This is a genomic window from Brevibacillus sp. NPDC058079 (genome assembly GCF_042885155.1).
GTDB lineage: Bacteria > Bacillota > Bacilli > Brevibacillales > Brevibacillaceae > Brevibacillus.
The window spans coordinates 230,417-287,042 of the sequence record NZ_JBHVSO010000004.1 but is presented as its reverse complement, the minus strand read 5'-3'; the positions used below and the strand labels follow the sequence as shown (position 1 = coordinate 287,042).

Annotated in this window: 58 protein-coding genes, 1 pseudogene and 1 riboswitch (2 of these 60 cut by a window edge); of the genes and pseudogenes, 44 read left to right on the top strand and 15 right to left on the bottom strand. The window is 48.4% G+C overall.

All coding sequences use genetic code 11. The features are described 5' to 3' along the window. The 8 genes from ACFVS2_RS14600 to ACFVS2_RS14565 form a co-directional block, all read left to right on the top strand. Positions 1-54, top strand: partial view of an anti-sigma factor gene (locus ACFVS2_RS14600; RefSeq protein ID WP_390234983.1) — the 3' portion only. 1,137 nt of this gene lie to the left of the window's left edge; 54 of the gene's 1,191 nt are visible here — the last part of the coding sequence; its start codon lies off the left edge, out of view; its stop codon occupies positions 52-54. A gap of 96 nt (positions 55-150) precedes the next feature. Continuing rightward, positions 151-296, top strand: a riboswitch (SAM riboswitch). Positions 297-430: 134 nt separating this feature from the next. Continuing rightward, on the top strand, positions 431-1,660 hold the full coding sequence (gene mtnK / locus ACFVS2_RS14595; RefSeq protein WP_173616609.1) for an S-methyl-5-thioribose kinase: 1,230 nt from the start codon (positions 431-433) through the stop codon (positions 1,658-1,660). Next, positions 1,657-2,697: an S-methyl-5-thioribose-1-phosphate isomerase gene (gene mtnA / locus ACFVS2_RS14590; RefSeq protein WP_390234980.1), complete on the top strand. Its 1,041-nt coding sequence runs from the start codon at positions 1,657-1,659 to the stop codon at positions 2,695-2,697. Before mtnK ends, mtnA begins: the two co-directional genes overlap by 4 nt. Positions 2,698-2,796: 99 nt before the next feature. Continuing rightward, a complete protein-coding gene (locus ACFVS2_RS14585; protein ID WP_390234978.1) occupies positions 2,797-3,369 on the top strand; it encodes a GNAT family N-acetyltransferase in 573 nt (190 codons plus the stop codon). Between the two features lie 137 nt (positions 3,370-3,506). Next, entirely contained in the window at positions 3,507-5,249 is a 1,743-nt protein-coding gene (locus tag ACFVS2_RS14580; protein ID WP_390234976.1) for an ABC transporter ATP-binding protein, read from the top strand. Between the two features lie 19 nt (positions 5,250-5,268). After that, complete coding sequence (locus ACFVS2_RS14575; RefSeq protein ID WP_390234974.1) at positions 5,269-7,353, top strand: ABC transporter ATP-binding protein; 2,085 nt, start codon at positions 5,269-5,271, stop codon at positions 7,351-7,353. Positions 7,354-7,381: 28 nt separating this feature from the next. After that, entirely contained in the window at positions 7,382-8,566 is a 1,185-nt protein-coding gene (locus tag ACFVS2_RS14570) for an MFS transporter (RefSeq protein WP_390234972.1), read from the top strand. A gap of 134 nt (positions 8,567-8,700) precedes the next feature. Beyond that, positions 8,701-8,853, top strand: coding sequence for a hypothetical protein (locus tag ACFVS2_RS14565; protein ID WP_390234970.1), 153 nt, complete (start codon positions 8,701-8,703; stop codon positions 8,851-8,853). 67 nt (positions 8,854-8,920) lie between these two features. On the opposite strand, the gene ACFVS2_RS14560 is transcribed toward ACFVS2_RS14565, so the two are convergent. The 3 genes from ACFVS2_RS14560 to sppA form a co-directional block, all read right to left on the bottom strand. Further along, positions 8,921-9,931: a CAP domain-containing protein gene (locus tag ACFVS2_RS14560; RefSeq protein ID WP_390234969.1), complete on the bottom strand. Its 1,011-nt coding sequence runs from the start codon at positions 9,929-9,931 to the stop codon at positions 8,921-8,923. Between the two features lie 117 nt (positions 9,932-10,048). Continuing rightward, the gene (locus ACFVS2_RS14555; RefSeq protein ID WP_390234966.1) at positions 10,049-10,540 is read right to left on the bottom strand and encodes an RDD family protein; all 492 of its coding nucleotides are present in this window, start codon (positions 10,538-10,540) and stop codon (positions 10,049-10,051) included. Positions 10,541-10,570: 30 nt separating this feature from the next. Then, positions 10,571-11,536: a signal peptide peptidase SppA gene (sppA, locus tag ACFVS2_RS14550; protein WP_390234964.1), complete on the bottom strand. Its 966-nt coding sequence runs from the start codon at positions 11,534-11,536 to the stop codon at positions 10,571-10,573. A 203-nt stretch (positions 11,537-11,739) separates the two neighbouring features. Here sppA and ACFVS2_RS14545 point away from each other — a divergent pair, with 203 nt between their 5' ends. Further along, the gene (locus ACFVS2_RS14545) at positions 11,740-12,468 is read left to right on the top strand and encodes an amino acid ABC transporter ATP-binding protein (RefSeq protein ID WP_217367434.1); all 729 of its coding nucleotides are present in this window, start codon (positions 11,740-11,742) and stop codon (positions 12,466-12,468) included. A gap of 58 nt (positions 12,469-12,526) precedes the next feature. Here ACFVS2_RS14545 and ACFVS2_RS14540 read toward each other — a convergent pair whose 3' ends face one another. Then, a complete protein-coding gene (locus tag ACFVS2_RS14540; protein WP_007726352.1) occupies positions 12,527-13,228 on the bottom strand; it encodes a polysaccharide deacetylase family protein in 702 nt (233 codons plus the stop codon). A gap of 141 nt (positions 13,229-13,369) precedes the next feature. On the opposite strand from ACFVS2_RS14540, the gene ACFVS2_RS14535 reads away from it, so the two are divergent. The 6 genes from ACFVS2_RS14535 (at position 13,370) to gcvH (ending at position 16,974) form a co-directional block, all read left to right on the top strand. Then, entirely contained in the window at positions 13,370-14,182 is an 813-nt protein-coding gene (locus ACFVS2_RS14535) for a DUF2797 domain-containing protein (protein ID WP_007726354.1), read from the top strand. A gap of 47 nt (positions 14,183-14,229) precedes the next feature. Beyond that, positions 14,230-14,403, top strand: a complete 174-nt coding sequence (locus ACFVS2_RS14530; RefSeq protein WP_173616599.1) for a hypothetical protein — start codon at positions 14,230-14,232, stop codon at positions 14,401-14,403. Between the two features lie 92 nt (positions 14,404-14,495). Beyond that, positions 14,496-14,861: an arsenate reductase family protein gene (locus ACFVS2_RS14525; protein WP_007726358.1), complete on the top strand. Its 366-nt coding sequence runs from the start codon at positions 14,496-14,498 to the stop codon at positions 14,859-14,861. Next, positions 14,858-16,048, top strand: a complete 1,191-nt coding sequence (locus ACFVS2_RS14520) for an aminotransferase class I/II-fold pyridoxal phosphate-dependent enzyme (RefSeq protein WP_390234961.1) — start codon at positions 14,858-14,860, stop codon at positions 16,046-16,048. The genes ACFVS2_RS14525 and ACFVS2_RS14520 overlap by 4 nt, the downstream gene beginning before the upstream one ends. A gap of 33 nt (positions 16,049-16,081) precedes the next feature. Continuing rightward, positions 16,082-16,534 carry a redoxin domain-containing protein gene (locus tag ACFVS2_RS14515; protein WP_007726362.1) on the top strand — a complete coding sequence of 151 codons (453 nt, stop codon included), beginning with the start codon at positions 16,082-16,084 and terminating at the stop codon, positions 16,532-16,534. A gap of 59 nt (positions 16,535-16,593) precedes the next feature. Then, positions 16,594-16,974, top strand: coding sequence for a glycine cleavage system protein GcvH (gene gcvH, locus ACFVS2_RS14510; protein WP_047073101.1), 381 nt, complete (start codon positions 16,594-16,596; stop codon positions 16,972-16,974). Between the two features lie 55 nt (positions 16,975-17,029). On the opposite strand, the gene ACFVS2_RS14505 is transcribed toward gcvH, so the two are convergent. Then, positions 17,030-19,084 (bottom strand): methyl-accepting chemotaxis protein, encoded by a 2,055-nt coding sequence (locus ACFVS2_RS14505; RefSeq protein WP_390234958.1) that lies wholly within the window; start codon positions 19,082-19,084, stop codon positions 17,030-17,032. Positions 19,085-19,389: 305 nt separating this feature from the next. Between ACFVS2_RS14505 and ACFVS2_RS14500 the strand changes: the two genes are divergently transcribed. The 5 genes from ACFVS2_RS14500 (at position 19,390) to pckA (ending at position 24,169) form a co-directional block, all read left to right on the top strand. Next, positions 19,390-19,830: a hypothetical protein gene (locus tag ACFVS2_RS14500; RefSeq protein ID WP_173616594.1), complete on the top strand. Its 441-nt coding sequence runs from the start codon at positions 19,390-19,392 to the stop codon at positions 19,828-19,830. 22 nt (positions 19,831-19,852) lie between these two features. Next, entirely contained in the window at positions 19,853-20,245 is a 393-nt protein-coding gene (locus ACFVS2_RS14495; protein ID WP_007726371.1) for a VOC family protein, read from the top strand. 505 nt (positions 20,246-20,750) lie between these two features. Continuing rightward, complete coding sequence (locus tag ACFVS2_RS14490; protein ID WP_390234954.1) at positions 20,751-21,092, top strand: SCP-2 sterol transfer family protein; 342 nt, start codon at positions 20,751-20,753, stop codon at positions 21,090-21,092. Positions 21,093-21,150: 58 nt separating this feature from the next. Beyond that, positions 21,151-22,293: a M20 peptidase aminoacylase family protein gene (locus tag ACFVS2_RS14485; RefSeq protein ID WP_173616593.1), complete on the top strand. Its 1,143-nt coding sequence runs from the start codon at positions 21,151-21,153 to the stop codon at positions 22,291-22,293. 292 nt (positions 22,294-22,585) lie between these two features. Then, a complete protein-coding gene (pckA, locus tag ACFVS2_RS14480) occupies positions 22,586-24,169 on the top strand; it encodes a phosphoenolpyruvate carboxykinase (ATP) (protein ID WP_390234951.1) in 1,584 nt (527 codons plus the stop codon). Positions 24,170-24,550: 381 nt separating this feature from the next. On the opposite strand, the pseudogene ACFVS2_RS14475 reads toward pckA, so the two are convergent. Next, positions 24,551-24,769: pseudogene (locus tag ACFVS2_RS14475) on the bottom strand (stalk domain-containing protein); the annotation flags it as partial. Positions 24,770-25,125: 356 nt separating this feature from the next. On the opposite strand from ACFVS2_RS14475, the gene sufC reads away from it, so the two are divergent. From sufC to sufB, 5 genes are read left to right on the top strand one after another with little or no spacing between them, the layout of a single operon-like run. After that, a complete protein-coding gene (gene sufC / locus ACFVS2_RS14470; protein WP_017251436.1) occupies positions 25,126-25,914 on the top strand; it encodes a Fe-S cluster assembly ATPase SufC in 789 nt (262 codons plus the stop codon). A gap of 21 nt (positions 25,915-25,935) precedes the next feature. Next, positions 25,936-27,234: a Fe-S cluster assembly protein SufD gene (gene sufD / locus ACFVS2_RS14465; protein WP_390234948.1), complete on the top strand. Its 1,299-nt coding sequence runs from the start codon at positions 25,936-25,938 to the stop codon at positions 27,232-27,234. Then, a complete protein-coding gene (locus ACFVS2_RS14460; protein WP_390234945.1) occupies positions 27,234-28,460 on the top strand; it encodes a cysteine desulfurase in 1,227 nt (408 codons plus the stop codon). Before sufD ends, ACFVS2_RS14460 begins: the two co-directional genes overlap by 1 nt. After that, a complete protein-coding gene (sufU, locus tag ACFVS2_RS14455) occupies positions 28,447-28,884 on the top strand; it encodes a Fe-S cluster assembly sulfur transfer protein SufU (protein ID WP_007726380.1) in 438 nt (145 codons plus the stop codon). Before ACFVS2_RS14460 ends, sufU begins: the two co-directional genes overlap by 14 nt. Positions 28,885-28,923: 39 nt before the next feature. Next, positions 28,924-30,321, top strand: a complete 1,398-nt coding sequence (sufB, locus tag ACFVS2_RS14450) for a Fe-S cluster assembly protein SufB (RefSeq protein ID WP_017251432.1) — start codon at positions 28,924-28,926, stop codon at positions 30,319-30,321. Positions 30,322-30,439: 118 nt separating this feature from the next. Here the strand turns inward: sufB and ACFVS2_RS14445 are convergent, their stop codons facing one another. Then, positions 30,440-30,622, bottom strand: a complete 183-nt coding sequence (locus ACFVS2_RS14445) for a hypothetical protein (protein WP_390234941.1) — start codon at positions 30,620-30,622, stop codon at positions 30,440-30,442. 323 nt (positions 30,623-30,945) lie between these two features. On the opposite strand from ACFVS2_RS14445, the gene ACFVS2_RS14440 reads away from it, so the two are divergent. After that, complete coding sequence (locus ACFVS2_RS14440) at positions 30,946-31,482, top strand: suppressor of fused domain protein (RefSeq protein WP_173616538.1); 537 nt, start codon at positions 30,946-30,948, stop codon at positions 31,480-31,482. 16 nt (positions 31,483-31,498) lie between these two features. Then, positions 31,499-31,963 carry an NUDIX domain-containing protein gene (locus ACFVS2_RS14435; RefSeq protein ID WP_228088463.1) on the top strand — a complete coding sequence of 155 codons (465 nt, stop codon included), beginning with the start codon at positions 31,499-31,501 and terminating at the stop codon, positions 31,961-31,963. Between the two features lie 49 nt (positions 31,964-32,012). Here the strand turns inward: ACFVS2_RS14435 and ACFVS2_RS14430 are convergent, their stop codons facing one another. Continuing rightward, positions 32,013-32,954 carry a DMT family transporter gene (locus ACFVS2_RS14430; protein ID WP_390234937.1) on the bottom strand — a complete coding sequence of 314 codons (942 nt, stop codon included), beginning with the start codon at positions 32,952-32,954 and terminating at the stop codon, positions 32,013-32,015. A gap of 146 nt (positions 32,955-33,100) precedes the next feature. Here ACFVS2_RS14430 and ACFVS2_RS14425 point away from each other — a divergent pair, with 146 nt between their 5' ends. The 3 genes from ACFVS2_RS14425 (at position 33,101) to ACFVS2_RS14415 (ending at position 36,708) form a co-directional block, all read left to right on the top strand. Beyond that, entirely contained in the window at positions 33,101-34,537 is a 1,437-nt protein-coding gene (locus ACFVS2_RS14425) for an aminotransferase-like domain-containing protein (protein ID WP_390234934.1), read from the top strand. An 87-nt stretch (positions 34,538-34,624) separates the two neighbouring features. Then, a complete protein-coding gene (locus tag ACFVS2_RS14420) occupies positions 34,625-35,164 on the top strand; it encodes an NfeD family membrane protein (RefSeq protein WP_173616534.1) in 540 nt (179 codons plus the stop codon). Continuing rightward, a complete protein-coding gene (locus tag ACFVS2_RS14415) occupies positions 35,164-36,708 on the top strand; it encodes a flotillin lipid rafts scaffold protein FloT (protein WP_390235476.1) in 1,545 nt (514 codons plus the stop codon). The genes ACFVS2_RS14420 and ACFVS2_RS14415 overlap by 1 nt, the downstream gene beginning before the upstream one ends. A gap of 61 nt (positions 36,709-36,769) precedes the next feature. Here ACFVS2_RS14415 and ACFVS2_RS14410 read toward each other — a convergent pair whose 3' ends face one another. Then, positions 36,770-37,522, bottom strand: a complete 753-nt coding sequence (locus tag ACFVS2_RS14410) for a polysaccharide deacetylase family protein (RefSeq protein WP_390234931.1) — start codon at positions 37,520-37,522, stop codon at positions 36,770-36,772. A gap of 188 nt (positions 37,523-37,710) precedes the next feature. Between ACFVS2_RS14410 and ACFVS2_RS14405 the strand changes: the two genes are divergently transcribed. Then, entirely contained in the window at positions 37,711-39,114 is a 1,404-nt protein-coding gene (locus ACFVS2_RS14405) for an aspartate kinase (RefSeq protein WP_390234929.1), read from the top strand. Here ACFVS2_RS14405 and ACFVS2_RS14400 read toward each other — a convergent pair. Then, on the bottom strand, positions 39,045-39,551 hold the full coding sequence (locus ACFVS2_RS14400; protein WP_390234927.1) for a M67 family metallopeptidase: 507 nt from the start codon (positions 39,549-39,551) through the stop codon (positions 39,045-39,047). The genes ACFVS2_RS14405 and ACFVS2_RS14400 overlap by 70 nt on opposite strands. A gap of 52 nt (positions 39,552-39,603) precedes the next feature. Between ACFVS2_RS14400 and ACFVS2_RS14395 the strand changes: the two genes are divergently transcribed. The 5 genes from ACFVS2_RS14395 (at position 39,604) to ACFVS2_RS14375 (ending at position 43,555) form a co-directional block, all read left to right on the top strand. Further along, the gene (locus ACFVS2_RS14395; protein WP_390234924.1) at positions 39,604-40,461 is read left to right on the top strand and encodes a DUF72 domain-containing protein; all 858 of its coding nucleotides are present in this window, start codon (positions 39,604-39,606) and stop codon (positions 40,459-40,461) included. Positions 40,462-40,480: 19 nt separating this feature from the next. Then, on the top strand, positions 40,481-41,305 hold the full coding sequence (locus ACFVS2_RS14390; RefSeq protein ID WP_390234922.1) for a sulfite exporter TauE/SafE family protein: 825 nt from the start codon (positions 40,481-40,483) through the stop codon (positions 41,303-41,305). Positions 41,306-41,329: 24 nt separating this feature from the next. Next, positions 41,330-42,784 (top strand): bifunctional metallophosphatase/5'-nucleotidase, encoded by a 1,455-nt coding sequence (locus ACFVS2_RS14385; RefSeq protein WP_173616528.1) that lies wholly within the window; start codon positions 41,330-41,332, stop codon positions 42,782-42,784. A gap of 47 nt (positions 42,785-42,831) precedes the next feature. After that, a complete protein-coding gene (locus tag ACFVS2_RS14380) occupies positions 42,832-43,071 on the top strand; it encodes a DUF6154 family protein (RefSeq protein WP_007715645.1) in 240 nt (79 codons plus the stop codon). Positions 43,072-43,252: 181 nt separating this feature from the next. After that, positions 43,253-43,555: a YunC family protein gene (locus ACFVS2_RS14375; RefSeq protein ID WP_007715663.1), complete on the top strand. Its 303-nt coding sequence runs from the start codon at positions 43,253-43,255 to the stop codon at positions 43,553-43,555. Between the two features lie 72 nt (positions 43,556-43,627). Here the strand turns inward: ACFVS2_RS14375 and ACFVS2_RS14370 are convergent, their stop codons facing one another. Continuing rightward, positions 43,628-44,641: a DUF2804 domain-containing protein gene (locus ACFVS2_RS14370; RefSeq protein ID WP_390234917.1), complete on the bottom strand. Its 1,014-nt coding sequence runs from the start codon at positions 44,639-44,641 to the stop codon at positions 43,628-43,630. Between the two features lie 159 nt (positions 44,642-44,800). On the opposite strand from ACFVS2_RS14370, the gene ACFVS2_RS14365 reads away from it, so the two are divergent. Then, positions 44,801-45,895 carry an HD-GYP domain-containing protein gene (locus ACFVS2_RS14365; RefSeq protein WP_173616526.1) on the top strand — a complete coding sequence of 365 codons (1,095 nt, stop codon included), beginning with the start codon at positions 44,801-44,803 and terminating at the stop codon, positions 45,893-45,895. Here ACFVS2_RS14365 and corA read toward each other — a convergent pair whose 3' ends face one another. Together corA and ACFVS2_RS14355 are read right to left on the bottom strand one after the other, a co-directional pair. After that, positions 45,896-46,831 (bottom strand): magnesium/cobalt transporter CorA, encoded by a 936-nt coding sequence (corA, locus tag ACFVS2_RS14360; RefSeq protein ID WP_390234915.1) that lies wholly within the window; start codon positions 46,829-46,831, stop codon positions 45,896-45,898. It lies immediately after the preceding gene. Positions 46,832-47,017: 186 nt separating this feature from the next. After that, positions 47,018-47,698: an NAD(P)H-binding protein gene (locus ACFVS2_RS14355; protein ID WP_390234912.1), complete on the bottom strand. Its 681-nt coding sequence runs from the start codon at positions 47,696-47,698 to the stop codon at positions 47,018-47,020. A 118-nt stretch (positions 47,699-47,816) separates the two neighbouring features. Here ACFVS2_RS14355 and ACFVS2_RS14350 point away from each other — a divergent pair, with 118 nt between their 5' ends. Then, a complete protein-coding gene (locus tag ACFVS2_RS14350; RefSeq protein ID WP_390234909.1) occupies positions 47,817-48,608 on the top strand; it encodes a hypothetical protein in 792 nt (263 codons plus the stop codon). Positions 48,609-48,731: 123 nt separating this feature from the next. Beyond that, positions 48,732-50,048: a globin-coupled sensor protein gene (locus ACFVS2_RS14345; protein WP_173616523.1), complete on the top strand. Its 1,317-nt coding sequence runs from the start codon at positions 48,732-48,734 to the stop codon at positions 50,046-50,048. Between the two features lie 11 nt (positions 50,049-50,059). Here ACFVS2_RS14345 and ACFVS2_RS14340 read toward each other — a convergent pair whose 3' ends face one another. Beyond that, the gene (locus ACFVS2_RS14340) at positions 50,060-50,539 is read right to left on the bottom strand and encodes a cysteine dioxygenase (RefSeq protein ID WP_390234907.1); all 480 of its coding nucleotides are present in this window, start codon (positions 50,537-50,539) and stop codon (positions 50,060-50,062) included. Between the two features lie 402 nt (positions 50,540-50,941). Between ACFVS2_RS14340 and ACFVS2_RS14335 the strand changes: the two genes are divergently transcribed. The 3 genes from ACFVS2_RS14335 to ACFVS2_RS14325 all read left to right on the top strand — a co-directional run bounded on the left by ACFVS2_RS14335 (position 50,942) and on the right by ACFVS2_RS14325 (position 53,848). Beyond that, positions 50,942-52,096, top strand: a complete 1,155-nt coding sequence (locus ACFVS2_RS14335) for an MFS transporter (protein ID WP_390234905.1) — start codon at positions 50,942-50,944, stop codon at positions 52,094-52,096. Between the two features lie 66 nt (positions 52,097-52,162). Then, on the top strand, positions 52,163-52,888 hold the full coding sequence (yunB, locus tag ACFVS2_RS14330) for a sporulation protein YunB (RefSeq protein WP_173616520.1): 726 nt from the start codon (positions 52,163-52,165) through the stop codon (positions 52,886-52,888). Positions 52,889-52,966: 78 nt separating this feature from the next. Then, a complete protein-coding gene (locus ACFVS2_RS14325) occupies positions 52,967-53,848 on the top strand; it encodes a LysR family transcriptional regulator (protein WP_390234903.1) in 882 nt (293 codons plus the stop codon). Here the strand turns inward: ACFVS2_RS14325 and ACFVS2_RS14320 are convergent. Further along, entirely contained in the window at positions 53,845-54,834 is a 990-nt protein-coding gene (locus ACFVS2_RS14320) for an aldo/keto reductase family protein (RefSeq protein WP_390234901.1), read from the bottom strand. The two genes, ACFVS2_RS14325 and ACFVS2_RS14320, sit on opposite strands and share 4 nt — an antisense overlap. 192 nt (positions 54,835-55,026) lie before the next feature. On the opposite strand from ACFVS2_RS14320, the gene ACFVS2_RS14315 reads away from it, so the two are divergent. Then, positions 55,027-56,022 (top strand): ABC transporter substrate-binding protein, encoded by a 996-nt coding sequence (locus ACFVS2_RS14315; protein WP_390234899.1) that lies wholly within the window; start codon positions 55,027-55,029, stop codon positions 56,020-56,022. After that, positions 56,019-56,626 carry the beginning of an ATP-binding protein gene (locus tag ACFVS2_RS14310; RefSeq protein WP_390234896.1) on the top strand. 1,579 nt of this gene lie beyond the right edge of the window, so 608 of the gene's 2,187 nt are visible here — the first part of the coding sequence; its start codon is at positions 56,019-56,021; the stop codon falls past the right edge of the window. Before ACFVS2_RS14315 ends, ACFVS2_RS14310 begins: the two co-directional genes overlap by 4 nt.

The window sequence follows — 56,626 nt, the reverse complement described above, 5'->3', positions numbered from 1 at the left end:
GACTGGTGGAATTGGGAGCGACCAGCATCATCGGGAACACAATACAGCTACTAAAAGCAAGGTGCGAATTTTTGCACAAAAGGGTGTTGACATCGTGGAAGCGTTGGTTGTATGATTCAAACTAAATCAAAAACCGAATACGTTTTGGATACCTTATCCAGAGAAGGTGGAGGGACTGGCCCGATGATACCCGGCAACCGACATGACGCCATTCAGACGCGAGAAAGCGACTGATTGACAGGCGACATGCACGGTGCTAATTCCTGCAGAAACAAAAGTAGTCTGGAAGATAAGGGGGACATCAACACGGTTCTTACACGTGACGACACGACCTCTTTTCTTCGGGAAAAGAGGTCTTTTTATTGCTCCAGGTACTCAAACAAAACAAATAGAGATAGAGAAAAAATACGTAGAGGGGAGTTTTGGAATCATGGCATATCGCGCATTGACTGAACAGGAAGCAGTGGAGTACGTAAAAGGAATACCGGGTCTTTTTAGCGAAGGAGCAGAGCTGATCAGCCGCGAAATCGGGGATGGCAACCTCAATCTGGTTTTTGACATTCAGGAGCCAGCATCCGGTAAGAGTGTCATTGTCAAGCAAGCGCTGCCTTTTGCCCGCGTCGTGGGAGAATCTTGGCCGCTTACGATTGATCGGGCTCGCATCGAGAGCGAGGCACTCCGCATTCAGCACAAATACGTTCCGGACCTGGTGCCGCAGGTGTATCATTTCGACGGGGAGCTTGCGTTGACTGTCATGGAAAACGTCGGGGACCATATCATCATGCGCAAAGGTCTGATCGAAGGAAAGCGGTACCCGCTATTCGCGAAGCAAATTGGTCGTTTTCTCGCGCAAACATTGTTCTTCACATCCGATCTGGGTGCTCATCCGTACGATAAAAAAGCGCTAGTCGGAACATTCATAAATCCAGAATTATGCAAAATCACAGAAGACCTCGTCTTTACCGATCCGTATGAAAATGCGCCTACCAACGACTTCAACCCGTTGATTCGCCGGGAAGTCGAGGCGATTTGGAACAACAGGCCGCTGAAGCTGGAAATCGCCAAGCTGAAATACGATTTCCTTACTCGCTCAGAAGCGCTGCTACATGGTGACCTGCATACCGGAAGTATTTTTATCACGGAAAACAGCCTGAAAGCAATCGATCCAGAGTTCGCTTACTACGGCCCAATCGGTTTTGACATAGGGGCAGTCATTGCCAATCTATTGCTCAACTACGCAGGACAACACGGTTTGCAAAAAGATCAAGGAGAACGGGAAGCGTACCGCGAATACTTACTGGAAACGGTCGAGGATGTCTGGAATGAATTCGTTTCGCAATTCGTTCAGCTCTGGCACAAGCACGCCAAAGAGCGCAGCGCCCATGTCGAAGGGCTGTGGCAAAGCTACGTGAAGCGCTTGATTCAGGATACAGCAGGCTATGCCGGATGCAAAATCTTGCGCCGTGTCATCGGCTTGGCAGGCGTAGCGGACCTGAATGCCATTGAAGATGACCAGACTCGCGCAGAAGCAGAGCGTCTGGCCCTCTCGATTGGAGAAGCGCTGATTCTCGGTCGCGGCGGCATAGACGAATCGACAGATATCACGGACATCGTACGCACTGTGACCGAACGTTACTATCAGGAGGCAACGACAGTATGACAACCAGCACCCAATTGGCACCTGTTAAGTGGGAGAATGACGCACTGGTCTTGCTTGACCAGACGCGTTTGCCAGTAGAAACAATCTATTTGAACTTGACTACCTCCGAGCAAGTATGGGGTTCCATTCGTCGCTTGGAAGTGCGTGGCGCACCGGCGATTGGCATGGCAGCAGCTTACGGGCTCTACCTGGGCATTCGTGGCAGTGAAGCGAGTAACTACGACGAGTTTTGGCAGGAACTGAACCAGCAGGCAGACTATCTGGGCTCTTCCCGTCCGACAGCCGTGAATCTGTTCTGGGCGTTGGATCGAATCAAAGCTCGTGTTGAAACAGAAAGCGGAGCTTCGATTGCCGAATGGAAGGCAGCAGTGCTCGATGAAGCACTGACGATTCAAAAGGAAGATGCTGAAGTATGCCGGACCATCGGAGAGCATTTGCTCACTCTGTTGCATGACGGTATGGGAATTCTCACGCACTGTAATCCAGGGGCATTGGCTACAGCAGCGTACGGTACGGCTACCGCTCCATTTTATTTGGCAAAGGAACGCGGTTGGAATCTGAAGGTGTACGCAGACGAAACCCGTCCTGTCCTGCAAGGCGCTCGTCTTACTGCATTCGAATTGCAGCAAGCTGGAATTGATGTGACGCTCATCTGCGACAACATGGCGGCGATGGTTATGTCCCAAGGCAAAGTAGAGGCTGTCATCGTGGGTACAGACCGCGTAGCAGCGAATGGCGATGTCGCCAACAAAATCGGTACGTATGGGGTAGCGGTATTGGCAAAAGCTCACGGCATTCCTTTTTACGTGGCAGCCCCCTTGTCCTCTGTTGATCTGGAGACACCGACAGGCGCAGATATTCCGATTGAAGAGCGTCCAGCCGAGGAAATTACCCATGGTTTGGGCAAACAGGTAGCTCCAGACGATATCAAGGTGTACAATCCTGCGTTCGATGTAACGCCTGCGAAGTACATTACAGCAATCGTCACGGAGACAGGTATTTTCAAGCCGGAAGAGATCGGCAATAGCAAAAAATAAAAGAATGATGCATAAGCGTTCGCCCTGTTGTTGCTGGCGGACGCTTTTTGCTCATTTTGGCGTTTTCCAGTAAAATATCCAAGAAAAGGGGAGATTCGTATGCAAACGATTCAACGGATAGCAATCAATGAAGATACGTACTTGAAACAATTAGAATTAGCCGATGCTGAGGAGTTATTTTTGCTTACGAATTCGAACCGGGAGAATCTTATGGAATGGCTGCCGTGGCTGAATTATACGAAGAAGGTAGAGGATTCGCGCCAATTCATCCAAGCGACGATTCATCAGTACAACGATAATCGCGGCATCAACTACGGCATTTGGTACCAAGGACGTCTGGCTGGTACAGTTGGCGTGCATACGGTGGATTGGATCAACAAAAAGACGTCCATTGGCTATTGGCTGGGTGCGCAATTTCAGGGTAAGGGCTTAATGACGGAAGCAGTGGCGACCTACTTGGACGTATTGATCTTCGGGTCATGGGATTTGGAAAAAGTAACGATTCAGGCTGCTACGGAAAACTACAAGAGCAGATCGATTCCGGAACGATTAGGGTTTCAACTGGAGGGGATACTACGCCGGAATGAATTCCTTTACGATCATTACGTGGATCATGCCACTTACAGCTTGCTAAAAGAGGAATGGCTTGACTGGAAAACCGATAAAAAATAGTAGATTGAACTGTATGCTTCGATTGACAATGAAAATTCTGTAAATTACGATGGTGAAGACAGATCAAGAGGGCTGCGTGTGATTCGCAAGCCCTTTTTTAGTCGTGCTGTTAGGTTTAAAAAATAGAGGTGATTTACATGCAGACACTTCGGCAATTATCTTGGTTTTTCCGTGCTTATTGGAAACGGTACGTCATTGGAATCTCTGTGCTGTTTATCATCGATGTCCTCATGCTTTGGCCGCCGAAATTAATCGGGGACACGGTGGATTCGATTCGTAACAGTTCCCTGACGGACGCTGACTTGACGCAAACAGTGGTCATCTTGCTCGTATTGGGTGTTAGCTTGTATGGATTGCGGTTTCTCTGGCGGTACTTGTTAAATGGGGGAGCCTTGATACTGGAGAGGACGTTACGCGAGCGACTGTTTGCCCATTTGACGAGAATGACCCCGTCGTTTTTTCATCGCAAGCGCAGTGGGGATTTGATGGCCGTCGCTACCAACGACATTCCTGCCATTGAACAAACCGCTAGTACAGGGGTGCTTACGCTTGTCGATGCGCTGTTCATGACCTTGTTAACGCTGGGCGTCATGGTGACTGCGATTGATTGGAAGCTGACGCTGGCTGCACTGATCCCGATGCCGTTTTTGGCATGGTCAACGGCGTACTATGGAAAGTTGCTGCATGAGCGTTTTTACTTGGCGCAGGAAGCCTTCGGAGAGATGAATGATCATGTCCAACAATCTGTGTCAGGCGTTCGGGTATTGAGAGCATTTGTTCAGGAAAAGGCCGATATTGAGGCATATCGCCGAGTCAGTGAAAAAACGTTGGAGAGAAATGTGAGCGTTTCGCGGATCGACGCCCTGTTCGAGCCGACAATCGCGATTATTATTGGCTTCAGCTTTTTGATCGGGCTGGGCTATGGGACGTATTTGGTGTTCACTAGCGCTATCTCCTTAGGGAATTTAGTTGCGTTCAATTTATACTTGGGACTTTTAATTTGGCCGATGTTCGCCTTTGGTTGGCTGGTCAATGTATTGCAACGCGGTGGTGCTTCCCACAAGCGTTTTACAGAGCTAATGGTGGAGCAGCCAGATGTGACGGAGGCAGCGAATCCGGTCACGAGCCAAATCGCCAATACCGTAGAAGCACGCCATTTTTCCTTTACGTATCCGGGCACTGACAAGCCGGCACTCATTGATATCTCGTTTCGTTTGGGCGAAGGAGAGACGCTTGGGATTGTTGGACGGACAGGAAGCGGCAAGTCGACGTTGTGCCGTGCCTTATTGCATCAATATCAGATGGAGGAACAAGCTCTGTTTATCGGGGGCATCCCGATCGAAGGGCTCGCTTTCGATACGCTACGGGAAAAAATCGGCTATGTGCCTCAGGAGCATTTGCTGTTCTCACGGACGATTGCAGAAAATGTTACATTCGGGAAACCACAAGCGACGACCGAGGACGTGATACATGCGTTGGAGCTTGCGGAGATGAAGAGAGATCTGGCGCAATTCAGAGATGGATTGCAAACCATGGTTGGAGAGAAGGGGGTCACCCTTTCCGGGGGGCAAAAACAGCGGGTTTCCATTGCGCGCGCTCTTTTGATGGATGCGGGTATCCTGATTCTCGACGATTCTTTATCGGCTGTGGACGCGCGGACTGAGGAGAGCATTCTTCGTCATCTGAGACAGGAGCGCGCGGATAAAACGACGATTATTACCGCTCATCGTCTGTCTGCCGTCCAGCACGCACAACTGATTCTTGTGCTGGATGAGGGGCAGATCGTCGAGCGGGGGACACATGACGAGCTGATGCAGCACAACGGCTGGTATGCAGAGCAGTACCGCCGTCAGCAAATGGAACAGGATGTGGCTGGTTGAGAGAGGGGGAAAACGTTTCATGAGCAAAGAAAATGTATGGGGGCGTTTAACCGAGTACGCCAGGCCATTTCAAAAGCAAATACTAGGCGCGCTGTTCCTGCTCTTGCTGGGAACGAGTGCAGAGTTGGCAGGTCCTTTTTTAGCCAAGGTCATGATTGATAATCACATCCTGGCGATCCAGAAGCCTTGGTATCAACTAGACGAAGTGCCACCACAAGCAGCGGGGCAAGTCGCCGCACTGAACGGTACGAACTATATTCGTGAAGATGTTGCAGCAAAGACGGGTCTTGCTTTGGACAGTATCAATCAAAAAGAAGTAACCGTGCTGACAGAAGGCACGACCTATTACTTGGTTTCCGGCAAGGTGAATCCAAACACAGAGAAGCAATTTACCCCGATTGCGCCAGAAAACGGCAGGGAACGCTTCGAGGTAACAACCAAGGATCAATCAGGTCAAAAGACGACCTCCACAGGCATTCGACTGACCGCAGAGGAAGTCAAGGCGATGTATCAAGGAGATGTCCTGCCCATTGTCTGGCTGTCTGTAGGTTATGGAGCACTGATCTTGCTCTCAGCTGGTTTCAACTACGTCCAGATTTTGTGGCTGCAAAAGATCGCTCAGCGCATCATTCAGCAAATGCGGATGAAGCTGTTTATCCATTTGCAAAAGCTCCCGGTTGCCTTTTTTGACAAAACGCCAGTAGGTGCGCTCGTCTCCCGTGTGAGCAATGATACAGAAGCCATCCGTGAGCTGTATGTAAGTGTACTCGCCACATTTGTACAGAACGCTCTTTATTTGATTGGAATCTTGATCGCGCTTTACATCTTGCAGCCTGAGCTCGCCCTCTTTTGCTTTTTGACGGTGCCAGTGCTCGTACTGTTAGTCTACGTGTATCAAAAGTACAGCTCTCGCTACTATGCGGTGATTCGCGCGAAGCTCGGTGATATGAACACAACGATCAATGAAATGATCCAGAACATGACGATCGTGCAAGCATTTCGTCGGGAGAAGGGCGTACAAAAGGAGTTTGCTGATGTAAACGGGGTCTACTTCAAGGTGCGGATGAAAGAGATCAATCTGGAATCCTTGCTTTTGCGTCCAGCGGTAGATTTGATCTGGAAAGTTTCCTTGACCCTGATCGTCTGGTATTACGGCTCGACTTCCTTCCACAGCGCGATTTCCTTCGGTGCGCTTTTTGCTTTTGTCGATTACATGGGGCGTTTTTTCGAACCGATCAACATGATCATGAATCGGTTGTCACAAATGCAGCAGGCGACCATTTCGGCGGGGCGCGTCTTCGAAATTATGGATGAGACCACGGAGAAGAAAGAAACGGGTGCACAAATCGAACGCCCGCGTGGAGAGGTTGTTTTTGATAACGTATCTTTTGCTTATCAAGGTGACGATTATGTCTTGAAAAACGTCTCCTTTTCGGCGCAGCCTGGTCAGACGATTGCGTTGGTAGGACACACCGGATCGGGAAAAAGCTCTTTGATGAATTTGCTGCTCGGGTTCTATCCGGTGACGAAAGGGAGCATTTTGATCGACGGGCAAGATATGAGACAGATTGAAACGCATTCATTGCGCAGTCATGTCGGACTCGTTTTGCAGGACCCATTCTTGTTTACGGGCAGTATTGGATTTAATATTCGTATGTACAATGATACGATTACGGATGAAGAAGTGAAGCGGGCTGCAAAAGCTGTACGTGCTGATGAATTCATTTCCAAGCTGCCGGGTGGGTATGACGAACCAGTCGTCGAGCGAGGCATGACGCTATCCGCAGGCCAACGCCAACTGATCTCTTTTGCTCGGGCATTGGCTGCTGATCCTGCGATGCTGATCTTGGACGAAGCAACGGCAAGCATTGACAGTGAAACAGAGCTAGCCATTCAGGAAGCGTTGCATGTACTATCAAAAGGTAGGACGACATTCATCATTGCACATCGATTGTCGACGATTCAGCACGCCGACCAAATTCTTGTTTTGTCCCGTGGAGAAATCATGGAGCGAGGTACACATGATGAACTCATGGCGCAAAATGGTCTTTATCAAAAAATGTATCAGCTTCAACAGGGGAGTGCTTCCGTAGAGAGTGCTTAGTAGGGAGCTAGGAAGGAGAAACAACACCATGTCACAGTCACGTTACACCTTTTGGGTGTTGATTTTGGTTGTCGGTATTGCGGGGTTAAGCCAAGGCTTGACGATCCCGATGCTGACGGTTTTATTGGAAAAACAAGGTGTTTCATCCGTGATGAACGGACTCAACGCCGCTGCCTTGTATATTGGGATGGTCATGGTCAATCCATTTTTGGAAATCCCACTGCGGCGCATTGGATACCGATCCACAATATTATGGGGATTGCTGGTGGTGACGATTGCAACAGCGCTCATCCCGATGTTTAGCCATTTGGCGGTCTGGTTCGTATTACGTTTACTGATGGGTGTGGGCGATAGCGGTTTACATTACGCCAGCCAAATGTGGGTGACTAAGATCGCAGCTCCCGAGAATCGTGGGCGCGATCTTTCCATTTACGGTCTGGCATATGGCGTGGGCTTTAGTATTGGTCCATTAGGCTTAAGCGTGCTGCATTTGGGGATTTGGGTACCTTTTGGCGGCTTGCTCGTTCTGTATCTGATTGCCTTCTTATTATTATCCCGAATCAAAAATGAGTTCCCTGCACAGATCGAGCAAACGGAAAAGAAGCAAAACAAGTATGCATTTGTTTTGCGACTTGCTTGGCTGGCGCTGATTCCTTCGTTTTTGTTCGGATTCATGGAGACGTCACTCAACGGCAGTTTTCCCGTTTATGCCTTGCGTACCGGCTTGTCCGTTGAATGGGTTTCCTTGATCCTTCCGTCGTTTGTCGTGGGAAGTATTATCTTGCAGATGCCGCTGGGGGCATTGAGTGACCGTATAGGACGCAAGCAGGTCATGCTCGTGTGTGCCCTTGTAGGGGGATTGGCCTTCTTCCTGTTCCCGTTTGCAGGTGAAAACGTATGGCTGATGATGCTGTTGTTGGCCATTGCAGGAGCGGCAGTCGGTTCCTTTTACTCGCTGGGATTGGCTTTTTCGGCAGATATTTTACCAGCATCGATGGTTCCTACCGCAGGAATTATCGCGGGTGTCAATTTTGGTGTCGCCAGTATTTTGGCTCCGAATGTGAATGGCCTGCTGATGGACGTGTGGGAGCCGTGGACGATCTTTTGGCTGATGGGATCGCTGCTCATTGTTTTCGCGGCAGCTTGTCTGTTTTTCAAACAAAAAGCAACCCAAGAACAGACGTATTCGATGCCATTGCAAAAACAGGGGTAAAAACAATGATGGATAAGCTTCGCCAAGCTTTTGGCGAAGCTTTTATTTTTTTTGCCCAAAAAAGCATAAACGGGCATCAAGGAGGGAAGCGTATGAATAGTAAGTAGAACAGCATGATTGGAAGGGGTTACCCGATGCTGACACCATGCATTTTCAGAAGAGGCATTGCCTGGATCTTATTTTTCGTGCTCAGTTTGGTAATCATCCCGTTTTTCTCAGATGACGGCCAGGCTCCGACACCGTCTACACCTGCACCTGCCACTACAAATGCAACTTCGCAGCCATAGCTTTGCCCTTGTGTTCACAAAAAAAGACACGCCACTGACGACGGCGTGTCTTTTTGCTGGTGTAGTATTAGCGAGTAACAAAATTTTGCGTGAAATACGGTCGGCCGTCTTTCATAACGATACCGACACCGAGTTGCTTGAATTTTGGACTGAGCAAGTTTTGACGATGGCCTGCGGAGTTCATCCAGCTCATGTGGGCTTCGATCCCGTCTAGCTGTCCGTAGGCAATATTTTCACCAGCTGAGCTGTAACGAATGCCGGCTTGCTTCAAACGATCAAACGGACTTCCCGTAGATGGGGAGGTATGGTTGAAAAAGTTATTCTGGCCCATGTCTTGGCTGTGTGCTCTGGCTACTGCTGCAACTTGCTCATCCCAAGTGATAACAGGCAGCTTGGCACGTTGCCTTGCCACGTTGAGCAAGTCCAAATTTTGTTTCTCGTATGCGAGCGCTGACTGCTTCATCTGTGCGTCTGTCAGTTTCGGCAGTTCCGGTAATTTCGAATAGGAAATGGGATACATCAAGCCAATCGCAATGGTGGCAAAATGCTCAGGAGTAGAGATGCGCACCCCTGCGACCTTATTTCCACCCAGTTGATCGATAGAGAAGGTGATCGCCTGATTGTTTTGGATATAGGTCGGATGAGTAAGGGTATTTTTTTGGATACGCAGACTTGGGATGATCGTCAGCGTGTTTTGCGGTGCACCCCAGCTATTTTGTAGGTCTTTTGTAGTAGATCCAATCGTGATGCCATTCAGATTCAGCTTGGCTCCATTGGTAAACAACGTCACGACTTTGCCGTTTTGCAGGCCGACTTGAATGTAGTTGTTCAAATCTTGGTTGTAAATCCACCATTCCACGCCCGTATGACTAGGATCGATCCGGGCAGGCTTGCCTAATGTTTGTTCTACCTGTGCTGTGCTCATTCCTAGCTGAAGGTTATAGACGTCATTCGTTTTAACGGCTGCTGCTTGAGGGACAGCAGATGCAGCTGAAACAGGAAGGACAGGGGCAACGTGGCCGAGCAGAGCCAGCGAAAGGCTCAGGGCGAGGATGCTGGTTACTTTCTGTTTACGCATGTATCTTCCTCCTCGGTTGGGATAGGATCTGCCTTGTTGGTAATGGTATCGGCAGGAAGCGGCTACAAAAATAGGGACCAAGGATGCAAAAATAAAACCCCCGCAATAGAGCGGAGGTTATGGTCGACGATCCCGGATGACATACGTTTTGGCGATCAGATCATGCCAGCCTTGCTTACGTGGGTGCCATGCAACCCATAGATAGCCCAGTCCGAAAATGAGTGAAGCAACGAATTTACCGATGACTTCTCGTAATAATACTTGTCCGCCTGTCAGATTGCCTCGCGCCTGTCTGGCACTGATGACACGGATGCCTGTGATCAGCTTTCCCAAGGTTTGTCCGGTCCACCAGGTCAGCAAGATCATATAGAGGAGATCAAACAACACCTCTACCAAATCGATGAAGTGAAAAGAGGCGTAAGGAACGGAAAAAACACGCCGCAACGGATTGAAAACGAGGTAGCTAATCCCGATCAAGAACATCGAATCAAGGAGCGATGCTACGACACGAATCCAAAAGCCTGCATACGAATGCTGTGGATGGGCTTCTGAATAGGGCTCATGGGATACAGGATCATGTGCTTTTTCATCGTCGGGAAGCTGGTTCATAAGAAGCCACTCCTTTTTCTTTTTAACAGGCTAAGGCATGAACTGATACAGTAGACGAGGGGAACTTTGGCGGTCCCATATTCGATTGAGACCAAGCGGATCAGGATTCGACCAGTATTGCTTCATACTGAATAACAGCTTGCTGATGGAGAGCTGGTCTGCATAGCGTATGACCATGGCTTCTTTTTCTCCAGACAAAGAGAGGGCGTAGCGAGTCGCTTCCTCCAAATCACCGAATTCATCGATGAGACCCAGGCGTTTTGCTTGCTCACCGGAATAGACACGGCCGTCAGCGATTTCCAGCACGCGTTGACGGGAGAGGTTGCGGCCTTTAACGATGACGTCGACGAAATTGTTGTAGCTTTCGTTGACGAGTGTTTGGAAAATGTGCCGTTCTGGGTCCGTTAGTGGCCGGGATGGACTGCCGATGTCCTTGAAGCGCCCGCTTTTGATCGCGTATTGATGTACACCCAGTTTGTTCGCAGCTTCACTATAGTTAAACAGGTTGAAAATCACGCCGAGACTGCCAGTCAGTGTGTTGGGATTGGCAAAAATCGCATCGCCTGTTGTGGCCAAGTAATAGCCGCCTGAGGCTGCTGTGGAACCCATGCTGACGACAATGGGAAGATTGCGAACTTGCTTGAGCCGTAGCAAGCGTCTGTGTAATTCATCCGTAGCGACGACCTCTCCACCTGGACTATCAATACGAAGGACCACGGCTTTCACCAGTTCATCCTCTTCAATTCGGCGTAGCTGTTCAGTCAATAGCTCCGTCATCGAAGGCACCCCAGCGCTATTTTGTTGCCCCGAAATAACGCCGTTCACAAATAGCTGCACAATTTTGCTGTCGCCATAGCCCGATACTACATTTTCTTCCCAAGCAAACCCAGGATGGTCGACGAGATCTGTATAAGTCCCGTAAATACCCTCCACCAAAAGCCCTAATAGAAAAACGACCAGTACAATTACGAGAGCGACCCATTTTTTTCGATGCATGAAAACCACCTCACACTTAGCATGAGCCGTCGAGGGCAGAGTTACGCATGGGACGAGCACTGGAAAAAATGGGATTGACGTGATCGTCTGCGAGGCTGGCAACCAAAGGCTGAACAGTAAATTCATGCAATTTTTTGACTATTACGGTAAAATGAAATAACAAGAACGACAAGCTTGTTTTATCGCAATAGGGGGACAGACAAATGATTATACAGGTGTCGGATTTGACGAAGAACTACGGCGATCTGAAAGTGTTGAAGGGCATTACGACTCAGGTAGCAGAAAAGGAAGTAGTCTGCGTCATTGGTCCGTCTGGCTCGGGCAAGAGCACGTTTTTACGTTGCTTGAATCAGTTGGAGGAAATGAGCAGCGGAAAGATTGTCATCAATGGACATAATTTGTCAGACCCCAAGACCGATATGAATAAAGTCAGAGAAGAGGTTGGGATGGTCTTTCAGCGCTTTAATCTCTTTCCGCATAAAACGGTGCTGGAAAACGTCATGCTGGCTCCTGTAAAAGTGAAGAAAATGTCCCAGGAAGAAGCCCGCAAGCAAGGCTTGGCTCTCTTGCAGAAGGTAGGGCTTCAGGATAAGGCCGATGTGTATCCCGAGCGGCTGTCTGGGGGGCAGATGCAGCGAGTGGCAATTGCAAGAGCACTCGCCATGAATCCAAAGGTTATGCTGTTTGATGAACCGACTTCTGCCCTAGACCCGGAGCTGGTAGGAGAGGTGCTTGCCGTCATCAAAAATTTAGCCAAAGAAGGCATGACAATGGTGATCGTGACGCACGAAATGAATTTTGCTAAGGAAGTGGGCGACCGAATCATTTTTATGGATCAAGGTATCATCATGGCAGAAGGTCATCCCAGTGAGGTTTTTGGCAATAACGTTAACGATCGCTTGCGTTCGTTCTTGGGCAAGGTATTGGCGTAAAAAAGAAGGGCACCAGTTGCTTCGTTTCGCTTCAGGAAAACGAGGCATTGGTGCCGTATTATTTTGCTGCATCCAACAATTGACTGACCGTGACAAATCGATAGCCCTGCGAACGCAAATCCGTGATGAGCTCCCGGAGTGCAGCGACTGTTTGCCGTTGGTTTAGACCCCCATCATGAAACAGGATGATATCCCCGGAGGAGACATTGCTCTTGACGCTTTTGGCAATGACGTTAGCCGTACGTGCCAAAGACCAATCACGAGGATCAATCGACCAGTGAATGATGTCGTAGCCACTGGATTGAACCGCATTCATGACGTCATGTGTCAGGATGCCGTAGGGTGGACGGTAGTATTGCGCCAAAATGCCGGTCGTCTTCAAAATGGAGCGTTCTGCATGCTTGATTTCTTCGTACACTTCATGCTCGGTCAGCTTGTTCAGATCAAAATGGTGGTAGCCGTGGTTGCCGATTTCATGTCCAGCCTTGTAAATCCACTGCATGACCTTTGGATGCTTGTCCACTTGGGAGCCAAGGACAAAAAACGTAGCGCGAACGTTGTACTGATGCAGCACTTCAAGAATTTTGGGCGTATAGATAGCATCCGGCCCATCATCAAAAGTGAGAGCGACGACCTTTTTCTCTGTGTCGATTCTGTGGATCGGCTCATACGAAGGCAGTGTTTGCTGAGCAAAAGCAGGTAGGGTGCCGTAGCCAAGAAGGCAGGCGAAAAGCAAGGCGTACCGTATGCATTTGCGCATGAACAATCGCCTCCTTCTTCTGGGATGTGATTAGGTTCACCTCCTGCTAGGGAAAACATGCTACCAAAAGAAAACAGCGGTCAGAGTGGGTGGCGGTTATGTTAAAATGGAAGAACCGTACATAGGAGAGGAGAGAGTTTGGTGGAACTCCGCGGTATTTTGCAAGGACTAACACACGAGTACCATGGAGGGGACAAGCCGGTAGACTACTATTTGAATATCGGTGAAGATCGCCTTCCGCTTAATGAATGGCTGGGCAGTGAATTGACGATTTCGTTTTTAGGCGAAAAAAATTGCATTGCCTGTGGCCGCAAAACAAACAAGACGTTTAACAGCGGGTATTGCTATCCCTGTTTTACCAAACTGCCAGAAAATGACTTGTGCATCGTCAAGCCGCATGAATGTCATTTTGACTTGGGGACTTGCCGGGACGAGAGCTTTGGCGAGAGATATTGCATGATTCCTCATTTTGTCTATCTGGCAGTATCGAGTGATATAAAGGTAGGATTGACTCGCAAGCATAATGAATTGAGACGCTGGGTGGATCAAGGCGCAATTCGCGCGATTCCGATAGCGGAGCTTCCCACTCGTCGGATGGCTGGGGAGCTTGAATTCCACTTGAGTCAGTTTTTGCCAGACAAGACCAACTGGCGGAAAATGCTCAAGGGAGATGTGAAGGAAATCGACTTGCTCGCCATGCGTGACGAAGTGTACGGTCATTTTCCTGAACAGTTTAAAGCATTCCAATATCGCGAGGACGAATGGGTAGATATTGCTTATCCGATCTTGGAGTCGTTGGATAAAATTAATTCCAAGACGCTCGATAAAGAAGAACAGCTCGGCGGGCGATTGATCGGTGTGAAAGCACAGTATTTGATTTTTGAAAATGGTGTATTCCAGACGAGAAAGCACGCTGGCTATCAAGTTGAGATCAAGGCAAAACCATCTGCATAATGACGTGCAAACTCCTCACACTAGGAAAAGTGAAGGAGGATGGGCAGATGGATGAGCACATTGAGTACACCATGCCTTTAACCGGGACACTGGCTGAGGCTGTGGAAGACCAGAATGCCAAGCAACTGGGGGTGCCCTTCTCGCCGCTTTCGCAAATGTGGCAGGTAAATCCTGACCAGACGAATGAAGAAGATCATACAAAGAGCGAGCGCACCGAATAACGGATTCCACAGGAGAAGCAAACGTATGACGACAGCCAGAAGAGAGGGACGGCTGTCGTTTTTGTCAGAAACGAAAAAGCGAGGAAATGATCATGACGATGAAAGCCTACCTATACAACAAATGTGATACATGCCGCAAAGCGAAAAAATGGCTCACGGATCAAAATATTGGCTTCGAAGAAATTCCGATTGTGGATGCACCACCGTCCAAAGAGGAGCTGCGCCAAATATGGCAGACAAGCGGACTCGATTTACGCAAGTTTTTCAATGTGAGCGGTGTCCATTACCGCGAGCTGGGCTTGAAGGACAAGCTTCCTACGATGTCAGAGGATGAAATGCTGGAGCTGTTGGCTTCCAATGGCAAGCTGATCAAACGGCCTCTTATCGCAAGCGATCAAACCGTAACCCTTGGTTTCAAAGAAGAAGAGCTGGAGAAGGCTTGGGGAGGGAAGGCATGATGCGCCAACCTTCCAAAAGACTGAACCATCTTTCCGCCGATATTTTTTCAGAGATGGAGGCTCGCAAAAGGGAAGTTGCCAAAACAAGAACGGTATACGACTTGAGCATTGGCAGTCCTGATCAGCAGCCTGACGAGAAGCTACTGCAAACGTTAATCCATGCCATCCAGCAACCAACTGCTTTTCGCTATCCGTTGAGCGATGGAACGGCGACCTTCCGAGAAGAGGTCGCCCGCTGGTATCAATATCGTTTTGGGGTGGAGCTAGCGCCAGATGGGGAGGTTCATTCCTTGATGGGGTCCCAGGATGGTTTGGCTCACTTTGCTTTGGCATGGACCGATCCTGGAGATGTCGTTCTCGTACCTGATCCTGGGTATCCGATCTACGAAGGAAGCGTTCATTTGGCGGGAGCGGTACCTTACCGGATGCCACTGCGGGCAGAAAATGAATTTTTGCCAAAGCTGTCAGACATTCCAGAGGAGATAGCGGCTCGTGCAACGTTCATGATTCTGAACTATCCGAATAATCCGGTTTCCGCGGTTGCTACCCTTGCCTTTTTTGAAGAGGTTGTGGCTTTTGCCAAGCGTTTTGATATTATCGTGGTTCATGATTTGGCTTATTCGGAGATGGTGTTTGACGGCTACCAAGCGCCGAGCTTCTTGCAAGTGCCAGGAGCGAAGGAAGTGGGAATTGAATTTAATTCGTTTTCCAAGAGCTTCAACATGGCAGGTTGCCGGATCGCTTACGTTGTAGGGAATGCAGACATCATCAAGCCGCTTGCAATTGTAAAATCCAATATTGATTACGGTGTCTTTTTGCCTGTACAGCAAATGGCCATTGAGGCTTTGCGAAGGGATCGGGAGTCGGGGAGGAAAAACACAGTCGCGCCCGTTTACCAAGAACGGCGTGATGTGCTACTGGGGGCATTGGCAAAGGCAGGATGGAGCATTCCATCTCCAAAGGCGACCATGTTCGTCTGGGCAGCTGTACCGAACGGCTGGACGTCACGAGAGTTTGCCTTCGCTTTACTGGAGAAAGCCGGGGTCGTGGTTGTTCCGGGAAGTGCCTTCGGTGAAGAAGGAGAAGGGTATGTACGAATTGCTCTCGTCCAACCTCCAGAGATCTTGTTAGAGGCTGTGGCTGCCATCGATCAATCTGGGATTCTTCGCACGAAAACAAGTGTGTAGCAGTTGAAGTCAAAAAAGAGGGGATGAGCTTTCATGCGTTTGCGCGAAGAAATGCCTGACTTTTCTGGGATTACGGAGTGGATCAACGGGCAAGTAACCAAAGCCGATTTGGTTGGAAGTCCTGTATTGGTACATATCTGGTCCGTCAGTTGCTACATGTGCAAGGAATCGATGCCAAGCATAAACGAATGGCGAGATCAATACGCTGCTAACGGTTTGAAGGTCATAGGAATTCATATGCCTCATTCGGAAAAAGATACAGACATCGAGATGATCAAGAAGGCGATTGCAGAACAACATTTGACACACCCTATTGCAATCGATAATGATAGAAAGACAGTCGATGCATTCCAGAATGAATACGTCCCCGCTTTTTACTTGTTTGACGAGGCTCTCCAGTTACGTCACTTTCAGGCAGGAGAGAAGGGTCTCCAACTGGTAAAAAAACGCTTGTTCAGAATTTTGGGGATCGAAGAGGAATCCTAGAATGTTCGTCTAATTATGTATGTGTAATGGATTGTACCCGATAGGAGGATATGTAAACGATGGAATTCCCGAAAAATCTACGTTACAGTGAAGAGCATGAGTGGGTGCGAGTAGAAGGAAACAAGGCGTACATCGGAATCACTTCTTTTGCTCAATCAGAGCTGGGTGACATCGTGTTTGTCGAGTTGCCTGAGGTAGGCGCGACAATCCAACAGGATGAGCCGTTTGGCAGCGTGGAATCGGTAAAAACCGTTTCTGAACTGTACGCTCCTGTAACTGGTAAAGTAGTAGAAGTAAATGGCGAACTGGAAGACGCTCCTGAACTGGTTAACTCTTCGCCATACGAGCAAGCATGGATGATCGTCGTCGAATTGTCTGATACAGCTGAGCTGGACAAGCTGATGGATGCAGACAAATACGAAGCGATGGTAAAAGAATAGGAAACAAAAAAAGCCGGGGCTTTTATGCTCCGGCTTTTCTTTATTTATGGACGAACTACTCCAACTTGAATGTTCGTACTGCATCATTAAGCTCTTCTGCCATTTTCGCCAGCATCGTTGCAGCCGAAGAGATTTCCTCCATCGAAGCGGTTTGTTCTTCCGCTGCTGCCGCAACCGTTTGAGAGTTGCCGGCTGATTGTTCTGCGATTTGTGTAATATGCGTAATGGCGGATACAATCGTCTGCATTTGCTGACTGATCTTGCTCATTTCTGTAGTCACTTCATTCATGCGGACGAGCAACCCCGACGTGGAGCCAGTAATTTGCTCAAATGCATTTCCTGTTGAGCGAACGAGAGTCATGCCTTCTCCCAAAATAGAAGAGCCATGATTCATTGCCGCAATCGCTGAGCCTGTGTCCTGCTGAATCACGGTGACAATGTGACTGACCTGCTCGGCGGCAGAGCTGGACTGTTCTGCCAGCTTGCGCACCTCGTCCGCTACAACGGCAAAGCCTCGTCCTTGTTCTCCGGCGCGAGCTGCTTCGATAGCGGCGTTCAGAGCGAGCAGGTTGGTTTGATTGGCGATCGTCGTGATGAGTGAGATCATTTCTCCAATCTCTTGGGAGCGTTCGCCTAGTGTATTGACAATGGTAGAAGTCTTGGTCATCTGGCTATGGATCACATCCATGTGCTCGACCGTTTTGGCTGCCATCTGATTGCCATCTGTGGCTTGGCGGTTTGCTTCTTGTGTAGAGTGATTTACATCCTCAATGCCTTTTTCCATCGCTTCGATGTGTACAGCAATCTCGTTGATGACCTCATAGCCTTGAACGGTCGCATCCACTTGCTGCTCAGTACCGTAGGCAATTTCTTGAACGGATTGAGCAATCTGCTCGGTTGCTTTGCTCGTCTGTTCCGCACTTGCCATCAATTGCTCAGACGTAGCAGCAACCTGTTGAGCGTTGAAGCTGACTTGACCCAGCGTTTCGCGCAAGGTTGACGTCATGGAGTTGAAGCGATTTGCCATAACCCCCATCTCATCTGCTGTCTGAATATCCATAGAAGCGGTAAAATCGCCATTGGAGAGGGCATGGGACAGCTGGTTGGCGCGCTCGATTTGTTTGGTTACGTATTTGCTGAAGTAATAAATGACAGCAACCATGATCAGCAGACCGATCAGACTCACCATACAAAGCTCAAAGAACAATTCATAGAGCGGATCGGCAATTTCTTTTTCTGGCATCACGAGAGCGATTGTCCAGTTTGTATCTCCCAACTCTTGAAAATAAACACGATTGATGCCGTTGTCATCATTAAACGTCTTCATTCCTGATTTCTCTTCTAGAAGAGAAGGACCTATTGCTGCCAAGGAAGCATTTTCGTCAGATTGAACGGAATGATTCATCAGCTTGTCTGATTGAGGATGAGCGAGGTATCTCCCTTTTTGATCCACCAAAAAGGCCCAACCTGTTTCGCCTACTTTTGTACTGGAGACGAGCTTTTCCACGTCAGTGAGTGTAATATCGTCTGTGGCTACACCCAGAAGCTTTTTATCCGGCGTGTAAAAAGGAGCGACTACCGTCACCATGGAGACCTTGGAAACCTCGTCAAAGTACGGCTCGGAATAATCCGTTTCCTTCTTGGTCGAGATACCGACTTTGTACCAGTCTTGATTTGGATAGTTATAGGAGTCGCTGCTGTACTCATCTGTAATGTTCACCTTGCCGTCGGTCTTTGCCCCGTAAGTAGCAACGAGTTTCTTGTTCGGGTCAAAAGCGTAAGGTTCCATGAAAATTCCCATTCCAACCGTCGTATCATTAATGAGAACAGTTTTGGACAGCAGGGAATTTAACTGCTCTAGCGAATTTGTAACAGGACCCAATTCAATAAAGCGAGCCATACTCAGCGTTACCTTGCTATGGGATTCCAGTTGCTTTTCCACATTACTGCCGACCATATCTAGTTGATAATTCATTTTGTCCTCAATTTCCCGATCCAGTTGGTCGACAGAGAACCAGAAACCGATGCCCACGACGAGCAAAAGAGTCAAGATAATGACGGGAAGGGTAATGGTCAGGGTTCGAGCACGAAGACTTTTGAAACGAAACATGGAACCGCTCTCCTTTTGAATTTTTGCTAAAATGATTATTATTCCTTATTATCGGATAGATTAAGACTATCTTGTATGATGGATTTAGGCAAATGAAGGGAAATATTCACACTAGTCAGAAAATGTTGCAGGAATCTAAGCAAATCGAGTAAAATGGATAAACCAAATCTTACTTCGATTCATTTATTGGTAGCATTTGCGGGTGGAGTGTTAGTGGGCATATAGGCTACAATGCGGATACAGACAAAGTTTCGACCAAAAAACGGACATGGACGTTTCATTTGGCGAATAGGGAGGGAGACTATATGAGTTTTTGTTGTGGTGCTGGAATGGTAGGTTCCGTAGGCTCAGTCCGTCATTATAAAACGGTTGTACACAATGTCCCGATCATGTTTTGTCCTGTATGTGACAGAATTGAGGTTCATCCCGGTATTGAGGGAGAATACGAAATTTTAGTAGAATATGCTCAGGGAGATCAGGCTCCAGAAGTGGATTTTGCTGACTTTGTGAGTGTTGACAATACATCCGAGTTGTTTGAGAATTGTACCATGACGGATGAAGCGGCCAGCTTCGCCGAAGTATTAAAGCAGCAGATCGATATTTCACTTGATCTGCTCGGGGTCGCCAAGGAGTTACAGGATGACGATTGGCGGGAAGCATTGATGATTCGTTTAAGACGGTTAAGCGAGCGATTGAAGCAGTACAATAAAAGAAAAGCTAATGTCGCACAAGAGCGCATGACCTGAGTTGACGTGGGAGGCAGTGTGAATGTTTCATTTGAAAGCCGTTCACCACATCGCATTGAATTGTAGCGATGTTGTGAAGGTAGCTCGTTTTTTTAAGGACATTTTGGAAGTCCCTATCCCGGAAGAGAATATGACGGAAGGAGCACCTGTCTACTTTCAAATTGGCACATACACACGGATCGGTCTTCATCCTCATGGCGGGGAAGCTGGGAAAGGCGGCGTAGGGCAGGTCGATCATCTCGCCTTCTCTGTGCAAAGCCGAGCTGAGCTGGACTATCTGGTCGATAAGCTGGAGGCAGAGAATATTTGCTATCGTGGCCCAATTACACAGCCTACTAGCTATAATTTGTATTTTGAGACACCCGATGGTCACCACCTTGAGGTGCGACTCGATAAAGACGAGTTCGATGAGTAGTGTTTGCGAAAAGCATCTGCGTAAAGCGGATGCTTTTTTGTTTTTTGCCATCTCACTATTGTCGTGCGGAATAAAGGTTGTAGATGATCTTCATTACGTTTTAAAAGGTACCGATGAACCAGCAAAGCTGGTGAGAAGAAAAAGCACAGGGCTCGCAGACCTTGACAATGTCTCCCCAGTCGGAACTTCAAAAAGGGGACCACGCTTGTCGAACACTTCTTCCTTGAGAAACTTCCGCCCGTAGGGTGGCTTTGGCTCGACGGTCCCCTTTTTTAAGTGGAGACGACCAGTGAATCCCCCTTGCGGGCGTGTCAGAGTCGAAGAGAACTGTGCTTTTTCTTCTCCTCCACTATGTTGACTCAAAAATCTTCTCTAAAGACCTTTCTAACAATGTCGAGAAAAAGATGGCTCCCCTGACAACAGCCGACAGTGACTCTCATTCCTCGCCAAAGGATTCGACCTGACAGGCCACGAACCCAAATGGGAAGAGAGGGGTGGCGTGTAGATGATCGGAATGGGCAGACTGCTTTTTGAACTGGGCGAGCGATTACAAGGAAAAGCACACTTGCGATTCATAACAGCAGGATGGGAGCGCAGGATCGGAATTGTAGTGGATGATTCACCTTCACAGTGGCAATTGACGATAGCAAAAGGCGTTGCATCCTGGGATGTATGGACAAAAGAGCAGCCTGCCGATCTGATCATCAAGGGAGCGGAGAAACAAATGCACATGCTGTTTGGCGGCGATGAGCTCGTCTATGTTCTAGCCAAAGAAAAGGTGCAAATAGCAGGGCCATTGCGCGACCAATTGAAGCTCGATGCCATTTTGCGACTGACCTGTCGGTGAACTGTCTATTGGGCAGTGTGATATAATAGGAAGAAACGGTTTTGGAGGAGGCGCTTTGATGTCTACTGTTATGTCGTTGCAACAGACGGTTGCCGCACGTAAAGATTCTATTGCCGAAACATTCCGTCATCTGCATGAGAATCCGGAGATTAGCTGGAAGGAAGTAGAAACAACTCGTTATTTGGCGGAGCGCATGCGTGCCTTGGGACTGCGTGTTACGACCTTTGACGATTGTACAGGTTTAGTAGCGGAATGGGGCGAAGGGAAGCCAGTTGTTGGCTTGCGCACAGATATCGATGCACTCTGGCAAGAAGTCAACGGTGAATGGCGCGCGAATCATTCCTGTGGTCATGACGCCCATATGACATTGATTGTGGAAACGGTAGAAGCATTGGTCGCCGCTGGATATCAACCGCCGGGAACGTTAAAAATCTTGTTCCAACCAGCAGAAGAAAAAGGAACGGGAGCGTTGAAGCTGGTGGAGAAGGGTGTCGTCGATGACATCGATTATTTGTACGGTGTTCACTTAAGACCGATTCAGGAGATGGCACATGGAACGGCGGGACCCGCTATTTACAACGGAGCAGCCATGTTTCTCTACGGGGAAATAACAGGAGTCGCTGCGCACGGAGCGAGACCGCATCTCGGGATCAATGCGATTGAAGTAGCGGGGGCGATTATTTCAGGTCTCGGTCAAGTACATATCAATCCAATGGTACCGGCCACCGTCAAAATGACCATGCTGCAAGCCGGGGGAGAGAGCTACAACATTATTCCGGACAAGGCGCGTTTTGCCCTCGATCTGCGAGCACAGACGAATCAGGCGATGGATGACCTGGTGAATCGTGTTCGTCAAATGATTGACGGAGTCGCGATGTCATTTCAGGCACGTATAGAGGTAGAGGCCGGGTCGCGCATGGTAGCGGCAGAGGTCGATGATCAAGCGAAGGCATTTATGGAGCAGGCGATCGTAGATGTGCTCGGTCAAGAGAATTTGAGAGCGGCGCCTGTCAGTCCGGGAGCGGAGGATTTCCATTACTATACGGTGGAGCGCCCTCATATCAAGGCGACGATGCTGGCTCTTGGATGTGATTTGGTACCAGGGCTGCATCATCCGCTGATGCATTTTGAACGCTCTGCATTGGAAAAAGGTGTGGCGATTTTGTGTCAAACAGTCGTAAAAACGTTTGAAAATACGTAAATCTTTATGCCTTGTGAGAGCAACACTAAGAGAGTAAACTCTTGGTGTTGCTCTTTTTGTGAGGAAAATGTCTCTGTGTACTTCCCGACTAGTCGATAGACTGATTGGTTTGTGGACAAAATACTGCTGTTGGGGAATAATACGCATGAGGAGGGTTATTCACACATTCTCCATAAGAGATTATAAAATTATGTAGCTTATTTAGCTAAATGTGATATACTAATTACAAATCGAGCGACAATTAGAAAGTCACAATAAATGGTACACATTTTGGGAAGGAGATCGTTCACACATGGAAACCAATACGGTTCAAAAGCTTACTGACATTCTTGGAGCTACAAAAGTGTATCATAACTTGCCTGTAGCTAATCTTGTTGAGATGGCAGTGAAGCGTGGCGAAGGGATTTTGACCGATAAGGGGGCGCTCAATGCGCTAACAGGGAAGTTTACCGGCCGTTCGCCAAAGGACAAATTTGTGGTGGACGAAGCTTCCGTACACGATAAAATCAACTGGGGTCCGGTTAACCAACCAATCAGCACTGAAAAATTCCAAGCACTTCAACAAGACGTGCTCCAATACTTACAATCAAAAGATGAACTGTTTGTCTTCGATGGCTTTGCGGGTGCAGATACAACCTATCGTCTGCCGATCCGCGTAGTGAACGAATTCGCTTGGCATAACCTGTTTGCACGTCAGTTGTTCATCCGTCCGTCCGAAGAAGAACTGGCTGCGCACGAATCAGAATTCACGGTTATCTATGCGCCTAATTTCAAGGCCAATCCTGCGGTACACGGCACGAACTCCGAGACTTTCATCGTATTGAGCTTTGAGCAAAAAACAGTGTTGATCGGTGGCACTGAGTATGCTGGCGAAATGAAAAAGTCGATCTTCAGCGTAATGAACATGCTGCTTCCAGAGCGCAACGTACTCCCGATGCACTGCTCTGCGAACGTAGGTAAAGACGGAGACGTTGCCCTGTTCTTCGGATTGTCCGGTACAGGAAAAACAACGCTGTCTGCTGACCCGGACCGTTTCTTGATCGGTGACGATGAGCACGGCTGGTCTGACAATGGCGTGTTCAATATCGAAGGCGGCTGCTATGCAAAATGCGTCAAGCTGTCTGAAGAAGGCGAACCGCAAATCTGGAAAGCAATCCAGTTTGGTACCGTACTTGAAAATGTAGACGTAAACGAAGCGACTCGTGTAGCAGACTACGATAGCACCAAGTATACAGAGAATACACGCGCTGCGTACCCAGTGGAAGCAATTCCGGGTGCTGTGATTCCAGGCGTAGGCGTGCAACCAAATGTCATCGTCTTTTTGACAGCCGATTCATTCGGTGTATTGCCTCCAATTTCCAAACTGAATAAAGAGCAAGCCATGTATCACTTCCTGTCTGGCTACACCAGCAAAATGGCAGGTACAGAGCGTGGCGTAACCGCTCCGCAAACAGAGTTTTCTACTTGCTTCGGATCTCCATTCTTGCCGCTGCATCCAGTAGTATATGCAGAAATGCTCGGTAAGAAGATTGACGAGCGCAAGGTTCAAGTATACCTGGTGAACACTGGTTGGACTGGTGGCCCGGTAGGTGTTGGGCAACGTATGAAGCTGTCCTACACACGTGCGATGGTAACAGCAGCATTGAACGGTGAGCTGGAAAAAGTAGACTATGCATCTGACGAGATTTTCGGGGTACAAGTACCGACTTCTTGCCCGAATGTTCCTGCTGAAGTTCTGCAACCACGCAATACATGGGTAAACAAGGAAGATTATGACAAGCAAGCGGCTGATCTGGCTGCACGCTTCATTGAGAACTTCGAGAAGAAATTCCCGAATGCAGCAGATATTGCGAATGCGGGTCCTAAAGTAAAGTAATCGAACAGGAAAGAAACGGGTAGACGATTAGGTCTATCCGTTTTTTCTTCGTGAAAACAGAAAAAACCGTCAGCCTGTGACCGTCGGTTTTTAGCTCATCCGTTACTTGCTGCCATCGAATACTTTCGAGGTATTGATTGGGACACCTTTTCCATTTGACTGACGGAAAAGAGTCAGGTAAGCTTCCCAAGGGAGCCCTTCAATAGTGTGATAGGATACATAACGAGAAACTCCTGATTACTCATTCCTGTCAGATTGACATAACCTTTGGAAACGACCTCTTTCACTGGTGAGCAATAGTACAAGCTGCCTTTTACATCGGGAGGGTCACAAGGAAGAGGCAAGGTGTCTTTTGCCTGCTGGACAATTGCTTCTGGAATGCTACTGCCACCGGTGCTCCCGCCAGTGCCTGAAAAACGGACAGCAAGTTTTATTGTCCCATTCCTGCTTAATGCCGAGTGCATTGGCAACAGTCGCTACAGGTGCATAAACGTTTCCATTATATATGAATGGTTCTGCTTTCGTTTTGACGACCTGGTCATTGACTATCAATTTAATGTTGGAGAAACGAGCAGTTATTTTCTCTGTGCCCGTTTTTGCGAAGACTGTGGTGCCACCTACGAGTAGTAGACCATAGCGAGTCCAATTGCGAGTTTCTTGTTACTCTTTTCCAAAATGCTCCATCCCTTTCTAGGTATCTAGTGGTGTTTTTTACAAAAAGTACCTAAAGTTTAGGCGGAAAACGTATGTCCCAAAGTTCCAAAGGGAAAAATGCTGCGGAGGCAACAATATTTAGGAAGGATTCATGCGCAAAAACGGACTTTCTAAATATAATGATATAAAAAATACAGATATGTTTCATTCCTTGATTTATAATTATTCTTATTATAAGATAGTTATTGAGAATGGATTGAGAATTTACCAACTCACTTTTGACGTGTATGGAGGGAATTCAGATGACAGCAGTACCGCATTTGCAAATAAAAAACCTTCGCGCCAAGATCGAGGACAAAGAGATCCTCAAAGGCCTGAATTTGGAGATCAAGGGCGGCGAAGTGCACGCGATCATGGGACCAAATGGTACCGGTAAATCGACATTGGCATCCACATTGATGGGTCACCCAAAATATGAGGTAACCGATGGCGAAGTGCTGATCAATGACGAAGACTTGTTGGAAATGGCAGTAGACGAGCGCGCACGTGCAGGTCTGTTCCTGGCGATGCAATACCCGTCCGAAATCAGCGGTGTAACCAACTCTGACTTCCTGCGTTCTGCGATCAACGCGCGCCGTGGCGAAGGAAACGAAATCTCCCTGATGAAATTCATCCGTGAGATGGACAAAAAGATGAACACGCTGGAAATGGATGAGTCTTTCTCCCACCGTTACCTGAACGAAGGTTTCTCCGGTGGTGAGAAAAAGCGTAACGAGATTTTGCAAATGATGCTCTTGGAGCCAGCTATCTGTATTTTGGATGAAATCGACTCCGGTTTGGACATCGACGCATTGAAAATCGTTGCAGCTGGTGTAAACGAAATGCGCTCCGCAGACCGCGGATTCTTGATTATTACGCACTACCAGCGTTTGCTGAACTATGTAAAGCCTGACTTCGTACACGTCATGATGCAAGGTCGTATCGTGAAGTCCGGTGGTCCTGAGCTGGCTGAACGCCTGGAGGCAGAAGGCTACGACTGGATCAAGGAAGAACTCGGCATCGAGGACGAAACCGTAAACGCCAACGTGTAGGATGAAGGAGGCAGCAGTGAAATGAGTGTGGATGTACAGCTACGCTTCGATTCCGAGGCGATCACCCAGTACTCCAAAGCTAATCAGGAGCCTGCCTGGTTCCTGGAAAAGCGCCTCGCTGGACTGAAGGCGGCGGGAGAGCTGGCGCTCCCTGCCTTGGAGAAAACGAAGATTGATAAATGGAATACCGTTGATTTCGATCCGTTCCAAACCACTGCGAAGGTGGCAGCGGCGAATGAACTCAGTGATTTGGTAAAAGCACAAATCGATGTCGACAGCGTGAAAAACCTGTTGGTACAAAAAAATGCTTCTACCGTTTTTCAAGCAGTATCCGATGAGTTGAAGGCACAAGGCGTGATTTTCACGACTTTTGCTGATGCTCTGCAATCACATGGCGATCTCGTGCAAAAATATTTGCTGAACGTTATCGCACTTGATGAGCACAAGCTGACTGCGCTGCATACTGCAGTAGTAAATGGTGGCGTATTCCTCTACGTTCCGAAAAACGTGGAAGTAGATGTTCCCCTGCAAGCTGTGTATGAAATCGCAGGCGACAATGCTCTGTTGGCTCCACATGTTTTGATCGTGGCAGAAGCGAACAGCAAAGTAACCTACGTGGATACATATGTATCTGGCGAAGGCAAAAGCATGGTTGCGAACAGCGTTGTTGAAGTATATGTAGGCGCGGGCGCATCTGTGCAAGTAGCTTCTGTACGTTCGCTGTCTGTAGACGTTCACGACTACAGCTTCCGTCGTGCAACCGTTGATCGCGATGGAAAAATGGAATGGATTTTGGGTGAGATGAACGATGGCAATACCGTTGCCAACAACACCACCATCCTCAAGGGAACTGCTTCGATCGCAGAGACCAAATCCATTTCTGTAGGTACTGGTTCCCAACGTCAAAACCTCACTTCCCAAGTTCAACATATCGGCACGCACACGGAGTCTGACATGGTGAGCAAGGCTGTTATGACGGATGAAGCAGTGAGTATCCTAAACGGTATCACGAAAATCGAAAAAGGCGCTGAAAAGGCAAACGGCGTACAGGCGGAAAACATCCTGATGCTGAGCGATAAATCTCGCGGTGATGCCAACCCGATCCTGTTGATCGACGAGGATGACGTTAAAGCGGGTCACGCAGCTTCGGTAGGACGTTTTAGTGAAGAGTCTATCTTCTACTTGATGTCTCGTGGTATTTCCCGTCAAGGCGCAGAACGTCTGATCATTCTCGGCTTCCTGGAGCCAGTTGTCGCTGAGATTCCAGTAGAAGAAGTGAAAAACAGACTCCGTCAGGCGCTTGAAAGGAAGTTAGGCTAATGAACGCCAAGGAGCTTCGGAAATATTTTCCCATCCTACACCAAGAAGTAAACGGACATCCGCTCGTTTATTTGGATAATGGTGCAACCTCTCAAAAGCCGATTCAGGTTATCGAGGCGATGGATAAATACTACAGGGAGTATAACTCCAATGTGCACCGTGGCGTGCACACCTTGGGTAACATAGCGACAGATGGGTACGAGGGCGCGCGTGAAAAAGTTCGCGCCTTCATCAACGCCCGTGAAGCCGCAGAAATCGTCTTTACACGTGGTACGACATCTGCTTGTAATACGGTAGCTTATGGCTATGCTCGCAAGTACCTGGGGCCTGGAGATGAAATCGTGACCACTTTGGTGGAGCATCACGCCAATTTCATTCCATGGCAGCAGGCAGCCAAGGCGACCGGAGCGACTTTCAAGTTCATTCCGCTGGCAGAGGACGGTACCGTTACTCTGGAAGCGGTCAAGGAAACAATTACGGACAATACCAAACTCGTTGCGATTCACCATGTTTCCAACGTATTGGGGGATACTACCCCAATCAAGGAAATTGCCCAAATCGCTCATCAGCATGGCGCACTTTTGTTTGTTGATGGAGCGCAGGGTGCTCCACACAAGAAAATCGACGTCCAGGATTTGGATTGCGATTTTTATACGTTTTCAGCGCACAAAATGGCAGGCCCGACAGGTATAGGTGTTCTGTACGGCAAGCGTGAGGTGCTGGAGCGTGTGGAGCCGATGGAGTTCGGCGGAGAAATGATCGATTATGTGGATATGTACGATTCCACGTGGAAGGAGCTTCCTTGGAAATTTGAAGGAGGAACTCCGATCATCGCAGGAGCTATCGGATTGGGAGCAGCGATTGACTTTTTGGAAGAGATCGGAATGGACAATATCGAGCGCCATGAAAAACATCTCGTCAAATACGCGATGGAACAAATGCGCGAGATCGAAGGATTGAAGATTTACGGCCCACAGCAGGACCGCAGCTGTTTAATTACATTCAACCTGGATACAGTACATCCGCATGACCTGGCGACGGTGCTGGACAGTTACGGAATCGCAGTTCGTGCCGGTCATCACTGCGCACAACCGCTGATGCGTTGGCTGAATGTGACGGCTACCGCTCGGGCAAGCTTCTACCTGTACAACACAGAAGAAGAAGTAGATGTGCTGATCGCGGGCTTGAAGAAGACGAAGGAGTATTTCGGCAATGTCTTCTCTTGATGATTTATACCGCCGCGTCATTATGGATCACTACCAGAAACCGCGCAACCGCGGCAAGCTGGAAGAATCCGACGGACTCATTGTGAATTTGAATAACCCGACCTGTGGCGACAGCATCTCGCTCTCCTTGAAAGTGGAGGACGGCAAAGTGGTGGACGCGAAGTTCCTTGGCGAAGGCTGTTCGATCAGCATGTCGTCTGCATCCATGATGACAGATGCTGTCAAAGGCAAGCCAGTAGCAGAAGCACTGGAGCTGTCGCAAAAATTCTCCGATATGATGCAAGGCAAAGAAATCGATGACTCGATTGATCTTGGTGATATCGAAGCCTTGTCTGGCGTAGCCAAGTTCCCAGCGCGAATCAAGTGCGCGACATTGGCTTGGAAAGCATTGGAGCAAGGTGTCAAACAGGCGGAGCAAGAATAATGATGGGTAAGGGACATGAACACGAAGGAGTGAGCAACGATGGCTGTTAAAGGCCCAGAAATACAGGAGTATCAGTACGGTTTCCACGATAAAGACGTTTCAGTATTCCGTACCAAAAAGGGTTTGACACGCGAGATCGTCGAAGAAATTTCGAAGATCAAGGATGAGCCAGCATGGATGCTGGAATTCCGCTTGAAATCGCTGGACATCTTCAACAGCATGCCGATGCCAAAATGGGGCGGCGATCTGGATGACCTCGATTTTGACAGCATCACCTACTACGTAAAGCCTTCTGAAAAGCAAGGCCGTAGCTGGGATGAGGTGCCAGAAGAAATCAAGGCAACCTTTGACAAGCTGGGTATTCCAGAAGCAGAGCAAAAGTTCCTCGCAGGTGTATCTGCTCAGTATGAATCTGAGGTTGTATACCACAACATGCAGGAAGACCTGGAAAAACTGGGCGTTCTCTTCTGCGACATGGATTCCGCAGTAAAACTGCACCCAGAAATAGTGAAGGAATACTTCGCGACAGTGATTCCTCCAGCAGACAACAAGTTTTCTGCATTGAACTCGGCAGTATGGTCCGGTGGTTCCTTCATTTACGTACCAAAAGGCGTAAAAGTAGAAACTCCACTGCAAGCCTACTTCCGTATTAACTCGGAGAACATGGGTCAATTCGAGCGTACGCTGATCATCGCCGATGAAGATTCCTTCGTTCACTATGTAGAGGGCTGTACAGCTCCAATCTACAGCACGGATTCCTTGCACTCCGCTGTCGTAGAAATCATTGTAAAAGAACGCGCTCGTTGCCGTTACACCACGATCCAAAACTGGTCCAACAACGTATACAACCTCGTTACTAAACGTGCGGTTGCATACGCGGATGCGAACATGGAATGGATCGATGGTAACATCGGTTCCAAGCTGACGATGAAATACCCAGCTGTTATCATGAAAGGACCTCGCGCGAAAGGTACCGTTCTTTCCATTGCAGTAGCAGGAAAAGGACAACACCAAGACGCAGGTGCGAAAATGATTCACCTGGCGCCAGATTGCACATCGACGATCATTTCTAAGTCGATTTCCCGTGATGGCGGAAAAGTAACCTACCGTGGTCTGTCGCAGTTTGGACGCAAGTCGGAAGGCTCCAAGTCCAACATCAAGTGCGATACGCTGATTCTGGATAAACTGTCCACGTCCGACACGATCCCGTACAACGAGATCATGAACGACAGCATCACGCTTGAGCACGAAGCGACTGTATCCAAGGTATCTGAGGATCAACTCTTCTACCTGATGAGCCGTGGTCTGTCTGAAGCAGAAGCAACTGAAATGATCGTAATGGGCTTCATCGAGCCATTCACAAAAGAATTGCCGATGGAGTATGCGGTTGAGATGAATCGTCTCATTAAGTTCGAGATGGAAGGCTCTATCGGATAATCGTTTTTGTAACGTGAAAATACGTGTCTGATTCGTTCAGACACGTATTTTTTTGTGCTCCTGCTTTTTTAGGAGAAACGCATCAGCCCTCTGGCAATAATTCGCCGGAGGGCTGTTTTTACGAGGACAAACTAAATTCCCATAATAAGATCATAAATACCGCCATCGGAATGACCCAAAGTAACGGAATGGCGTTGAGTGCGTAACTCGTTTTGAATTTCAACTTGTGATAGTAGTACCAACTGCTGCCCATCGCTGAGGCAAGTAGTACAAGCGGATACGATAGGATCGTATAGAACACCTCCGGCGCTCCAGTATCATATTCATCTTCAGGTAGAAGCACAATGGTAAATCAAACAGAAATTACAGAGAGGGGATGGAAAAAGGTAACAATAATCGAATCGTATGGGCTTTTTTGTGCGTGTTGAAACATGTACATTCGCTCCACACAATGATAAAATGTTCGTATATACAAGATAACGCTGTCCAACATCAACGAAGTATGCCTACGAATCCTGGCATGCTTTTTTCGGGCGAGCACAACCATTTCACAAAGATGCAATTGCTCTCCTATGAGCAGGCAGCCGTAGAGGTTTTCATACTTTTTGGAGCGGGGTTGCACATATGATAGTGGTAAAGCAATTAATGGATCATTGCCACCGCTTTTTTGGGAGTCAAGGCGAGCTGTATCAATCCGAGTATGCGGATATCCTGATTGCCGTCTATCCGGCTACGCGCAAGCGAGGATGGTGGACGTATGCCACGCTTGAGTTGCACAAGATGGTGGCAACGGAGTACCTCGTCTATTCCTATCAGTTTGAGCAGAGAATGATTACGCATTTGGCAAGAGTAGCGGCCCAGGTAATTCGTCAATGGGAGAGTCAAACTACTCGTATGGAGTCTGGGAGTATCTTTTCGCTCGGGGATACAATCGTGGAAAAATCGGTTTTGAATCATATGGTACTGACCCCAGCCTATTATGAAGAGGCTGGACTTGAATATTATACAAACGGCAAGGACGTAATCAGGTTCATGATGCTTCATGCAATCGCGGATTCTGAAGCAAAGTTTTTGGAACAATATGGACTTATGGCATTACAGGAATGGTTAGCGCACTCCGGTGTCGATTCCCTGAATGTTACGCGTACGCCTGCCATCTGAGAAGGGAGCGAGCGAAATGTCAGCGATTCGCTTGAGAGTCACCGTAGTAGTGGAACACGAAGGGAAAGTCCTCCTCATCCGTGAGCAGACACAACGAGGCATCTTTTACAACCTGCCAGGGGGAATCGTAGAATATTTAGAAGCGATTCCAGATGCGGCGAGAAGAGAAGTGATGGAAGAGACCGGACTCCTCGTGGAAATGGAGCGATTGATCTGGATAGACGATCGGATCGATCAGGAAGGAAACGGCAAGCATACAGTCGGAGTGGGAGTTCTGGCGAAGCTCGTCGGTGAAGAAACAACTCCTACGCCAGGTGGTATCGTCGATGAAGAAATCGAATGGGCTGGCTGGGTCACGCTAGAAGAGTGGAAACAACTGCCGAACGACCACAAAACACGCCCGGATCAAGTCAAGCAAGTCTTATCCGATCCCACTTATCAACCGATGTACTTGGGAAATATGCTGAGCCAAGCAGAATAAAAAAAGAGACACCGCCCTTTTCCTAGTGAAGAGGAGCGGTGTTTTTTACTTACGCTTTTTGCTGAACGGAAGCTGTTCTTCCTTTTGCGACAGCCAACACGACAATGACAGCTGAGAGAACAGCACCAAGTGTCAATGGCTCGGACAGGAGCAGCCAAGCGGCGATGATCGATAAAAAGGGTTGAAGGTATTGAATTTGACTGACCTTGGAGACGCCGCCGATAGCTAGGCCGTGATACCAGGCGAAAAAACCGAGAAACATACTGATTACGCTAATATAGCCAAAACCGATCCAGACAGGCCAAGTGGCTTGTTTTAATTCAGTGAGCAGAGGACCCGCCAGCGGAACGACGAGAAAAGGAAAGGCAAAGATCAATGACCAACTGATGACCTGCCAACCACCCATCGTCTTGGAGAGCTCACCGCCAACTGCGTATCCGATCGCCGCACTGATGACCGCTCCGAGCAAGGCGAGATCCGCCCATTGGAGGGCACCAAAGCCAGAACTGATCGCGTAGGCGATAATCGTTACACAAGCGATCGCACTAGAAATCCAATACTTACGGGTGGGGCGCTCTCCTGAAAAAAATATCGCTGCGCCTGCTGTAGCCAATGGCAATAGTGCAATGATGACTGCGCCGTGGGTAGCAGGAACTCTCTCAATGGCCCACGACGAGAAAAACGGGAAGCCCGCTACTACGCCAGCAGATACGAGCAACAGTTTCTTGGTCTCGTGCCAGGTAGGAAACGGTACGCGTTTGATTAGGAGCACCAAAGCAGCCAGTACTGCTGCGATCAACGCTCGTCCCAACCCTGCCGAGAGGGGAGAGAGCACGGTAACAACCACCTTCGTTACAGGCAAGGTCAAGCTGAAGCTAAGCACCCCGATGAAGCCATACAGCAAGCCCATTTTCTCTGTATGTAGCTGCTCGAGAGTGAATGACTGCTTTTTTTGTACGTTCTGCTTCTCGATAGGTAGCTGTGCGCTCATCCGAATCCCATCCTTTATCGACGAAAAGTTTCTGTTGTTCCATCTTAGAGGCGAACGATCATGAAAGGTAGAGCCAATTGGTAGCAGGAACAGTAAGCCAATTTGTCGAAAGTGAGGAAAACAGCAAGTATGGAGGACGGATCAGGATGGAATGGAAGCGGGACAAAGACGCGGGAGTTCCGATCTATATGCAAATCGCCAAAGAGCTGGAAAGACAAATTGTGCTAGGAGTGCTGCCCCCAGGTACATCTCTGCCGCCGGAAAGAGTGTTGGCACGGCGCTTTGGCGTCAATCGTGGGACCGTATCGGCAGCGTATGAAGAATTGCGCGCAAAAGGTATTTTACAATCGTGGCAAGGGAGCGGTACGTGGGTCAGTCGTGATCTGTGGGGTGTCAAACAGATGCCAAACTGGTATACCTACACGAATGGCGGTGCCTTCTTGCCAGCCTATCCACTCGCGAAACGAATTCAGGATGCGTGCTTCGATTCCTCGATCATTAATCTGGCAAAGGCAGAATTGGCAACGACGATGATCCCGTCATTGATCCCAACGACGCCGGGGGAAGAGAACGAGATCAAGCTTGAGCTGGGTTACGCGCATCCAAAGGGGGAGCCACGTCTGCGTGAGGCACTAGCTGTGCATTTGCACGAAAACTACGGCATTCACGCTTCTCCAGACGAAATTTTGGTGACGTCAGGAGCGCAGCAGGCACTGCATCTCATTACACTATGTCTCTTGAATCCTGGAGATGCAATCGCAATGGAGGGACCCTCTTATTCGTATTCTCTTCCCTTATTCAGTTCAGCTGGCCTGCGCTTATTTCGCTTGCCGTTGGATGAGGATGGTATTGTACCCGAGGCTGTCTACGCTTTGCAGCGGGAGCATCGCATTCGCATGGTTTTCGCGAACCCGACCTATCATAATCCAACCGGGACGATTTTAAGCGAGGCACGACGAGCCCAGTTGCTCGATATTTGTCAGGAGCTACGCTTGCCACTTGTGGAGGACGACACTTACGGTGCATTGACACTGGCGGGAAGCCCTAGACCTCCCAAGCCGATCAAAGCCATCGACAAGACAGGTGCTGTTCTGTATGTCGGGAGCCTTTCGAAAACGATTGCGCCAGGCTTGCGGATTGGCTGGCTGGTAGGACCAAGATCAGTCGTAGAAAGACTAGCCGATGCCAAGCAGCAGATGGACTTTGGAACGAGCAGCGTCTCCCAGCAATTCGCCCGGCAATTTGTTGAACGAGAGAGCTGGAACAATCAGCAGGAGCGAATGTCTCGTTACTTATTGGAGCAGCAACAAACGATGGTACGCGCTATGCACAATCATCTCTCCGATTACGCCGTATGGAATGAGCCGGGTGGCAGCTATCATATTTGGTGTCGGTTGCTTGCTCCCAGGGACGAAAAGGAATTGCTGGATGATGCGATTAGGGAAGGTGTCGTATTTACTCCTGGCAGAGTCTATGGAGCGGAAGCGGGCTGGCTGCGACTGACCTATTCGTGGGAGTGCCCGGCGAATATCGAGGAAGGAATTCGCCGCATCCAAAGAGTCCTTCAGCAGAAAAAGCGATAAGAAAAGGGATTATTTCCTTATTTATGAAACTAATTCCCATCTCACTCGTATGCACTATAGAGGCAATTTTAGAAAGGGGGGACAGTCGTGGGCGTACTTGAAACCGTCTACATGGTCTGCCTTGTACTTGGTCTAATCTACACGGTCATCTCGCTGTTGTTTGGCGATACGCTCTCGGATTGGCTGGGACATCTGCATCTGCCTTTTGCACAGCCCATTTTGTTGGTCAGCGGCATGACTGCCTTTGGCGGAGCGGGGTATTTGCTATCTCGTTACACTTCGCTTGGTGCGCTTGTCGTGTTGATGCTAGCTGCTGTTATTGGCATCGCTTTGGCTCTTGTCTCGTACTTCCTGTGGGTAAAGCCGATGAGCCATGCGGAAAATTCCACGAGCTATTCCATGAGTCAACTAGGAGGAAAGCTTGGGGAAGTCGGGACGACGATCCCTGCAGAAGGACTGGGAGAAGTGCTGCTGCCAATGATTAGTGGAACCACTTACCATATGGCGGCGAGTCTTGAGGGAGGGATTATCCCGCAAGGAACCCGTGTCGTCGTGGTCGAGGTGCGTGACCATGTCTTGTATGTGATCCCCTTTTACACTGAATCTGGCGAAGGAGATGAGAAATGATGTTAGATCCCGGCATTTTGACGATAGTAGGTATTGTTGTCGCAGTCTTTCTCGTTTTGGGCATTGCCTTTTGGGCCCGTTACAAAACAGTAGGTGCAGATGAAGCCATGATCGTAACGGGTAGCTATCTTGGCTCGAAAAACGTACTCAGTGACGAATCTGGACGCAAAATGAAGATCGTCCGCGGAGGCGGCGCATTTATCCTCCCTATTTTTCAACAAGCAAACTTTCTGAGTCTTCTGTCTCACAAGTTGGACGTATCGACTCCTGAGGTATATACCGAGCAGGGTGTTCCTGTCATGGCAGATGGCGTAGCGATCATCAAGGTAGGCGGTTCAATTGAAGATATCGCGACCGCATCCGAGCAATTTATGGGCAAGAGTGACGAGGCACTGCGCGGAGAAGCACAGGAAGTACTCGAAGGCTATTTGCGGGCAATCCTCGGCAGTATGACGGTAGAGGAAATTTACAAGAACCGTGAGCGATTCGCACAAGAGGTGCAAGCGGTAGCGACAAAGGATTTGAAGAAAATGGGGTTGTCCGTTGTCAGCTTCACGATCAAGGATGTCCGGGACAAAAACGGCTATCTAGCTGCCCTTGGAATCCCGCAAATCGCTGCAGTGAAGCGCGATGCGACTATCTCGCAGGCTGATGCGGACAAAGAAGCGCGGATCAAGCAGGCGCAGGCAGAGGAAGAGGCACGCAAGGCAGAGCTGCTGAAGGAAACGAATATTGCCGAAGCAGAAAAGGAAAAAGAACTGAAGGTAGCGGCGTTTAAGCAAGAGCAGGACAAAGCGAAGGCGAGCGCAGACCAAGCCTACAAACTGCAAGAAGCTGTCGCCAAGCAGCAGGTTACAGAAGAAGAGATGAAGGTCGATCTTGTCCGCAAGCAGAAGGAAATCGAGCTGGAGGAAAAAGAAATTCTTCGCCGCGAAAAGCAATATGATGCGGAAGTGAAGAAAAAGGCCGACGCCGACCGCTACTCTGTGGAACAGGCGGCAGAAGCAGAAAAAGCGAAGAAGCTGAGAGAAGCAGACGCGATCAAGTACCGCATTGAAGCGGAAGCAAAAGCAAATGCCGAGCAGAAGCGTCTGGAAGGTTTGGCGATTGCCGAAGCCGAAAAAGCTCGTGGTAGCGCTGAGGCAGAAGTCACACGCCTCAAGCTCGAAGCCGAGGCAGAAGGGAAAGAGAAGCTGGCTGAAGCATTTGAAAAATTCGGTCATGCGGCTGTGCTCGATATTATTGCGAAAATGCTCCCTGAGCTGGCTGAGAAAGTTGCCGAGCCAATGAAGGCAATCGACAAGGTAACGATCGTGGATGCAGGAGGCGGTCAGGGAGATGGCGTTAACCGTCTGAGCGGGAATGTTACGAAGCTGATGGCCCAGCTGCCTGAGATGTTGAAAGACGTGTCCGGTTTGGATATGAATAAGATGATCTCGGACTTTATGCAAAAGGGTGGTACCGTCGTACCTACACAGCAACAGCCTGTACCCGTAAAAGTTCAGGTAGAGACGGATTCTATTTTGGAAAACGAAAACAAATAATCAAATCGATCAGAGGAGAAGTGCCCCTTTATACGAGGGGCACTTTTTCATGGGAAGAAAATCAAGGATAGTCTACCTGCTTCGCACGTCCATATCCTCTCAACAATTCGCTAACCGTTACGAATTTATACCCTCTATTTTTCAGTTCAGGCAATATTTGCTCGAGAGCTTGTACAGTCTGTCTGCGATTGCCTCCGTAATCGTGAAATAGCACGATGTCTCCATTACGAGCGTTGTTCAAAACCTTGTTGACGATTTTTTTTACACCGGGATCGCTCCAATCACGTGTGTCTTGATGCCACGACCACATGACCACGAGAAAACCGGCTTGCTTCGCTGTATCGACGACTTTCTCGTCATAATATCCTCCCGGAGGACGAAAGAGGGTGGGACGAATCCCTGTTGCCGAATAAATCGTCTCCTGCGTTTTTTGGACCTCTTCTAACAGTCGATTCCCTGACAGCTTTCGAATATCTGGATGACTGAAAGTGTGATTGGCAATCTCATGTTGATCATTCACGAGAGATTTGACGATTCCCGGGTACTGGCTCACACGATTGCCTACGACAAAAAAGGTAGATTTCGCTTGATATTGCTTCAGCAGCGCTGCGATCTGAGGAGTGTATACCTGATCAGGACCATCGTCAAAGGTAAGGGCAATCACCTTGCTCTCTGTCGGCACTTCCCAAACGATATCTCCTCTTGTTTCGTAATACTCACGATTTTTTTCCCGGATGGCATTGGCTGTCTCGCTGAAAGAAGGAGCAAGAATGACAGCAAGCAAAAGTGGGAAAAAGAGGATGTGCTTTTTCATTCGTTCACCTCGTTACCAGAGACTTTCCTGCTAGGTAGCTGTACATGATGATGTACTCCCCGTTACTATGCGACAAATCTTGATGATTATTCCTGTGTGTCCCTGCGGAAAAGACACTTGTTCTTTTTGTGCGGATAAATTAAGCTAGTAAAAGCAGAAGACGTGAGAGTTAGATGGAGGAATCGATCATGAAGGTAGCAAAATTTGGGGGAACATCACTGGCGAATGCCGAGCAAATAAAAAAAGTATGCCAAATTGTTTTGGCGGATCGGGACAGACGATTCATTGTTGTATCGGCACCTGGGAAACGGCACAAGGAAGACACGAAAGTTACTGATTTGTTGATCACATATGCTGAGCGATTTTTAGCTGGGGAGCCTATAGAAGAAGCGAAACAAGCAATATTCTTGCGCTATCAGGAAATTGTGGCAGGTCTCGGGCTTTCTGCCGAGATTGGTCAAGCGATTGAAGCGGAGCTCGGGGAGGTTCTCGTAAACAAGGCGAGCTTGTCCAAGGAAAGATACATGGATGCGGTCAAAGCTGCGGGAGAGGATACTTGCGCCAAAGTTGTCGCTCGTTATTTGCAGAGCTTGGGCGAGGTGGCAACCTACATCAATCCAAAGGATGCAGGAATGCTGGTTACGGATGAAGCAAGTAATGCTCATATCCTCCCTGAAGCGTATGCCAAATTGGCGACATTGCGAGAACGGGAGGGAATTGTCATTTTCCCTGGTTTCTTCGGCTATTCGCGTGCTGGTGATCTGGTTACTTTTTCGCGCGGTGGCTCGGATATTACGGGATCGATTTTGGCTGCGGCGGTTCAGGCAGAGGTCTACGAGAATTTTACCGATGTCGATTCTGTGTATGTGGTCAATCCGAATCTGATTGCCGATCCCAAAAAGGTGACAGAGATTACGTACCGAGAAATGAGGGAGCTGTCCTATTCCGGTTTTAGTGTGTTCCATGAGGAAGCGTTGATTCCCGCGTATCAAGCAGATATACCCGTATGCATCAAGAATACGAACAATCCGTCTGCGCCTGGTACGATGATTGTGGCCGAGAGAGGATCTGCTACAAACAGAGTGTCGGGTATTGCAAGCGACGGCGGCTTTTGCAGCATTTACGTCAGCAAGTATTTGATGAATCGCGAAATTGGTTTTGGCCGCAAGCTGCTGCAAATTCTGGAAGAGGAAGAGCTTTCGTACGAGCATACTCCATCTGGAATTGATAACATTTCTGTCATTCTGCGAGAGCGTGATCTCACGGAAGAGAAGGAGCAGCGGATTGTGGAACGCATCCGCCAAGAGCTGTTCGCTGATGATGTCGCTGTTCAGCATAGTCTTGCACTCGTCATGATTGTCGGGGAGGGTATGCGTCAGTCTGTGGGGACAACAGCGAGAGCCACTGCTGCGTTGGCTACTGCGAAAATCAATTTAGAAATGATCAATCAGGGGTCATCGGAAGTAAGCATGATGTTCGGGGTAAAAGCCGAAGAGGCAGAGCGTGCTGTGATTGCTTTGTATCAAGAGTTTTTTGGAGCCGAAGAACCAGTGGTTTCCTCATCGTCACAAGCCGCTTCTGTCAGTGTGTAGTCGCGTACTTCAAATGAGCCTTTATTTCCATCCTGTACCCATTGATAGACGCACCATTCTGGTTGTGCGGATGCGAGTCCCACAATCCAATAGCTGAGCGTGGGATAATGCCAGCCAACTATGTCGTGTCCAGAAGGGATTGGCGGCGTATGAGGGTGTGTATGCAAGACACCCAACCATTGAAGATTGTGCTTGCGGATGTGCTGCAAGGCTTGAAGAAACGTTTGCCCATCCCAAGCGAACACGTGCTTGTCGGGTGAGACGGGCATCGGCACATAGGCCGTAATTGTTGCTCCACGACCTGCGAGCAAAGCAGAATACTCATAAGGAAACGCCTCTTGTGCTTCGGCCAGGAGGCGTTTCGCTACTTTTTTCGTCAGGAATATTTTGTTATCCTTAATCGCAAAGGGTTCACCCATCCAAGCATGATTTTTCATTCGGCTTCCATCCTTCTTCTCTATTCGGCCATGATTTGGAGGTTAGTATTCGATGACTACGATACAAGTGGGAGTTTGCGGCTGGGGCGATCAGCACGAATTGTACGTACAAGGTGTACGCAATCGAGACAAGCTGTCCGTATATGCCAGCCACTTTCCAATTGTAGAGGTGGATAGTTCTTTTTACGCTATTTTACCACAGCGAAATTACGAATCGTGGGTGAAGGATACACCCGAACGATTTGGTTTTATCGTCAAGCCTCATCAAGGGATGACAGGGCATCAACGGGGGGACGGTTCGGGAAGCAGACGGGAGTTGTTTCGTCAGTTCGAAGAGAGTATTCAGCCGGTCGTGGAGGCTGACAAGCTCAAAGCGTTGCTGTTTCAGTTTCCGCCGTGGTTCGATTGTACCCGAGAGCATGTCCAGTATGTCACCGCTTGTCGCCAAGCCATGCAGGCATATCCGTTTGCGGTGGAGTTTCGCCATCAAAGCTGGTTTGAATCACGGTATTCGGAGCGAACGCTGGATTTCTTACACAAGATCGAAGCGACACATGTCGTATGTGATGAACCACAAGTCGGAAAAGGCTCGGTCCCGATTGTTCCTGCCGTGACGAAGCCATCCTTGGCGTTGGTCCGCTTTCATGGGCGAAACAAAGCGGGCTGGAGAGATCCCGGAGAGGGACAAAATTGGCGGGATGTCCGTTATTTATATCGATACAGTGAGACAGAGCTTGCAGAGTGGGTTGAACACATCAGACTGCTCGAACGGGAAGCGGATGAAGTCTGCATTTTGTTCAACAATAACTCTGGAGGAGATGCAGCAGCAAATGCGAAGCAGTTTTCGGAGATGCTTGGCCTTGCACCTACTGGTCTGAATCCTCGTCAGATGGACCTGTTCTCCACGTAGCAAGAAAGAAGGGGAGTTCATGCTTATAGCAATTGCCATCTTGTTTGTCATCATCGGAGTCGTGGCTGGCGTCATTGGCAGTATCGCGGGTCTGGGTGGTGGGATTTTTTTCGTGCCCGCTCTGCTGTATTTTGCGAACTGGTACATGCCTGGATCGATGAACCCGCAAGTAGCAGCGGCGACTTCGCTGATCGTGATCGCGGTAACCGCCCTTTCTTCCTCTCTTTCTTATCTCAAGCAAAACAAAGTAGATAAGCAGAGTGCCCTGCTCTTTTTTATCGGGAGTGCACCAGGTGCTATTGTGGGCGTGTATCTTAATACATTACTAGCAGTAGAGGGATTTTCGTTGCTGTTTGGCTTGTTTCAGCTCTGCATGTTCGTCGTATTGATGGTCAAAGACAAAATCAAGCCACGCAGCATCGAGTGGGAAGTCCAACGCCACTTCATCGACAACGAAGGAAATGAATATGTGTACGGGTATAGCAAATGGTCCGTAATTACGATTGCCTTCTTTGTAGGGATTACCTCGTCGCTATTTGGCGTGGGTGGCGGAATCCTGATGGTTCCAGCCATGATGATTCTGTTTCGCTTTCCGCCACACATTGCCACGGCTACGTCCATGCTAGTCATCTTTTTATCAGCGGTGGTTGGGTCAATCACGAATATCTTCCACGACAACGTACATTGGCTGTATGCAGCGATGCTCGCGCCAGGAGCTTGGGCAGGCGGAAAGGTCGGAGCGATTATTGCCAGTAAAATGAAGGGTCGCACCATCGTGCTGTTCTTGCGTGTTCTGATATTGGGAATTGCCATACAAATGATCGGAGAAGCGATTTTTGGATAATGAGACGAGAGGGAGGGGAAAGTCGTGGCTGACACCTGTACCTTACATATTTTGCACACGAATGATTTGCACAGCCATTTTGATACGATGCCGCGAATTGCAACCTGCCTGAGCATGCACCGAGAAGAGTGGGAGAGCAGGGGAGAGCATGTGCTGACGGTCGATATTGGGGACCATATGGATCGAATGGATATCCGATCAGAAGCGAGTTTTGGGAAAACAAACGTCGAGATCATGAACAGAAGCGGGATTCAATACGCGACAATCGGAAACAACGAAGGCATCACACTCCCAAAAGACAAGCTGAATGAACTGTACACAGATGCGCGCTTCACGATCATTACGGGCAATCTGTTTGAACCGACAACAAATTCTGTCCCGTCTTGGGCTGTCCCATACGTCATTCATACCGTAGGCGAGCTGCGGCTGGCGATATTAGGAATGACGATTCCCTTTGGCCCCTCCTATCAAAGTATGGGATGGGAGATCAAGGAACCGATCCCGATTTTGCGTGAGCAGATTGCGGCGCTGCGCTCGTCAGTGGATGTTGTCATTTTGCTTTCGCATCTCGGCTATCAAACAGATTGTGTGCTGGCAATGGAAGTCGATGGGCTGGATATCATTTTGGGCGGACACTCTCACCGGACGCTGCCTCATGGAGAACGCCTGGAAGGCACCTTGATCACACAAGCGGGGCGATTTGGCGAGTATGTCGGTCATGTAGAGCTCGTCTGGGATAGGACTCATAATGGCATCAAAGACGTGCGCGCAGAGCTTTTTCACACGGAACCGTATCAGGCAGATGAATCATTGAGCCAGTTCATCGAGAGTGAAAAAGTATGGGCAGAGAATCGTTTGTTTCAGCCGATTGTTCAACTAGAGCAAGACATGCACATCGGCTGGACGGAGGAGACAGCCTATGGTTCCTTCATTGCAGCAAGTATTCGCAAATGGACGGGTGCTGAGATTGGCATGGCCAATGGAGGGCTGTTGCTTGCTGATTTGCCGCGGGGCAGCTTGTCTTTTGCCGATTTGTTACACAGTATGCCCCATCCGATCAATGCCTGCGCGGTTACGATTACAGGCGCGCAGCTCACCACTGTTCTGGAGCAAGCCATTCAACCGGAAATGGTTCATCGAGAGCTGCGAGGGTACGGTTTTCGCGGCAAAATAGAAGGCTGGATGTGTGTGGACGGATTGCACATCCGCTACAGTGAAGATGACCAACCGCAAATTATCCAGATTGAAGTCAACGGGCAACCACTTGATCGTGAGCGTCTGTATCGAGTCGGGACGATCGACATGTTTATGTACAATCGCATGTTTCCCGATTTGCTGCTCGGCAGTGAGGTTACGTTTTTCTTGCCCGAGATGCTGCGTGAAGTGCTCGCCAACACATTAAAGGACCAACAGATGCTGCAAAATGCGTTTCGTCCACGTTGGGAAAAGATATCGTCTACGTCAAAAAACCAATCGTAGAGACCTGTTTTTCGGGAATGCTATCGAAAAACGGGAGGAGACGAGTGATGCGCTTCATTGATGAAGTATACGAGCTGTACAGAGGACATTTTAATGGCGATGAAGAGGATATTACAGCGGTTGTCGTCGGTATTCTCGCAGAGCAGTCTCGGGATGATTTGCTTGACTTGGTCGAAGAAATGGACGAGGAAGAGCTGTTTCACATGCTCGCGACGTATATGATTGAAGTCATGAAACGAAAAGTCGCGATGGAGGATGAGCACTTTCCGACAAGCGTCATGCATTAAAATAAGATCAAGTTCAAAAAGTTAGCTTTTCAGCACCATTTTCGATGTCGAACAATCTTGCAGGACTACATCGTGATCAAAGGATAACTTTTTGAACTACCTTATGGAGACCTCACATTTTTCTTCTGAGCGTCATAGGATGGTAACGCTAACAGACAGGAGAGAAAAAGGAGGAATCTTGATGGTCGAGGTAGTGCCAATCCACTTTCCCGAGGGGACGGCAATTGCTGTCACCGTTCGTTTGCCCAAGACGACGCTATTGGCTGTAACGACCGATCATGGCTACATCATGTGTGGAGCACTGGATGTGGGGCTCTTAAACGAGAGGTTAGCAGCTAGGGAAATTCTTGCAGGTCGTGCGGTTGGGGTCAAGACCATACAGGAATTGCTGGATGCGCCGCTGGAGTCTGTGACGACGACAGCGGAGGAGAAGGGGATTACTGCTGGCATGATTGGTCGGGATGCTGTCGTGAAAATGCTGTAAACAACAAATGGTTTGCCTATAGAAAAAACCTTTGTCCCATGACAAAGGTTTTTTAGTTTTCTCGGGCCTTGTTTACCAACGGGCTGATTGTTCTTCGCAGATTCCGATCTTGCTTTGCACCGCAATCGTTTTTCCATCAGGTGTTGAGAGCGTCCCGTCATAACGGCCGATTACTTGATGCAGAGTCGTTCGCACCAATGCAAAATTTTTGTGCTCGGTTCGAGCAAAGAGCGGCGTAAAGGTGAGGCGTACCGCAGAAGATTCTTCACTCGCAAGTGTCCAAGGGAGCATCCGGTTGTCAGGATCGTAGGAAAAACGAATTTGTTCACTCAGCTTGTAGAGGACACCATCGATCATCAAGCCATTTTCTGTCATACCCGTTCCGTCCGTCCAGCCTCTACCAAAGTTAAAGCCTGCGACACCCTCCGCGTGACGGAAAGAGCAGGTCGTCCAGTTCCAACGAGTGTGATACGGCCAAACTCCACGTCCAAAATCCAGACTGGCAAAGGCATGCTGCCGATCGAGCAAATAGGTTTTCCCGTTATAGGCGATGGTGCCGTGCGCAGGCCGGGCCGTTTGCTTCGATGTGAACTGAAAGCGCTCCGCACTCCACGGAATCACGACATTTAAGGACTCGGATGACGGATCAATCACGATGGCGAGCGAGAGAGTTTTATTACCGGGACAAATGGCAGACGCTTCTACGCTCGTTCCGCTGGCTCCTGGCTGAAAGGAGACAGAGAGCTTGCGACTGGCAAAATGGCATGGCTCATCTACGGTGGCACCCAGTCGAATCCCTGCACCAAAAGGAACCGTTACGGCACTGTCCGCGGTCTCCCCTGTCGCTAGATCAATAAAATGGACAAAGACAATGCCAGCGTAATCCAGATTGACCATCGCAATCGACATCGCACATTCAGGCGCGGTGATAAACCAAAAATTCCATTTTTTCCGGCGAAGCCAATGCCCGCTAAATTGGCAGTCATGCAACGGATAACGGGACCAGCCAATCGCTTCGGGAAGCAAGCGGCCATCCTGATCACATAATGAAAGAGGCAGCGTTAATTCTTTTTCAATAAGTGACATACGATCATCTCCCTTTCAAACAAGGATTCTTCCAGACAAACTCGTCTCCAGTGTCTTTCCTCGGTAGACATGAAATGAAAATCTAGAAAAAATTTCATGTAGAATCAAGTCGAATCACGCTATAATAGGGATACCCTGAGGAAAGGCGAAGGAAAGGAAATGCGACTGAAATCCATTCAAAAATGCCAGCCGGGTGATAAACTGGCTCGTTCCATCTATACAGAGAATGGAACGATTCTCGTTGGCGCCGGAGTAGAGCTAACCCAACGAATGATAACTCGACTTAAAAACAAAAACGTGAACAGTCTCTACATCCAAGACAAGCGCACGGATGATATCATTGTGGAGGCAGTCATTTCCGAAAATACTCGCAGACAAGCAATGTCCATGATTCACGATACATTCCGAACCGTTCATCAAGTCCCGGACAAATGGCAGCAGCTTTTTTCGGACAAGGGTTTGGGACGTAAGCTGCGGGATGTCATGCAAACCGTTGCGGATGAATTAAACAGTAGTGATTCAGCCATGAATTTATTGGCAGATGCTTGCGCCTTCGACAATTACATATTCACGCACTCATTTAACGTTGCTTTGTATAGCACAGCTCTCGCCATAAATACTGGCTGTTCGGAAAAAGATGTGTTGGAGATTAGTATTGGTGGTATGCTCCACGATATTGGAAAAGTGCATATCCCAGACAACATTTTGAAAAAGCCGGGCCGCCTTACACAAGAAGAATATGAAATCATGAAAAGACATACGGAGATCGGTTTTGAAATGCTGCGTCGGCAAGACGACATCCCTTTGCTTGCAGCCCACTGCGCTTTTCAGCATCACGAGCGCTGGGATGGCTCCGGTTATCCACGGCACCTGAAAAAAGAAGAGATTCATCCGTTTGGTCGCTTGATGGCAGTGGCTGATGTATTCGATGCCCTGACGTCGCATCGGGTATACCGTCGAGGAATGCTCCCTCACGAAGCGATGGAGGTGCTCTACTCCGGTTCAGGTAAACTGTTTGACCATGTGTATGTAGAGGCTTTGCGAAATACGATTGCACTCTACCCTGTTGGTCTGACCGTCAGCCTGAACAATGGTATGTCTGGTGTCGTCGTCGATTCGAACAAAGGAATGCCGAGCCGTCCGATCGTCAGAGTCCTGGTGGATGAAGAAGGTCGGGATATCGAGCATCCCTATGAGTGTGACTTGTCCAAAATGCTGACGCTCATGATCATCGCCTGTGGCGATTTGGTATAATCAGAGCCAGTCCTTCTTTTTGAAAATGATAAACATCGTCGTGCCGATGGCAGCCATACATCCCAGCACGATGTAGTAGCCGTAGGGTGAACGCAGCTCGGGCATCACATCAAAGTTCATCCCGTATATACCCGTCACAATCGTCAACGGCATAAAAATCGTCGTCAGGGCGGTAAAAACACGCATAATATCGTTGGCTCTGCCGGCAAGCGCCGCTTGATACGCTTCGCGCAAGTTTCCGATGAGCTCGCGAAAAGCTTCAAAGCTCTCTACAATTTTGCTGGCATCCTCTACAATATCGCCAAAGTACTTCCGCAGATAAGGTTGAATCAGCGGGAGTTCTTTTTTATGTAGGGCGTCAATCAAATCCCGCTGGGGAACGAGCATTTTACGGGCGTACAAGATTTCACTGCGCAGCCCGATAATTTGATCCAGATGGGATTTTTTCGTGTGCATCAAAATTTGTTCTTCTAGATCTTCAAGCAGGTCCTCAATTTTTTCGGTCACATCAAAATAACGATCGACAATTTGATCTACCAAGTAGTACAGAAACGCATCGGGGCGATTGACTTCTTTTTCCCGGATGATCGACAGCATGGTAGTGAATTCGGGGGCCTCCTGCTTCGTTACGGTGATAATGGTGCTGCTGCCCAAAAAAATATTGATCTCGCGCAAGAAGATATCATGATTGTGGAAGGTAATGCCATTGATGACCATAAAGTAATGATCATCGTAATTTTGCAGCTTGGGCCGCTGTTCTTCCTCGTCGATGCAGTCCTCGACAGCCAGATGATGCAGTCCGAACAGCGGCTGTAAAATATCCAAATCGAATGGAGCGGCATGAATCCAGTAAAACCCGTTCACAGGTGGAGTAGCAGCCTCTTCGATGTCTTCTATCTCAGTGATGATTCCGTTTTGTACGAGTCTGATCTTCATGATTGATTCTCCTGCAAGTGGATTCGGTTTCGGAGGGCAGACGGGGCCAGATCTGTGTGAGAATCAATTCATAAGCAGAACGAAGTGCTCGGCGGCTAGGCGGAGCCTGTGATGCACGCTGTTGCTTGGGAGTCGTCATGCAAGTTCGCCTCCTCGATGAAAGTCTTCATTCTATACGTATGAACGTCACCTTGTCCTTTTTCCCGCTGCGGCTAGCTGTGGTAATTCTCTTGATTCGTATTCATGCGCACCTGCCAGTCCAAGAGAAGCGGTGTGATGCATGGCTCCTGCGACATCTGTTGCTGTGACAGGCTGATAGGCGCGTAACGGCCCGATCCAGAGAAACGAGAGTGAGTGTGATAGCTTCGCACCGAGCTCTTCCGAGCGACGGTGTTCCTGTCGCGCACCTAGTAAAAGCGAAGGGTGGAACAAATGCAGACTCGGAAGTGCCAATTCGCGCAGTGCTTCCTCCAGCTCACCTTTTACACGATTATAGAAAAAGACGGATCGGCTATTTGCGCCGATTGCTGTGATGATGAGAAACTGGCTGGCTCCTTCTTCTTTTACCATACGAGCAATTTCGAGCGGGTACTGATAATCCACTTTGCGAAACGCTTCGCGACTTCCAGCCTTTTTCATGGTTGTTCCCAAGCAGCAATAGATGTCTGCTCCTTCTAAAAACGGTCGGCAATCTCCCAACTGACGAAAGTCAATGACGACTGTCTGCAAGCGAGGATGCGTGAAAGGGAGCTCGTTGCGGACGACAGCGATGACTTTTCCATATGCGTCATCTTCCAAGAGAAGCTGTAGCAATGCACGACCGACGAGTCCAGTCGCTCCAAATAATACCGCACGTTTCATTGCCATAGTGTTCCTCACTTTCTACGATCCCTCTCTCTTATTTTACCGTTTAGGACGGTTTGACCAAAGCCATTTTTTGCATACTACAGATAACCTGAACAGATGAAAAGGTGGATGTATCGACATGAGGACTAGCAAGAGGGTAGGTATGATCGGCTGTATCTTATGGATGTTGACAGGCGCTGGGTGGGGACAAGCCGCTTTTGCCCTGGAGGTGAGAGAGGTACAGCCGCCTCCGACTGTGTTCGAGGAAATCCAGATCAAACGGCAAGATGTGACAGGCGATGGTCGACCGGATCTCGTTACGTTGCTAGGAAAGAGATTTGCGGCAGACAGTCCTTACTTCGAACACTTGAAAATTATGGTTCAAGACCCCGTTGCGAAAAAAACAACCTTTTTTACAACACCTTATGGCGCTTATCAGCCGGAGATGTTCTTCTGTGATTTTACCGGAGGGGGTGTGCAACAAATTTTACTTCAGGCACCGACTGGAGGTAGTGCAGGGACGTCTGAGTTTTATTTGTTCGCAGACAAGGACAACAAGCCGGCGATTCTGCCAGTTCCGCAGCCCTTGACGATTTCGGGCTCCTATCAGGATCAATACAAAGTGCCATTGACGATTAAGGAGACGGGGGAGACTGTCGTTCTCGATTTGTCTGATCGCAAAAAAATCTATGAAGAAAATGGTGTATACAAGAATGGGAAGCTGGTTTCTCCAGTAGAGGTCCTCCCTAACACGTTCAGCGTACTCAAGCCCATCGATGAGAACCGCGATGGCATCTGTGAATTAAAAGGGGAACAGAGAGTCAGTGGTGTTGCCAACGCCGATACGATCGCGTATGTGGAGTCGTACTGGAAATGGGACAAGACAAGCTGGAAGCTGCAACGGGTAGTTGTGAGGAAAGCGGAAATGTAGGCGTAGCTAGGCTCATACAACCGCCCATGGACAAGGTGGGCGGTTTACACCCGTTTGTAAAGGGGTATATAATTGAAAGGATATTCCAGAGATATATGTACTCGGATAAAAGGAGTTCAGGCTATGAGCACATGTCCGTTTTCCACCCTTTTTGGGTTGAAAGGGAAAGGAAAAAGTGAATCTTTTTTTCAGGGGGTGAAGGAAAAGGGGGAAGTGCATATTGTAGGGAAAAGCACCCTCGCAAAGCAACTAGCAATGATCAATCTGACCGAAGAAGAACTGACCATTGTGAAAGCACTTCAGCCACTTATCATTCAAAATATTGACGCTATTGTCGACTACTTTTATGCCAGTATTGAAAAAGAACCGATTTTAATGAAGATTGTAAACCAAAATAGCACGATTGAACGGTTGAAATTAACGTTGAACCGCCATATCTGCGAAATGTTTAGCGGACGCATCGACAGCGCTTACATTGAACAGCGCAGTAGAATTGCGGTTATTCATATGCGAATTGGCTTGGAACCAAAATGGTACTTGAGTGCATTCCAAAACATGATGGTTTCCTTGATTGATCTCTTGCAAAAAAACATCGCGGACAAGGACGAATTCGTACAAGCCCTCAAGGCAGTCACGAAGATTCTCAGCATCGAACAGCAAATTGTGCTGGAGGAATATGAAAACGAGCATGAAAAGGCGCGGCAAGTGGAACAAGACAAAAAGGACGAGCTGCGAATCCTCCTGACCAATTCTGCGCATGAGCTGGCAGCGGTCTCAGAAGAAAACAGCGCGTCTGTTGTGCAATTGACTGAACAGTCGAGAGAAGTTCTTCGTTTTGCTGAAAATGGCACGGGCTTTTCCACGAAAGCACAAGACCTGTCCCGTGAAGGCAAAGAAAAGCTGGAAAAGCAACAGGAACAAATGTGTTTGATTCAGAGCAGTGTCAAGCAAATCTCGGAAGAAATGAACGCGATGGAGGCAAACGCAGAAAAAATCCAAGGGATTGTAGAGGTCGTGACGGCAATTGCTGAGCAGACAAATCTCTTGGCGTTAAATGCTGCGATTGAAGCAGCACGTGCTGGCGAACAGGGACGTGGATTTGCCGTCGTAGCCGATGAGGTACGCAAGCTGGCAGAACAGACCAAAAAGTCGGTTTTCGGTGTGCGTGAGCTGATCGAAAAGACGAACCAACAGACAGTGGTCCTCTCGTCTGTCGTGGTTGAAATTCAAGCGCTGGTCCAATCGAGCACTGCGGTAGTAAACGAGACGAATGCCTTTTTTGAAGGAATCATGAGCGCTGTCTCAGACAGTAAAGAACAGAGCTCACGGATTCAGCGGGAGCTGGAAAACTTCTTCAAAGTCATGGAAGATATGAACCAAGCGGTTGCACAGGTAGCCAGCTCTGCGGATGAGCTGTCGGAAATAACAGAAAACCTGTAAAAAAAACAGTATTACGTTGTCGGTTCAAAGGGGCAATATTGGCGGCAATTACGCAATGGAGGACTGTAAACATTTACGGAAACAACTGGACTTTGTCCATTGTTGCGAATGGCGTGAATTTCCCCAGGTTCTACAAAATAGTATTCACCCGTGCTGACATGAGTGGTTTGTGCTCGTTGAACTTCATTTTCAATATTCGTTTGGACATAAATCATATTTGTTAACGTGCCTGAGACTACTAATTCCCATCCAAAAGAGTCACCGTGATTATGCGGAATGGATTCCTGATCTGCTGGCAGATGGATCAAGACAACCTCTACATGTGGCGTGGAGAATAATACTTTGCGTCCGTAAGGCAAATTTAGCGGCTCCGGGATGTATGGACCGAGTTGTTCCATGCAGGGAGACAGGGAAATGAGAGCGTGTCTAAGCTGGGCAGGAGTAGGCGAAACGAGGGAGCCAAATGCATGTTCCAGACGTTCCAGATTCATAAATAACCTCCCAAACGAAAATCATACTCCCTACACCATATGATCAAATTTCAAGAGTAGTGATAGACTGAGCTCGTCCAAAAGGGAATTATTTACCATTATTATTACAATGTAAATCAACAGGATTACTTGAGATTGGGGCGCTTTTCAAGAAAAAGCGTCCTTTTTTGTGCTATCGACAATCAGCTGACTCACCACCTATTATGGAAGTACGGCAACAAATGCCGTACAGGACGATTTGGGGAAGCGTCCCCCTTCAGAATGGTTCGAGAAACATAAGCTTTTTCTGATTTTCATTCAAGAGGAGGCATGCGCATGTCAACTGCCATAATCAGTGTACGCACCCACTAGAGGGGGGCGTTGATTCAAACCCCCTGTCATGATCGGGAGGTTTGGATGTAGATGAATAAGAAATGGTATTTGTATGTCAATGCGTTGTCATCCTTGGGATCACGGATGAATTTGATTGCGTGTAGCGCGTTGATTTTTACATTTGAACATAGTGCGTATTGGATGACCGCTTTTTTCGTTGCAAGGCAACTAGGGGGGATGCTGTTTAGCCCCTTGGCAGGTATATTGGCTGATCGAATGGACAGAAGACGCACCATGATCGCAAGCGACTTGGGGGCCGGTCTTGCTATTTTGGCCATCGCTTTTTATCCGACGCCGTATGTATTAATCGCAGCGGCTTTTCTCAATGGAATGCTGTATACGCTGTTTCATATTAGCTTTCAGGCATCCTTGCCACAAATATTTGGGAGTGAGCAACTGGTTCACGTCAATGGATTAAAGGTCAGGCTGGAGTCATTGGTAGGCATCATGGGCTTCCTGCTGGGAGGATGGCTGACAGATCACTATGGTTTTACAATTGTGATCGTTTTGGATGCCGCCAGCTTTCTTTTCTCCGCATGGATTCTGACGAGACTTCGTTGGGAGGAGAAGGGGGACAATGCGCTAGCTACATCAAAAGCTGCGAGCAGCTTTCGTGTCACTCTTCGTTACTTGCGGGATACACCCGTGCTTCTGACAATTAGCCTGTTAGCTTTTCTCGTATCGTTGAGTACGTCTGCGTATAATTACGGGTTACCTTTTTTAGCGGATCAATTGCGTGGTAATGACGCTACTCTGCACGGATTAATGTGGACGGCGATGAGTGTCGGAGGCTTGATTGGCTCCTATGTGGCAGCTCGATTGCGGGTGAAGCTGGTGAACGGGATGCTCGTCGCTTATGCTGTTTTTTCCGTGGGGATTGTAGGGGCATTCGCGGCAAACCATGCTGTATTTGTACTTTTGCTCTTGATTTTCGCGGGTCTATTTTCCGGCGCAGCACAAGTTTATGAGAGCACACTTTTGCAACAAGCCCAAAACGAGCTGCGCGGCAAGGTGATGGGGGTGCAGGGGTTCTTGAGTCGAAGCGGGTTCTTCGCTGGTTTTCTCATGGCTCCGTTCTTGGCGGGTGCCTTCACTTTATTTGGGATGCTGGTCTTTGCCCAATTGATGTTTGTCGCAGGACTGATCGGATTTGGCTTGTATCTCGTTTTTTCTCCTAAAAAATAGAAAAGTGCCTCTCGATACACGTAGTCTTTTTTCCACCTTCTAACCATAGGATGTACCAGTTGGGAGGTGTCGGGATTGGCCGTATTTCGACCCCGTCGGCGTTGGAGAAACCCGCTTTCACGTACGAAAGCGTTTTTGATCGCGTTGGTTATCTTTTTTGTTTTGACGATACAGACACTCGTGTTTTTGCAAAATCGATTGGAGCCTACTCTCTTGATTCTGGCTACGCAAAAAGCCGAGCAATTGGCGAAAGAAGCGATAACAGATGCCGTAACCAAGCGGATTTCGCAACAAGGCGTCGACTTCAATCAGATTGTCAAAATTGAGAAGAACAACGAGGGGCAGATTCAGGCGTATCAGTTCAACTTCAAGGAATATGCGAGAATCGTGGGCGAAACAACAGCGAGAGTCCAGAACAAGCTCCAAGAGTTCGAGCAAGAAAAAGTAGACCGTACGATCCCGCTTGGTTTGGCTACCGGGAACTCCTTTTTGGCATCAATGGGGCCGAATTTGCCAGTGACTTTCGTTCCCATCGGCTCGGTCAAGACCAAGCTGGAGACAGAGCTGAAGGAAGCAGGCATCAATATGGTGCTGGCGACGGTATATATTTTCGTGGAGGTCGATCTGCGCATCGTTATCCCTTTTGCGACTGAGAAGCAGACGGTCACGACGAAAATCCCGATCACTCATTCCTTGATTATTGGCGATGTACCGACGTATTTGTACAACAACTCGGAAGGCAAGCCGGATGTGCCGCGGATCCCTGGGGATACACCGAACAGCACTCCGTAATCGCTGAATAGGAAAAAGCGGCAGCGCGTTGCTGTCGCTTTTTTCATAACGCTTTAGGAAAGAGGGAATAGCGTAATCGTGGACTTGAAAAAACTACACTACTTTATTGCAGTAGCAGAGGAACTGCATTTCAATCGCGCTGCGAGTAAACTGAATATGACGCAACCACCGTTGACTCAACAAATTCAAAGCCTCGAGGAAGAACTTGGTGTGAAGCTGTTGGAGCGGACCAAGAGACAGGTTCGTCTTACGGCAGCAGGTGCGATTTTTTTGGATGAATCCAGAAGAATTGTTTCCCAGTTGGAACGAGCCGTTACGAGAACAAAAAAGGCAAGTCAAGGGAAAATTGGACATTTGTCCATTGCATTTGTAGATTCGGCAGTGGGCGGTATGTTGGTTAATGTCATAAAGGGATTTCGTGAGCGTTTTCCCGAGGTGGAGCTGTCTCTATTAGAAATGACATCTGCCGAACAACGGAAAGCTTTACAGGACGGTAAAATTGATGTTGGCTTCCTGCGGGTGGCAGAACCGTCCATCCATATCACTTCTCGCTTGTTTACCAACGAAACACTTGTCGCCGTACTGCCCAAGAATCATCCCCTTGCCATACAGCCAGCTCTTTCTGTACAGGCATTAGCGGACGAGCCCTTTATTTTGTTTCCGCATCGGATGGGGACTTCTTTTCATGACCTCATTTTAAATTTTTGCAGGCAACATGGATTTTTACCTCGCGTCGTGCAGGAAGCTGTTCAAATGTATACGATTGTGAATCTGGTAGCTGCTGGTATAGGTATCTCCATTGTTCCCTCTTCGGTAGCTGTTTTCCAACGCAGTGATGTCGTATTCCGAACTTTTATCGAAGAGCCGCCGCAAGTCCCACTCTATGCCGCTTGGAAAACAGATAGAAGCGAGCCTGTTCTGGCAAATTTTCTGGATGTGATGGAAGAAACGACATCTTAGCCCGTTTTCTTAGGGTCAAACTCTGCGACGCCAGCTAATAGGTGATTGATTTGCTGCATGACCTGCGTATCTAGCTTGACTCCTGCAGCTTTGACGTTTTCTTTGATCTGTTCGGGGTTCGAGGCACCAATAATAGCGGAGGATACATGCTGGTTTTGAAGAACCCATGCAACGGCAAGCTGCGGAAGCGTCAAACCAGCTTCTTGTGCGATCGGCTTGATTCGCTCTATTACCTGAAGAACTTCTTTTTGCAACCATTGTCCGACCAGTTTATCGAAAAAGGGAGATCCGGCGGTCGAAGCTGCTCGGGAGCCCTCGGGTATTGGCTTGTCGGGTGTATATTTTCCGGAAAGAATGCCTTGCGCCAGTGGTGACCAGACAATTTGTCCGATTCCTTCACGCTCGCACGCTGGTATGACCTCGGCTTCAATCACACGCCACAGCATGGAATACTGAGGTTGACTGGCTACGAGAGGAACCCGATATTCCTTTGCCAAAGCAGCTCCCAGCTTTATTTGCTCTGCCGTCCATTCACTTACCCCTACATAGAGAACCTTTCCCTGCCGAACCAAATCGGAAAAGGCCAAAAATGTTTCTTCCAGCGATGTAGTTGGATCAAAACGGTGTGCATAATAGACGTCAATGTAATCTGTTTGCAATCTGCGAAGGGAAGCGTGGCAGGCTTCCATGATGTGTTTACGGGAGAGACCCCGATCGTTTTTTCCGGTACCGGTCGGATGAAAAACCTTCGTGCACAACTCAATACTTTCACGACGAATCCCCTTTAAAGACTCACCCAAAATCGCTTCCGCTCTCGTTTCCGAATACACATCAGCAGTATCGAACGTGGTGATTCCAGCATCCAATGCAGCATGTACGCAGGCTTGTGCTGTGGTGTCATCTACTTGAGCACCGTGAGTGATCCAGTTTCCCAATGCAATTTCGCTCACGGACAAGCCGCTTTTGCCAAGTCTCCGATATTCCATGAAGTCCTTCCTCCTTCCAAATTTAAACAGATTATAACAAGTATCATTAAATATGAATAATATATAAAATGATCATGATTAATATGAAAAACATATTATTTAGATCAATCCGTATTCATTGACCAAGGTTTGTTAATTATTCACATTTTCTGCAATCATTTGCCGCTATGATGAGAGATGGATGTGATACCTATGAAGAAACAAAGGAAAATCCTCTTTCTCATCTTGTTAGTGGCAGGAACTCTGCTCGATTGGTCCAGTAGTCAGCAAAAACAGGACGTCGATCTTTACACGATAGGAATTGTGATTGCCAATGAGGATAGAAAAGATAAAGTAGCTGGATTAAAGGCTGGATTGCAATCGTTAGGTCTCAGTGAAGGAGCACGCGTTCAGTATGTGCCCGTTTATTTGAATAAGGTTCAGACGCTAGAAGAGGAGCGTTCCCTTGTCCAGGGCTTGATTTCAAAAAAGCCGGATGTAATCGTCACGACAGGGGCGCACGAGACCTTTTTGATTCAACAGGCGTCAACGACGGTTCCCGTTGTTTTTATTGGTGTCGCTTCATTGGTCGAGCTACCTCTTGTTGAGACCGAGGGGACGGTAACGTGTGGAATCAGCAATGGCCAAATGAATGTGATTGGGAAAAGATTGGAGCTGACAACTCGTTTGTTGCCTGATGCCAAGCGCATTCTGATCATTGCCGATTCTCATGCTCCTACGACAGAGCAAGCCATCTTAGAAGCAGGGTCAGCTGCTTCCTTGCTTGGTGTTCGCTTGCACGTGAAGCAGGTTGCTTCCCCAAAAGAATTGGAGCAGTTGCTCAGTACGCTCTCTCCAGGAGAATACGACGCCATGCTTCCTTTACCTAGCTATGTTCTGGAAGACGCGATTACCGATTGTTTACCTCTTTTGATCGATAAGCAATTGTTTGTCATGGGCTCTTATCCCGAGCAGGTGAAGGCTGGTTTGTATGCCGCTTACGGCGTTTCTTTTCATGCACAAGGCATGCAGGCTGCTCATATGGTGGCTCGGGTGTTGGATGGAGTCCCTCCTACAGATCTGTCAATCGAATGGCCGGATGACGTACGGTTAGTTGTCAATGCCACTTCCCTGTCCAAGCTTCCTATTACCGTAACCGATCAACAGTGGTCACTGGCACAAGAATGGTATGGAGTGAGGAACAAATGAGGGGGAGCAGACTACCGCGCATCAATCGACTAAAGACAAAAATGCTCCTGTTTGGGCTATGCATGTCCATCATCCCTTTTCTGATTCTTGGCTATATCAATTTGCATACCAGTAAAGAGAAGGTTCGAGAAGAGGTAGACAGAGCCAATCAAATCTACGTGGAAAATACGTTGGCGCAGTTAGACATGCTTTTTTTACATACGTCCCAATCCATGCAAGTGGTTCAGCAGCGTTTTCTCAATGAACGCCCTAATGATGAGGATGCTTATTTTTTGCTGAATACGTTATTGAAAACTTCTCCTTACATGGAGGAAGTCGCGCTTTTTAATCAGGATGGAGAGCCGCAGTATTTGCTGAATCGCTGGAAACATCAAAAGCTGGACACACCGAGGGAGCGAGACAAGCAACTTCTTACAACCATCCAGTCGGGAAAAACATACATCGGAAGCATTGTCCGATCAGCAGAAGGGAAGCTGCTGGTAACTGTAGCGATCCCTCATGTATCTGCCAACGGTGTAAAAGGCGGCATGTACGCAAAGCTCAATGTAAAACAGTTGCTCGAACAAGTCACACTGCGAGCTCGATATGAAAACGAGGCCTATTT

Coding starts and splice junctions, on each gene's coding strand:
- ACFVS2_RS14380 (WP_007715645.1), top strand. CDS start 42,832: ATGCGCTTCATTGATGAAGTATACGAGCTGTACAGAGGACATTTTAAT.
- ACFVS2_RS14315 (WP_390234899.1), top strand. CDS start 55,027: ATGAAGAAACAAAGGAAAATCCTCTTTCTCATCTTGTTAGTGGCAGGA.
- ACFVS2_RS14355 (WP_390234912.1), bottom strand. CDS start 47,698: ATGGCAATGAAACGTGCGGTATTATTTGGAGCGACTGGACTCGTCGGT.
- ACFVS2_RS14440 (WP_173616538.1), top strand. CDS start 30,946: ATGATAGTGGTAAAGCAATTAATGGATCATTGCCACCGCTTTTTTGGG.
- ACFVS2_RS14400 (WP_390234927.1), bottom strand. CDS start 39,551: ATGAAAAATCATGCTTGGATGGGTGAACCCTTTGCGATTAAGGATAAC.
- ACFVS2_RS14585 (WP_390234978.1), top strand. CDS start 2,797: ATGCAAACGATTCAACGGATAGCAATCAATGAAGATACGTACTTGAAA.
- gcvH (WP_047073101.1), top strand. CDS start 16,594: ATGGAATTCCCGAAAAATCTACGTTACAGTGAAGAGCATGAGTGGGTG.
- ACFVS2_RS14390 (WP_390234922.1), top strand. CDS start 40,481: ATGCTTATAGCAATTGCCATCTTGTTTGTCATCATCGGAGTCGTGGCT.
- ACFVS2_RS14340 (WP_390234907.1), bottom strand. CDS start 50,539: ATGAATCTGGAACGTCTGGAACATGCATTTGGCTCCCTCGTTTCGCCT.
- ACFVS2_RS14485 (WP_173616593.1), top strand. CDS start 21,151: ATGTCTACTGTTATGTCGTTGCAACAGACGGTTGCCGCACGTAAAGAT.
- ACFVS2_RS14495 (WP_007726371.1), top strand. CDS start 19,853: ATGTTTCATTTGAAAGCCGTTCACCACATCGCATTGAATTGTAGCGAT.
- sufU (WP_007726380.1), top strand. CDS start 28,447: ATGTCTTCTCTTGATGATTTATACCGCCGCGTCATTATGGATCACTAC.
- ACFVS2_RS14525 (WP_007726358.1), top strand. CDS start 14,496: ATGACGATGAAAGCCTACCTATACAACAAATGTGATACATGCCGCAAA.
- sufB (WP_017251432.1), top strand. CDS start 28,924: ATGGCTGTTAAAGGCCCAGAAATACAGGAGTATCAGTACGGTTTCCAC.
- ACFVS2_RS14425 (WP_390234934.1), top strand. CDS start 33,101: ATGGAATGGAAGCGGGACAAAGACGCGGGAGTTCCGATCTATATGCAA.
- ACFVS2_RS14505 (WP_390234958.1), bottom strand. CDS start 19,084: ATGTTTCGTTTCAAAAGTCTTCGTGCTCGAACCCTGACCATTACCCTT.
- ACFVS2_RS14555 (WP_390234966.1), bottom strand. CDS start 10,540: ATGAACCAGCTTCCCGACGATGAAAAAGCACATGATCCTGTATCCCAT.
- ACFVS2_RS14335 (WP_390234905.1), top strand. CDS start 50,942: ATGAATAAGAAATGGTATTTGTATGTCAATGCGTTGTCATCCTTGGGA.
- ACFVS2_RS14365 (WP_173616526.1), top strand. CDS start 44,801: ATGCGACTGAAATCCATTCAAAAATGCCAGCCGGGTGATAAACTGGCT.
- ACFVS2_RS14565 (WP_390234970.1), top strand. CDS start 8,701: ATGCTGACACCATGCATTTTCAGAAGAGGCATTGCCTGGATCTTATTT.
- ACFVS2_RS14395 (WP_390234924.1), top strand. CDS start 39,604: ATGACTACGATACAAGTGGGAGTTTGCGGCTGGGGCGATCAGCACGAA.
- sppA (WP_390234964.1), bottom strand. CDS start 11,536: ATGCATCGAAAAAAATGGGTCGCTCTCGTAATTGTACTGGTCGTTTTT.
- ACFVS2_RS14430 (WP_390234937.1), bottom strand. CDS start 32,954: ATGAGCGCACAGCTACCTATCGAGAAGCAGAACGTACAAAAAAAGCAG.
- ACFVS2_RS14500 (WP_173616594.1), top strand. CDS start 19,390: ATGAGTTTTTGTTGTGGTGCTGGAATGGTAGGTTCCGTAGGCTCAGTC.
- mtnK (WP_173616609.1), top strand. CDS start 431: ATGGCATATCGCGCATTGACTGAACAGGAAGCAGTGGAGTACGTAAAA.
- ACFVS2_RS14350 (WP_390234909.1), top strand. CDS start 47,817: ATGAGGACTAGCAAGAGGGTAGGTATGATCGGCTGTATCTTATGGATG.
- ACFVS2_RS14405 (WP_390234929.1), top strand. CDS start 37,711: ATGAAGGTAGCAAAATTTGGGGGAACATCACTGGCGAATGCCGAGCAA.
- ACFVS2_RS14415 (WP_390235476.1), top strand. CDS start 35,164: ATGTTAGATCCCGGCATTTTGACGATAGTAGGTATTGTTGTCGCAGTC.
- ACFVS2_RS14370 (WP_390234917.1), bottom strand. CDS start 44,641: ATGTCACTTATTGAAAAAGAATTAACGCTGCCTCTTTCATTATGTGAT.
- ACFVS2_RS14345 (WP_173616523.1), top strand. CDS start 48,732: ATGAGCACATGTCCGTTTTCCACCCTTTTTGGGTTGAAAGGGAAAGGA.
- ACFVS2_RS14320 (WP_390234901.1), bottom strand. CDS start 54,834: ATGGAATATCGGAGACTTGGCAAAAGCGGCTTGTCCGTGAGCGAAATT.
- ACFVS2_RS14570 (WP_390234972.1), top strand. CDS start 7,382: ATGTCACAGTCACGTTACACCTTTTGGGTGTTGATTTTGGTTGTCGGT.
- ACFVS2_RS14580 (WP_390234976.1), top strand. CDS start 3,507: ATGCAGACACTTCGGCAATTATCTTGGTTTTTCCGTGCTTATTGGAAA.
- ACFVS2_RS14530 (WP_173616599.1), top strand. CDS start 14,230: ATGGATGAGCACATTGAGTACACCATGCCTTTAACCGGGACACTGGCT.
- ACFVS2_RS14540 (WP_007726352.1), bottom strand. CDS start 13,228: ATGCGCAAATGCATACGGTACGCCTTGCTTTTCGCCTGCCTTCTTGGC.
- ACFVS2_RS14575 (WP_390234974.1), top strand. CDS start 5,269: ATGAGCAAAGAAAATGTATGGGGGCGTTTAACCGAGTACGCCAGGCCA.
- ACFVS2_RS14375 (WP_007715663.1), top strand. CDS start 43,253: ATGGTCGAGGTAGTGCCAATCCACTTTCCCGAGGGGACGGCAATTGCT.
- ACFVS2_RS14545 (WP_217367434.1), top strand. CDS start 11,740: ATGATTATACAGGTGTCGGATTTGACGAAGAACTACGGCGATCTGAAA.
- corA (WP_390234915.1), bottom strand. CDS start 46,831: ATGAAGATCAGACTCGTACAAAACGGAATCATCACTGAGATAGAAGAC.
- pckA (WP_390234951.1), top strand. CDS start 22,586: ATGGAAACCAATACGGTTCAAAAGCTTACTGACATTCTTGGAGCTACA.
- ACFVS2_RS14460 (WP_390234945.1), top strand. CDS start 27,234: ATGAACGCCAAGGAGCTTCGGAAATATTTTCCCATCCTACACCAAGAA.
- ACFVS2_RS14515 (WP_007726362.1), top strand. CDS start 16,082: ATGCGTTTGCGCGAAGAAATGCCTGACTTTTCTGGGATTACGGAGTGG.
- mtnA (WP_390234980.1), top strand. CDS start 1,657: ATGACAACCAGCACCCAATTGGCACCTGTTAAGTGGGAGAATGACGCA.
- ACFVS2_RS14410 (WP_390234931.1), bottom strand. CDS start 37,522: ATGAAAAAGCACATCCTCTTTTTCCCACTTTTGCTTGCTGTCATTCTT.
- ACFVS2_RS14560 (WP_390234969.1), bottom strand. CDS start 9,931: ATGCGTAAACAGAAAGTAACCAGCATCCTCGCCCTGAGCCTTTCGCTG.
- sufC (WP_017251436.1), top strand. CDS start 25,126: ATGACAGCAGTACCGCATTTGCAAATAAAAAACCTTCGCGCCAAGATC.
- ACFVS2_RS14520 (WP_390234961.1), top strand. CDS start 14,858: ATGATGCGCCAACCTTCCAAAAGACTGAACCATCTTTCCGCCGATATT.
- ACFVS2_RS14435 (WP_228088463.1), top strand. CDS start 31,499: ATGTCAGCGATTCGCTTGAGAGTCACCGTAGTAGTGGAACACGAAGGG.
- ACFVS2_RS14490 (WP_390234954.1), top strand. CDS start 20,751: ATGATCGGAATGGGCAGACTGCTTTTTGAACTGGGCGAGCGATTACAA.
- sufD (WP_390234948.1), top strand. CDS start 25,936: ATGAGTGTGGATGTACAGCTACGCTTCGATTCCGAGGCGATCACCCAG.